The organism is Streptomyces sp. NPDC058246, from assembly GCF_042881985.1.
Lineage (GTDB): Bacteria > Actinomycetota > Actinomycetes > Streptomycetales > Streptomycetaceae > Streptomyces.
Window position 1 is genome coordinate 1 of the sequence record NZ_JBHVWZ010000045.1, and the last position, 57,501, is coordinate 57,501.

Consider the following 57,501-nt stretch of genomic DNA (forward strand, 5'->3'; position numbering starts at 1 on the left):
CCGCGCCCCGTTTCAGGGGCGCGGGGAACTGCGCGAACGGGGTCTGCGGCGCAGCCCCAGGTCGGGACGGGCAGGGGCGGCGGGGGCGGGAAACGCCCCGGCCCTACGGCCGTAGCGCGCGCAGCAGCAGGTCCGCCAGGTGGTCGGCGACCTGTTGGGGGGTGAGCGGTCCGTCGGGGCGGTACCACGTGGACAGGTGGTGCACGGACCCGAAGTGATAGTCGACGACGAGGTCGGCCGGCGTGGCCGTGGAGAAGACGCCCTTCTTCTGGCCCTCCTCGACCAGCGCCCGGAACCGCTCGTGATAGCGACGCCGCTCGGCCCGCACCTGCTTGTGCTTCTCGGGGCTGAGGTGATGCATCGAGCGGAAGAAGATCGACGCGTCGTCGAGATTGTCGATCGTCGTGACGACCACGTCGGCCGCGGCCCCCCGCAACCGCTCCTCGACCGGCGCGTCGGCGTCCGCGAAGGCGTCCAGCCGCTCCTGCTGGATACGCAGCACGCGCGCGTACACCTCGTGCAGCAGGTCGTCCTTGGAGCCGAAGTAGTGGTACAGCGCCCCCTTGGTGACGCCCGCCGCCTCGACGATCTCCTGCACCGAGGTGCGGTCGTAGCCCTGCTCGGCGAAGAGCCGGGTGGCGGCGGCCAAGAGCCGCTGCGGTACGGGCGTGCCGTCACCGTCCGTCGTCCTGGGCACTGCCGCCACCTGCCTTTCGTCTGATGTCTTACTGGCTGTCGTGCGGGCGGGAACGCAGTTCCCGACGGAGGATCTTCCCACTCGCCGTCTTGGGCAAGTCGGGCAGGATCTCCACCTGCCGCGGATATTTGTAGGCGGCCAGTCTCTCCTTGCAGTACGCGGCGAGCGCGTCGGGGTCCTCTTCGGCCCCGGGACGCAGGCTGATGTACGCCTTGACGGTCTCGCCGCGGTAGCCGTCGGGGATCCCGACGACGGCCGCCTCGCGGACCGCGGGGTGCGTGTAGAGGACGTCCTCGACCTCGCGGGGCCACACCTTGAAGCCGGACGCGTTGATCATGTCCTTCTTGCGGTCGACCACGTACAGCCAGCCCTCGGCGTCCATGAATCCGATGTCGCCGGTGCGCAGCTCGCCGTCCGGGAAGGTCTCGGCGGTGGCCTCGGGGCGACGCCAGTAGCCGGGCACGACCTGCGGTCCGCGGACGAGGATCTCGCCCTGCTCCCCGAACGGCACCTCCTGCCCCTGGTCGTCGACGATGCGTACGACGCTGTCGGGACCCGGGACGCCGACGGCCAGCGTCCCCGAGACCGGGTCGACGGGAGCCTCCCGGCCCGGCGGTACGGAGGCGCAGGGCGCGGTGCACTCGGTGAGCCCGTAGCCGTTGCGGATGTACGGCCCGAATCCGGCCCGGAACTTCTCCACCAGGGCGGGCGGCAGCGGGGCGCCGCCGGAGGAGATGTTGACGAAGGAGGAGAAGTGGTCCGGCGTGACCGCCGGGTGCGCGGCCAGCGCCATGAAGGCGGTCGACGGGCCCACCGTGTACTGGGGCCGGTGTTCGGCGAACGCGTCGAGGACGACGCCCGCCTCGAAGCGGTACGCGAGGACCAGGGTGCCCGCGCTGTCGAGGCAGGCGGCGAGCTGGCAGACCATCCCGGTGATGTGGAACAGCGGCGCCATCGCGAAGTAGACGGGCGCCTCGGGCAGCCCCAGCCCCGTCCGCTGCCGCTCGGCGTTGTACATGATGTTGCCGTGCGTGTTGGTGGCCCCCTTGGGGGTGCCGCTCGTGCCCGAGGTGTAGCTGATCAGTGCGATGTCGGAGGGGCCGAGGTCACGCCCCACGGGGGCCTTGTGACCCTGCCGGGCGACCGCCAGGAGGTCGCCGGCATCGTCTGCGACCGGCAGCCGCTCGAAACTCAGCACCCGCGTGTCGTCGCGGGTCTGCAGATCCAGCTCACACGCCGTCAGCACCACGCGTACGGGCGACTCGGCGGCCGTCTCGCGCAGATACGACTCCCACGCGCGGTCCGCGCACACCAGGGCGCTCACCTCCGCGTCCTGGAGTACGTGCCGCACCTCGCCCGATTTGTACATCGGGTTGACCGGCACGACGGTCGCGCCCGCCTTCCAGGCGCCCAGCAGGGCGAGCACGAAGTGCGGGGAGTTCTGCAGCAGGATCGCCACCCGGTCGCCGCGCTCCAGGCCACCGGCCGCGAGGTGCCCGGCGACGGAGTCGCTCAGCTCGTCCACCTCGCGGTAGCTCAGCCGCCCGTCGAAGTAGGCGAGGGCCGTGCGGTCGGGGGTGTGCGACACGACCTCGCGCAGGGCGTGCACCAGGGTGTCGGCGGGGTTCACCGGGGCGCGCTGGGCGTCGTTGAGCAGCGCCACCCAGGGCCGGTCGGCATAAGTGGTCACCGGCCCGCCTCCCACTTCTGCTGGATGTGGTTCATGGTGGCCAGCCAGCGGTCGGGCTCCCCGGCCCGCACCTGGTAGTACCCGGCGACCTCGGGGTGCGGAAGGATCAGGAAACGGTCCTCCTCGATCCCCTGGAAGAGCGCCTCGGCGACGTCCTCCGGCTCGATCGCGGTCGGCTGGAGCACGAGGTCGCCCGCGCTGCCGGTGGCGTCGAGCATGTCGGTACGCACGCCCTGCGGACAGATCGCGTGGACCTTGAGACCGCGGTGGCGGTACGTCAGGGACAGCCACTCCGCGAAGGCGTACGCGCCGTGCTTGGTGACGCTGTAGGGCGCGGCCCCGATCATGGTGAGCAGTCCGGCGGCCGAGACGGTGGAGACGAAACGCCCGCTGCCGCGCTCCAGCCAGGCCGGAAGCAGCTCCTGGGCCGCGCGGACGTGCGCCATCACGTTGACGTCCCAGGCGAGCGCCCAGACGTTCTCGCCGGCCGCCTCCGAGCCGCCGGAGGCGACGCCCGCATTCGCGCAGTAGACGTCGACCGTGCCGCCGAGCGCGTCGCGGGCCTCGGCCACGATCGCGGACGCGTCGCCCGGGACCGCGATGCCGCCGATCTCGTCGGCCACGGCCTTCGCCTTGGCGGCGTCCAGGTCATTGACGACGACCCGGGCCCCCTCGGCGGCGAAGCGACGGGCCAGCGCGGCCCCGATCCCGCCTCCCGCTCCGGTGACGACCACTCCCGCATCCTGCACGGCTTCCACCATCGGTCTCCTTCGACACGACGCGACACGGCTCTTCTGCGACTGTACTGCGACGCCAGACTAACCAGTCGGTATGTAGGCAGGGAAGGGGCCACCACGCCGAAGCCCCGTGCACCGGTGGCACCCCTCGGGCGCGGAGCCGCGACATATCCGGCTCCACCGCGTGGGCGCGACAAGCCGCGGATGCCGCGCAGCTTACGAACGACCGGCGGGAGCCCTTAGCGTGCCCTGTGCAACCTTCCGCGATCACGGAGGTCACACCATGCTCCCCCACGTCCTCGGCTCCGCTCGAACAGGGGGCACCCCCTTGTCCAGACGGACACTCCTCGCCGCCGGCACCGCCGCGGCAGCCCTGGCACCGGTGGCGATGGCGAACGATGCCGGCGGCCGCGGGCTCCGCACCGGCTTCGAGCGCCTGGCCGCGGACGGCTACGCCCTTCTCCGCGGCCGGCGGACCGGCATCGTCACCAACCCCACCGGCGTCACCAGCGACGTGCGCCACATCGTCGACGTCATGCACGCCGACGACCGCGTGAACCTGATCGCCGTCTTCGGCCCCGAGCACGGCTTCCGCGGCACCGCGCAGGCGGGCGGCTCCGAGGGCCGCTACGACGACCCGGCGACCGGACTCCCCGTCTACGACACGTACTTGAAGAGCGGTCAGCCGCTCGCCGACATCTTCACGGCCTCCGGCGTGGACACCGTCGTCTTCGACATCCAGGACGTGGGCGCGCGCTTCTACACGTACATCTGGACGCTGTACGACTGCATGGAGGCGGCCCGGCTCGCCGGGAAGCGTTTCGTGGTGCTCGACCGGCCGAACCCGGTGACCGGCCGTGCGGCCCAAGGGCCCGTCCTGCACAAGGAGTTCGCGACGTTCGTCGGACGGCAGCCCATCGCGCAGGCGCACGGGATGACGGTGGCGGAACTGGCACGGCTGTTCAACGAGGAGTTCCTCGCGGCGCCGGTGGCGCTGGAGACCGTACTGATGTCGGGGTGGAGGCGTTCGGACTTCTACGACGCCTCCGGCCTGCCCTGGGTGCCGCCGAGCCCGAACATGCCCACGGCCGACACCGCCCTGGTGTACTCGGGGACCTGTCTCTTCGAGGGGACGAACCTGTCGGAGGGGCGGGGCACGACCCGGCCGTTCGAGCTGCTCGGCGCGGACGGCATCGACGGACGCTGGGCCTCCGATGTCAGTCAGCTGAAACTCCCCGGCGTGCACTTCAGGGAGGCGTACTTCGCTCCCACCTTCTCGAAGTTCCAGGGCAAGACCATCGGGGGCGTACAGATCCACGTGCACGACCGGGCCGCGTACGACCCGGTGCGCACCGGCGTCGCCCTCCTGGTGACCGCCAAGAAGGCCTGGAGCGGCTTCGCGTGGCGCTCCGACAACTGGATCGACAAGCTGACCGGGTCGACGCTGGTGCGCACGATGATCGACGCGGGGGCGAGCGCCGACGAGGTCGTGGCGGCCTGGCAGGAGGAGCTGAAGGCTTTCCGGCGGGTACGGGAGGAGTACCTCCTCTACGGGTGAGCGGGGACGCCGCCGTCCGCGGAACAGGGGTCTCTCGCTTCCGGGGGCACAGCCCCGCGGCCAACGCCTGTTGGGCAACGAGTGTTGGCCAACGAGTGTTGGGCAACCAGGGTTGGGCAACCGGTGCAGGCCAACAGACGTTGGTCTACGTGCGTTGGTCTACGTGCGTTGGCCAACACGCGTAGGCCACCGACGTTGGCCAACGAACGTAGGACGACCCGCGTTCGCCGACCGACGTTGGCCAGCGGACCTGGGCCAACGGACGTTGGCCAACGGATGCAGGCCAACGAACGCCGACCATCACGCATGTTGGCCAACAGGCGTAGACGAAACGCCCGTTGGCCAACACCCGTGGGCATCGTCACCGGTGTGACGTGTACTCCACCACCTGCTGATAGGTCGGCCGGTTCTGCCAGGTGATCTTGCCGTGCTTGATGCCGCCGAGCGCCCGCTGGACGATCGAGTCGGCGCACCACTGGTCGCCCGCCGAGCACTGGTCGTCGCCGGGGTAGACGTCGGACGCGGTCTTGCCGGCCGCATCCTTCAGGGTGCTGATCAGCGCGTCCCGGCAGGCGCTGAGGCTGCCGGAGCCGCAGTACTTCTGCGACAGACCGCCCTGCACCGACTCCCCGAGCACCGCCCGGATGTCCTTGTCGACATAGCTCCACCAGCCGTACTGGAACGAGCTTCCGGCGTGAGCGCCGGTCGGGCCGTGCGCGGCCGACGGCGACTCGTCGACGGGGAGGTTGTTGCTGAACGCGGTGTAGAGGTCGCTGCCGAGGCCCGGCTGGAACTCGGCCTTCACCAGCAGCGGCCACCAGGCGTCGAGGATGCGGATCGCGTCGGCGTTGGCGTACGTGTGCGACCCGGACGACGTCTCCGTGCGCTTGGCGCCCGCCGTCACCCACGCGGACAGCTTGCTGACGGCCGCCGCGGCCGTCGGGTCCGTGACCGTCGAGCTGTTGATCACCTTCAGCAGGTCCGGCAGCACGTCCTCGGCCCGCAGATCGGCCAGGGCGGCGTCGGCCATGGCCTTCACCAGCGCGGTCCGCGTGACGCCGCCGGCCGCCACCAGTTTCTTCACCCGGTCCTCGAGCAGGTTGCCACGATGGACCGAGCCGTCACCCCAGGAGGCTGTCGTGTAGTCCTTGGCCTGCTTGTTGTTCCAGGAGATGTAGTAGTCCTGGTCGGTCGAGTTGGGGTGGGCGGACGCCGGTGTGTAGTCGGCGGTGTTCGTCGTCGGGTTCCAGTTCTTCCACTCGTACGCCGCCTGCGCCCACACGGGGAACTCGGCGTCGACACCGGTGGCGCGCACCGGGTTGTCTCCGCTGTTGTAGTACGCGGTGTGCGAGGAGTCGGCGTAGAACCAGTTGAAGGTGTAGTTGATGTGCTGCACCGCGCTCTGGAAGGTCGCCGGGCCCTTGACGTAGTCCGGGTCGTTGAGCATCTGGAAGCCGATGATCGAGTCGGCCTCGTGCATGAAGGAAGAGCGCAGGGTGGTGTACGCGACCTTCTTCCCGCCGACCGTCGCGCGGTACTCCACCGGGCCGTACTTGGTCCGGTAGACCTGCATGCGGTAGGAGCCCGCCGCGGTGCCGTCGGCGACGGTCGGCTTCCAGGAGTTGGTCTGCTCGACCTTGTCCATGGCCGTGCAGGTGCCGTGGTAGAGGTAGTGGTAGTCGTCCTGGCACAGTTCGACGGCGTACGTGTCGATGATGTCCTGGCCGGAGGTCGTCGCGCTCCAGGAGTAGTCCTGGCCACGGCCGAGTTCGACGTACATGCTCAGCCCCGCGAAGGAGGCGCCGCGGGCGCTGATGCCCGGGCCCTGGATCTCCTGGAGCATGAGCAGCTGTGGCGCGAAATAGCCGGTTTGCGGGCCGAAGACGGCGATCGGGTGGCCGCTGGCGGTGTACTTGCCGCTCACCACGAGGGCGTTGGACATACCGCGCTTGGCCGAGCTGAGGGAGGTCTTGGCCGCCGTGGCCGAGGCGCTGGTGGCGCTGGAGGTGGCGGCGCTGCCGGTGCGGTCGTAGACCAGCTGTTCCTGGGCCACCGAACCGGCGTCGGGCAGGGCCTCGCCCTGAGGGCCGGCCGGCTTGCTCGCGTACGGGAAGCTCTCGCCGTTGTGGACGGTGAGCACCGCTTCGGGGTCGTTGCGCTCGCGGAAGGACTCCCAGACCTTGGTGCCCTCGGTCACGCCGTACTTGGACTGGGCGGCGATCAGCGAGATCGCGTTGTTGACCTCACCGCCGCCTCCGGAGCCGAAGAGCGCGCCGATGACGGAGGCCAGCGCGACCAGGTCGGTGAGCTTGAAGTGGTCGATGGTCCCGGCGTTGGTGATGGAGTCCTTGTGGCCGGTCAGGACGTACTCGCCGGGGAAGTAGCGGCCGCTGTCGGAGGCGTCGATGTAGGCGTTGATGCCGTCGAGGTAGGCCTTGGCGTCGGCGAGGGCCTGTTGGCCGCGGGCGCCGTTGTTGGCGATGGCGCTGTCGATCTGGGCCTGCAGGTCGGCCTCGGTATAGGGGGCGTTGCGCCAGAACTCCTGCTCCAGACCCTGGTTGGAGGCCGCACCGCCCGCGAAGGTGGTCAGCTGGCCGCGTCCGACGTGCCGGAAGACGTCCATCAGCCAGAGCCGGTCCTGGGCGGCGGCGTACCCGGCGCCGTACTCGGTGCCGTAGCGGGTGGTACCGGTGATGTGCGGGACGCCGGTCTTCTTGTCGCGGACGATCGTGACGTCGCTGCGCGGCTTCGTGGTCGAGGCGACCTGGTCCGAAGCGACTCCGAAGGACGCGTCGTTGAAGAAGTCGTTGATCTTGGCGTCGGTGAGCGTGGAGTAGCCCGAGGCCAGGTTGCCGTAGGGGGCGAGCTGGTCCTCGGCGTGGTCGGGCTGGGTGCCGAAGGCCTGGTTGAGGAGGACCTGGGCGAGGGTCGCGTTGCCGTTCTCGCCGGGCGGGAGGATGTCCGAACACTGGCCGCCGCAGTAGTCGTTCGCGGCAGCCGACGACGATGCGGCCGAGGTGTCGGCGGCGGCCGCTTGGGAAAGCGGCGACAAAAGACCGGCAATGAGGACGCATATGGATGCGGCCTTGAGGAACTTGGGGAATCTGCGGGGAGTTCTCAGTCTGTCGAGCGTGGTGCGTGGGGTGCGCCGTGGCATGGCAGCTCCTACCGACGGGGGTGGCCCGGACGTTACCGCCGGTATCCCCGGGAGTGAAGATGAACATGCGTCAGTTTTGGGATTCATCACGGCCGGGCAGCGCCCTCGACAGGCGGCTGACAGCAACGGGAGGTAGGCCGGGAACGGCTCGGCGGGTGGCTTATGGCAGTCATCGAAAAATGGATGGAGCCGAATCGCTTGTCGATACGTCTATTCGGCGACGTCCGTACGGGACGACGCCGAAGTGACCGAAGTACAGGTGCAGGTGTGACGGAGGTGCAGGGCGATGGCCGGTTTCCGGAGTCTGGCGAGACAGGTGCGAGATCCGAGGTGTGATCTGGCACTGCGGCGCTACTCACTGCGCAAGTGCCTTGAGAGGTTCGCCCCTTACGGGCATCGGGCGACCTGGGACCATCTGTGCTCCCGGGCCGGATTCGGACCCGAGGACCGCTCCCCCGATCCGGCGCGGCTCGTGGCCGCACTGGTGGAGTTGGAGGAGGCCCGTTCCGTCTGGCTCGCCTACGAGGTCGAGTTCGCGCAGCGTCGCAAGAAGGAGAAGCACGACGGACTGCGCAGGCCGGGCAGTGTCGACGACTGGCACCGGCTGACCTGGGGCGGCTTCGGGGTCGCGTGGTGCGACGACCCGCGGGTCCACCCCCATGAGCCACTGGCCGAGGTGCTGCGCCGGCTGATCGCCGCGTTGGAGCGCGAGCCGGGCACCGTCTGCCCGGTGTGCGCCGCAGAGCGCCTCACATGGAAGTACGACCTGGCCCACGAGCCGTCGGTGGGTCCCGTCTGCACGAGCTGCGGAATCGTGGTGCCGCGGCCCGTCCTGACACCGGAGGCATTGGCGGAGACCAGGCGCGGACGGCTCCTCCTGGCGTCCGCGTGATCGCTCCGCCGGGTTGAGCGGCGCTGGGTACGGGGACTGCGGGTGAGTCGTCGGCCGCGACTCGGTCGTGGCAGGGCGCGCCCACCCGGCGGAGCCGGACAAGGTCACAGCCCCGCGCCCCTGACGGGGCGCCGCACGCACCGGGGTTGTCAGTGCCGCCTGGCACCATCGAGGGCATGGTGCAGGTCTGTTTGAACGGAGCGCGCGGCTCGGCCGACAGTGCCGTCGTGCCGATGTCGCCCGAAGCGATGGCCCAGTCCGCGGCCGAGGCAGTCGCGGCCGGGGCCACGGACATCCATGTGCACCCCAAGACCCCCTGTGGGCGGGACACCTTGTCGCCGAAGGTGGTCGCGCCGACGCTCGACGCGATACGGGCACGGGTGGGCGTTCCGGTCGGCGTGACCACCGGCGCGTGGGCCGAACCGGACCCCGCGGCCCGCGTGGCGCGCGTCCGCTCCTGGACCGTCCTGCCCGACCACGCCTCGGTCAACTGGCATGAGCCGGGCGCCGAGGAGGTGGCCGCGGCGCTCCTCGACCGCGGCATCGGCGTGGAGGCGGGCATCCGGTCCGGCACGGACGGCGCGGCACGGTTCACCACGTCACCACTCGCGCCGCGGGTGCTGCGGGTACTCGCCGAGGTCATGGACACCTCCCCGGAGACGGCACAGGAGTCGGCCCGATCCCTGCTCGCCGGCCTCGGTACCCGTCACGGCCGCCCCGTGCTGCTGCACGGCACGGAGGGCGGCGCCTGGCCGGTGCTGCGCCTCGCGGGTCGACTCGGGCTCGGCACCCGGATCGGTCTGGAGGACACGTTGGCCCTGCCGGACGGGAGCCGCGCGACGTCCAACGGTCAGCTGGTTGCGGAAGGTCTGGTCCAGTACGGGTGGTCACCTCCGGGGACAGGCGCATGTACGGGGTGCCCGGAAGCGCCGTCTCCTCCGGCAGGAAGCATCGCTCGCAGCCCGTCTCGGTCGGGCCGGCGAAGCCGTTGAGGACCATGTCGATGTCGGCGAGAGCGGCGGCAGGGGCGGGCGAGGGCATGGGGGAGGGTCCCGTCAGGACTCCGTGCCCGGCGTCGCCGTGGGCCGAAGATCCCGACGCTACCAGCGGCAAATCCGTTCGCTCCAGCGCTTTCCCCTCCGGACAGTTGAGGGCGATGAAACACGGCTGAGGAATTCGAGGAGAACCCGATGTCGACGCTGCGCGTCACCGCCGAAGAGCTGACCATCCATGAGCATCCGAACGCCGACGCGCTCGAACTGGCCCAGGTGGGCCTGTATCGAGCCGTCGTCGCCAAGGGCGCCTACCGCACCGGCGAGCGGGCCGTCTACATCCCGGAGCAGTCCGTGCTCCCGGCCGAGTTGATCGAGGAGCTGGGACTGACGGGCCGGCTCGCGGGAAGCAAGGCCGACCGGGTCAGGGCCGTACGGCTGCGCGGTGAGCTGTCGCAGGGCATCGTGTGCCGGCCGAAGGCGCTGGCGGGCGTCGATCTGGCGCGGGCCGCCGAGGACGGCACCGACTTCGCCGAGGTGCTCGGCATCGTCAAGTGGGTCCCGCCGATCCCGCCCACGATGGACGGCGACGTCGAGTCCGCGCCCGATCTGCTGCCCTGGGTCGACATCGAGAACATCCAGCGCTACCCGGACATCTTCACGCCGGGCGAACCGGTCGTCCTGACCGAGAAGCTGCACGGTTCGGCGTGCCTGCTGACCTACCTCGCGGATGACGGCCGCGTGCACGTCTCGTCGAAGGGCTTCGGCGCCAAGTCCCTGGCGCTGAAGGAGGACCCGCGCAATCTGTACTGGCGCGCCGTGCAAGGGCACGGGGTCGCCCAGGCCGCGGCCCGGCTCGCCGAGCGGCTCGGCGCACGCCGGGTCGGGATCTTCGGCGAGGTGTACGGGGCGGGCGTACAGGACCTGTCGTACGGCGCCGACGGTCGCCGCGTGTCCCTCGGTTACGCCGTGTTCGACGTCTGCGCGGAGATCGACGGCGAGGTCCGCTGGCTGGACGCGGCGGCGCTGGTGGACGGCGAACTCCCGCTGGTACCACGGCTGTACGAGGGCCCGTACGACATCGAGCGCGTCCTTGAGGTCGCCTCGGGCCGTGAGACCGTCTCCGGGCGCGAGCTGCATCTGCGCGAGGGCGTCGTCATCCGCCCCTCCCCCGAGCGCTACAGCCCGGTGACGGGCGGCCGGGCGATAGCGAAGGCGGTCAGCCCGGCGTATCTGACGCGGAAGGGCGGCACGGAGTACGAGTAGTCGGGGCGCGGGGCGGTCACTCGGGGGCTTCGTCCCCGAACTCCCGGGAGATCGCCCCTCAGCGACAGTCCCCCGTCGCCTTCTGCCGCTCCGGCTCCCGCTCGTCCTGCCGCTTCCGCTGCGTGCCGGGGCGTTCGGCCATCAGCCGGGAGCCGGTCTGGCGCTCGCCGAAGACGTCGTCCGGGTTGGAGAGCACACAGTTCTCCAGCGACAGACAGCCACAGCCGATGCAGTCCGTGAGGTGGTCGCGCAGCCGGCTCAGCTGGGTGATGCGCTCGTCGAGTTCGGAGCGCCACGCCTCCGAGAGCCGGGCCCAGTCCTGCCGCGTCGGGGTCCGCTCCTCGGGGAGTTCGGCGAGCGCCTCGCGGATGGTGGCGAGCGGGATGCCGACGCGCTGTGCGGCGCGTACGAAGGCGACACGGCGCAGCGCGTCGCGGTGGTAGCGGCGCTGGTTGCCCGTGGTGCGGCGGCTGCTGATCAGGCCCTTGGACTCGTAGAAGTGCAGGGCCGATACGGCGGCGCCGCTGCGGGCCGACAGCTGACCGACCGTGAGTTCATGGATCTTCTCGGGAATCTGGGGCACCCCTCGAACCTTACCGACCTCGTCACACCCGCGGTGCGTTGACAGGAGGCCCCCACCCGACCATGCTAAGCAGTTGCTTAGACATTGCGACGCGGGAGGCCAGGGACATGGCAGAGCCGAGGATCTTCACGTCCGCCGACGAACTGAAGGCGGCGGTGGGCGAGCAGTTGGGGCACAGCGACTGGCTGGAGATCGACCAGAAGCGGATCGACCTCTTCGCGGACGCCACGGGCGACCACCAGTGGATCCACGTGGACCCGGAGAAGGCGGCGGCGGGCCCCTTCGGGACGACCATCGCGCACGGGTATCTCACGCTGTCCCTGCTGCCCGCGCTGGTGCCGCAGGTGATGCGGGTCGAGGGCATGAAGATGGGCGTCAACTACGGGACCAACAAGGTGCGTTTCCCCGCGCCGGTACCGGTGGGGTCCCGTTTGCGCGCGACCGCCGTCCTCCAGGAGGTCACCGAGGCGGGCGGTGGTGTCCAGGTCACGGCCGCGGTGACCGTCGAGCGTGAAGGCGGGGACAAGCCGGTGTGCGTGGCCGAGTCGGTGTCCCGGTACTACTTCTGAGGGTGGCGCCGGCAGCCTCGGGCCGTCCGTCGCCCGCGGGCCGTCGGTGGCCGGCGACCGGTGACGGGTGGCTGGTCGCGCCCACCCGGCGGAGCCGCACGCTGTGACACCCCCGCGCCCGCGGCGACGGGGCACGGACGGTACTCGGGGTTATTTCTTGGCCCCCACCATCCGCAGCACGAGGTCGGCGTACAGCGCACCGACCTCGTCGGGCGTCCTGGGCCCGTTGACGTTGAACCAGCGGGCGACGTCGATGCAGAGGGAGAGGATGGCGAGCGTCGTGCCGGGGACGTCCGGGACGTCGAAGTCGCCCGCCGCCACACCGTCCTCGATGATGCCGCGCACCTCGGCGTCGACCTGGCGTCGCAGGCCGATGATCTCGGCGCGGGCCTGCGGGCCGAGCGAGTCGAGTTCGTACTGCACGACCCGGGCGGTGGTGCGGCCTCCGGCGTGCCAGCGCACGAAGGAGCTCACCGCGTCGGCGAGCCGCTCGGCCGCGCTTCCCGCACCCTGGGCGGCCGTCCGCAGGATGTCGAGGGCCTTCTCGTGGCCGATCCTGCTGATGCGGTGAAGCAGCTCTTCCTTGGTCTTGTAGTGGATGTACAGCGCGGCCGGGCTCATGCCCGCGCGGCCCGCGATGTCCCGGGTCGTCGTCGCGTGATACCCGCGCTCGGCGAAGGCCTCCACGGCGGCCAACAGCAGCCGCCGGGCCGCGTCCGGGGTGACCTCGGCCCACGGCTGCATCTCGCCGCCGGCCGTCTCCTCCGCCGTACTCATCGCTGGTTCGCCCCTTCCACTGGCAGGGAGAACACCATACCCCCGAACCTGAGCGGGCGCTTAGTGTCCCCGCTCAGCGCGGATCAGAGCTTCTCGAAGGGGTCGTACGCCCGCCCGCCGGGCCGAGTGGCGTCCTGACGGTCACGGATCACCTTGGCCAGGGTGAAGGCCGACGTCACCAAGTAGAGGACGGCGATGGCCAGAAAGGCGCGCACCCAGGCATCGGCCTGCAACTTGAAGATGCCGAGGGCGGTCGCCGCCATCGCGACCGAGAAGGACGCCACGGCCTGACCGTAGAAGGCGGCCGTGTTCTGCTGCTTGACCGGTGTCTCACTCATGGGACAAGGGTCGGCGGACGCCGCCGCCGTCGCATCCGCCGAGATACTCAGGGCCGCGCGGGGGCGTACTCAGAAGGCCGAGACCCCTGTCAGCGCACGCCCTATGACCAGCTTCTGGATCTGGCTGGTGCCCTCGTAGAGGGTCATCACGCGGGCGTCGCGCAGCAGCTTGCCCGCCGGGTACTCGTCGATGTAGCCGTACCCGCCGAAGACCTGGAGGGCGTTGTTCGCGGCGCGGACGGCGGCCTCCGAGGCGAAGAGCTTGGCCTTGGAGGACTCCGTCGCGAACGGCAGGCCACGGTCGACGAGATCGGCGACCCGCCAGGTCAGCAGCCGTGCCGCGTCCACGTCGACGGCGATGTCGCTGATCAGCTCCTGGACGAGCTGGTGATGGGCGATGGTCTTCCCGAACTGCTCGCGCTGGGTCGCGTACGTCACCGCCGCGTCCAGTGCCGCCTGGGCGATCCCGACGCAGCCGGCGGCCACGGACATCCGCCCCTTGGCGAGCGCGGACATGGCGACGGCGAACCCCTTGCCCTCGGGCGCCATCATGGCGCTCGCGGGCACGCGCACGTCCTCGAGGACCAGCTCGGCCGTGGCCTGCCCGCGCAGACCGAGCTTGCCGTGGATGGTGCGGCGGGTCAGGCCGGGAGTGTCGGTCGGCACCAGGAAGGCGGAGACGCCCTTGTGGCCGGGCGCGTCCGTGGAGCGGGCGAAGAGGAGGACGACATCGGCCCAAGTGCCGTTCGTGATGAACATCTTGGTGCCGTTGATGACGTAGTCGTCGCCGTCGCGCACGGCCTTGGTCGACAGGTTGCCCGCGTCCGAGCCGGTACCCGGTTCGGTGAGCCCGAAGCAGCCGACGTACTCGCCGGAGGTCAGGCCCGGCAGCCACCGGCGCTTGTGCTCCTCACTCCCCCAGTACGCGATCGACTTGGCGACCAGACCCAGCGAGACGGAGACGATCCCGCGCACGGAGGAGTCGCCGCGGCCCAGTTCCTCCGTGACGAGGCAGTACGCGAGATGGTCGCCGCCGCTGCCGCCGTACTCCTCGTCGACGGTGAGCCCGAGGAAGCCGACCGCGCCGAGCTTCTTGACCATCGACCGGTCGACTTCCTCCGCGCGGTCCCACTCGATGACATGCGGGGCGATCTCGCGGTCCACGAAGTCCTTGGCGAGCTGCCGGACGGCGGTCTGCTCCTCGCTGAGCTCCAGGTTCATACCGAGTCACCCCACAGATAGACGGACAGCGGCCTTCGCGGCCGTACACGGAAAGCCGTACCTTTAAATTAGCACTGCTAGTTTCTAGGTGCAGCCCTACTATGTGCGCCATGGCCCGACCACGCAAGCCCCTCCTCAGCACCGACCGCATCGTCGAGACGGCGCGGGCCCTGGTGGACGCCGAGGGTCTGGCCGCCGTCTCGACGCGCCGGCTCGCCGCCGAGCTGGGGGTGAGCGGGCCGTCCCTCTACAACCACTTCCGCACCAAGGACCAGATCCTGGAGGCGGTCGCGGACTCGGTGAGCGCACAGGTCGATCTGTCGATGTTCGAGGACGGCCGCGAGTGGCGTACCGCCCTGCACGACTGGGCCGTCTCCTATCGGACGGCCCTGCGCGACCACCCGAACATCGTCCCGGTTCTCGCGCGCGGGCCCGGGCGGCGGCCGGCCGGGCTCCGTCTCGCCGACGCCGTCTTCGGCGCGATGGTCGACGCGGGGTGGCCTGCGGCCCAGGCCACGTCGATCGGTGCGCTGATGCGGTACTTCATCATGGGCTCGGCGCTCGGGTCCTTCGCCGGCGGGTTCGTCGACGACGCGGCCGCATACGATCCCGCCGACTATCCCCACCTCGGACAGGCCCATCTGCTCGCCGAGCAGCAGGAGAAGATCGACGAGCGGGCGTTCGAGACCGGGCTGAGTGCGTTGTTGGACGGGTTGGCGCTGCAGTACGAGGGGTTGGGACGGGGGGCCTGAGGGTTCTCACCCCTGCCACTCCCTCCCGGTACGTGCCCGCACCTGCCCGCACCTGCCCGTACCTGGCTTTTCAGGCCCGCCCGCGTTCGATCAGTGGGGTCTGGGGTCTGGGGCCCGGAGTCCAGGGACGATGGGGGTCCCCCTGCTCGAGCGAAGCCGAGAGCTCGGGGGCGGCTGGGGGCGGAGGGGAGGCTGGGGGCGGAGGGGACAGCTAGGGGCGGAGGGGACGGCTAGGGGCTGAGGGGACGAAAGATCCTGCCCCCCACCTTTCGGTGACCACCGAAGTTTTCGTGTCGCATGCTGGGGGACATGACGAGGCCGAAGGATCCAGGAGGCCCGGGGCTCGCGGCGCTGGCCGGGCTGCTGGCGGACGAGACGCGGGCGGCGTTCTTGCTGGCGTTGCTCGACGGGCGAGCATGGACCGCCGGGGAGCTGGCCCGCCACGCCGGCGTCGCCCCCTCCACCGCCAGTGAACACCTGGGCAAACTCGTCACCGGCGGACTCCTCGGCGAGGAACGCCAGGGACGCCACCGGTACGTACGCCTCGCCGACGCGCGCGTCGCCCAACTCGTCGAGGACCTCGCCGCCCACGCCAGGCCGAAGGCGGCCGTGCCTCCGCGCACCCTCCGGGAAGCCGGCGCGGGATCCGCGATGGCACGCGGCCGCACCTGTTACGACCATCTCGCCGGACGCATCGGCATCGCCCTCACCGACGCCCTGACCAGCCGTGGACTGCTCCGCCAGGACACCGGGTTCGCGCTCACGGACACCGGACTGCGCTGGTTCGACTCAGCGGAGATCAGCCTCGAACGCGGCGGCCGGCGCCCGCTGGCCCGGGCCTGCCTCGACTGGACGGAGCGCCGCCCCCACCTCGCGGGCGTCGCGGGCGCGGCCCTGTGCCGGCACGCCCTGGACACCGGCTGGTGCGTCCGCATCGGCTCGGAACGCGCGGTGAAGGTGACGCCCGAGGGCGAGCGCGCCTTCGCGGATCTCCTCGACATCGAGGCGGCGGCGCTCCGCTGACGAGCGAAGACTCCCGGCCGGGCGCCTTGAGCAAGGCACGACCCCTCCCCCATCGCCCGACGCCCGACGCCATCGTCGGATGCCCGACACCCGACACCCATCGCGGATGCCCGACACCCGATGCCCATCGCCCGGCGACGCAAAGCTCCCCTCCCCCGGAAGCCGCCGGGCGGCTCGACGCCCCCACCACACCGTCCGAAATCCGCGAGACCTCGCCCCGCACCCCGCCTAGCCTCAGGAGCATGATGAACATGACCCGCCCCGCACCGACCACCCGTCGAGCGGAACTGTCCGCCGCGGGCGCGGCAACCGTCACCGTCGGGCTGTGGGCGTCGGCCTTCGTCTCGATCCGCAGCGCGGGTGAGGCGTACTCGCCGGGCGCGCTGGCGCTCGGGCGGCTGCTGGCGGGAGCGATCGTGCTGGGGGCCGTGTGTCTCGTACGCAGGGAGGGGTGGCCGCCGCGCTCCGCCTGGCGCGGGATCGCCATATCCGGGCTGCTGTGGTTCGGCTTCTACATGGTCGTCCTCAACTGGGGCGAGCAGCAGGTGGATGCCGGCACGGCGGCGCTGGTGGTGAACATCGGTCCGATCCTCATCGCCCTGCTCGGCTCCCGGCTGCTCGGGGACGCGATGCCGCCGCGACTGCTGGCGGGCATGGGGGTGTCGTTCGCCGGCGCGGTCGCCGTGGGCCTGTCGATGTCCGGCGGAGGCGGTTCCTCGGTCCTCGGAGTGGTCCTGTGTCTGCTCGCCGCCGTGGCCTACGCGGCCGGGGTCGTCGCGCAGAAGCCCGCGCTCGGACGGGCGAGCGCGCTCCAGGTCACGACGTTCGGCTGCCTGGTCGGCGCCGTCGCCTGTCTGCCCTTCGCCGGGCAACTCGTCCAGGACGCGGCCGACGCGCCCGCCTCCGCCACGCTCAACATGGTCTACCTGGGCGTCTTCCCGACCGCACTCGCCTTCACGACCTGGGCGTACGCTCTCGCCCGCACGACCGCGAGCCGCATGGGCGCGACCACGTACGCGGTACCCGCCCTGGTGGTGCTGATGTCCTGGCTGTTCCTCGACGAGGTCCCCGGACTGCTCACGCTGGCGGGCGGGGCCCTGTGCCTCGCGGGCGTGGCGGTGTCCCGTTCCCGTCCTCGCGCCGGCCGGACCGCGGCCCCGGAGCACACTCCGGAACCGCTGCCCGAGCCCGCGGCCGGGCACGAGCCCGTGTACGAGCCCGCGCCCGCGCCCGTGTACGAGCCCGCGCCCGCGCCCGCGCCCGAACAAGCCTGATTTCAGGCGGCGTCGACGTCTAGAACACCACCAACGCCCGGCCGCCCTTGCCCGCGATCATGTTGTCGAACGCCGCCGGGATCCCGTCGAGGGCGATCCGGTCGGTGACCAGGGCGCCGAGGTCCAGCCGGCCGGCTCGGACGTGTTCGGCCAGGACCGGCAGATCACGGGCCGGGTCGGAGTTGCCGTACACGCAGCCAGCGAGGGTCCTGCCCCAGTGGAAGATCTCCAGTGCGTTGAAGGTGACCTGCTGGTCCTTGCCGCCGATGCCGACGACCGTGGTGCGCCCGCCGCGCCGGGTGGAGTCCCAGGCGGTGCGGATGGTGACGGCGCGGCCGACGCACTCGACGGCGACGTCGACACCCTGTTTGCCGGTGAGGGCGCGGATCTCGCGCGCGGTGGTGTCGGAGGCGACGACGTAGTCCGTCGCGCCGGCGTCGCGGGCGAGCGACTCCTTCTCGGGCGAGACGTCGACCGCGACGATCTTCGAGGCGCCCGCGATCCGGGCGGCCTGGAGCGCCGCGAGCCCGACCCCTCCGGCCCCGAACACGGCGACGGTCTCGCCGGGTTGGAGCTTCGCCGAGTGATGGACGGCGCCGTATCCGGTGAGAACCGCGCAGCCGAGGAGGGCGGCGTCGGTGAGGGGTACACCGTCCGGTACGGGCAGCACGCATCCGGCGGCCACGACGGTCTCCTCGGCGAACGCGGCGACGTTCAGGCCGGGGTGGAGGTCGCTCCCGTCGGAGGTGCGGCGCGCGTACACATCGCCGGCGCCGGTCAGCGCGTCGGCGCACAGCCAGACCTCGCCGAGCGAGCAGGCGTGGCACCGTCCGCAGGAAGGCGCCCAGTTGAGGACGACGCCGTCGCCGGGCGCGACATGCGTGACGCCCTCGCCGACGGAGACGACGGTGCCGGCGCCCTCGTGTCCGAGGACGGCGGGGACGGGCACCCGCATGGTGCCGTCGGAGAGGGAGAGGTCGGAGTGGCAGACCCCGGCGGCGGCCAGCCGGACACGGACCTGGCCCGGGCCGGGTTCGGGCAGGTCGATCTCGGCGATCTCCAACGGAGCGCCCACGGCGGGAAGTACGGCAGCGCGAACCACGTGAATGCTCCTGGGCCTAGAACTGAAGGGACTTGGTCTGGAGGTACTCGGACAGTCCGTGCGAGCCCAGCTCGCGCCCCACACCCGACTGCTTGTAACCCCCGAACGGGGCAAGGGGGTTGAACCGTCCCCCGTTGATGTCGACCTGCCCCGTGTCGAGCCGTCGCGCGAAGGCGACCGCCTCGCCCTCGTCGCCCGCCCAGACCGCGCCCGCGAGCCCGTACACCGTGCCGTTGGCGATACGGAGGGCGTCCTCCTCGTCCTCGTACCGGATGATCGACAACACCGGCCCGAAGATCTCCTCCTGAGCGATCGTCATCTCCGGTGTGACCTCGGCGAAGACGGTCGGACTGACGAAGTACCCCTGCTCGTACGGCGATTCAGGGCCGCCCGCGACGAGCCGGGCGCCCTCCGCGACGCCCTTCTCGATGTAACCGCGCACCCGCGCCCGCTGCTTGGCGTTGACGACCGGTCCGATGCGGTCGCCGTACTTCGCGGCGGCCGCCGCGGCCAGTTCGACCGCCTGCTCGTACTGCGCGGTGTGTACGAGCATGCGGGTCCAGGCGCTGCACGTCTGGCCGGAGTTGGACATCACGTTGGCGACACCGACGTTGACCGCCTTGGCGAGGTCGGCGCTCGGCAGGATGACGTTGGCGGACTTGCCGCCGAGTTCGAGGGCGACCCGCTTGACCGCGGCACCGGCCGTCGCGCCGATCCGTTTGCCCACCGCCGTGGAGCCGGTGAAGGAGACGAGGTCCACGTCCGGGTGCTCGGCGAGAGCCTGGCCCGCGACCGGTCCGACGCCGGTGACCAGGTTGAAGACACCGGCCGGGACGCCCGCCTCGGCCACGGCCTCGGCGAAGAGCTGCGCGGTGAGCGGGGTGTCCTCGGCGGGCTTCAGCACCACCGTGCAGCCCGCGGCGAGCGCCGGGGCGACCTTGGCGACGATCTGGTGCAGCGGGTAGTTCCAGGGCGTGATCGCGCCGACGACGCCGACGGGCTCCTGGTAGACGGCCGAGTTGCCGACCTTCTCCTCGAAGGCGTACGTCGCCGCCAGTTCGGCGTACGAGCCCGCGACAGCGATCGGCACGCCCGCGTGCACCGCCTGGGAGAACGGCAGCGGGGAGCCGAGTTCGGCCGTGACGGTCTCGGCGATCTCGTCCTTGCGGGCCACCAGGACGTCCCGCAGGGCCGTCAGCCGGGCGGCCCGTTCGGCGGGCGGCGTCGCGGCCCAGGCCGGGAAGGCGGCACGCGCGGCACGTACGGCGGTGTCGACGTCCGCGGCGGTGCCCGCCGGGACCCGGCCGATCACCTGCTCGTCGACCGGGTTCACGACGTCGATCGTGTCCGTGCCCGCGGCGGGGCGCCAGGCCCCGTCGATGTACATGCCGTCATGTGCCTTCATCGTGTTCCTCCTGGGCCGGTCCGCGTCGTCCGCACCCTAAACTAGCGATGATAGTTTTCGGGCGCCAGAGGGATCCGGCCGACACCGGCGGGACGGTCCGCGCCAGGGGGACAGTACGGGCCCAAGAGGCCGGGCCGCACCCGGCCCCCTGGCATCCTCGGTCCGTACGCCTCAGAAGTCGACCCTCGTCGGCTCGTCCACCCTGGCCACGGCCTCCTGCGCGAAGGCCTTCTGGTAGGCGGTCCGGATCTCCTCGATCTTCTGGTCGCCGGTACGCGCCTGCGCCACCGGATACAGCAGGATCAGCTCGTACGACCGCTCGCGCTCGATCGTGCCGTGCGCGTCCCGCCACTGCCCGCGCCCGTTCTGCACGGTGAGCCCGTCGGGGAAGTCCGGCGTCACCTCCTTGTCGACGAACGCCATGAACTGCCGGTCGGTGACGGCCGGGCCGCCGTCGGGCCGCGCGGTGCCGAAGAAGAGCCGGCTCTCGATGTACGGCGCGCCGCGGACCACGGGGCGCGGCGCGGGGTCGTCGAACAGGGAGTACGCGGCGGGGGCGCCGGCGGCGAGCAGCGCGGTGGCGGTGGCGGCGCCCAGCCGGACCAGGGTTCTGCCGTGTCGAGTCATGCCCGCCTGCCTAACGACCTCACTCCTCCAGATCCGGCAGCCGCGCCGGTGCCGGGCAGATGCGTTCACCGTGCTGGTCGAAGACGAACAGATGGGCGAGGTCGACGAGCAGGGGAACCTGCATGCCGTGGCGGAGCTCGATGTCGGGGGTGGTGCGGACGACGAGGTCGCCGGGCAGCCGACCCTCCGGCGGTACCGGTCCTGGCTGGTCGGGCTCCGCGTCCGCCGGGTGATCGAGGACCACGACCGGACCGGCCCGCAGAGCACCGGTCGCGCGCTCCCGCAGCCGGTCCAGGACGGTGCCCTCGCGGCGGCGTCGGCGTGTCGGACGGGTCGGACGCGGCGCCTCCAGCTCCGGTACGACGGCGGGCCGCGAGCCGGTGTTGAAGTGGACGAGGACCTCGTGCCCCTGGAACTCCACATGCTCGACGAGACCGCTGATCGCCACCTCGCCCGGCCGGGCGGCGGACGGCTTGGCCAGCCGCACCGCCTCGGAACGCAGCCCGACGATGACCTCACGGCCCTGCTGCACCCGCAGCAACTGGTGATCCAGGGACAGCGGTTCGGGCAGTCGCAGGTACTGCTTTCCGAGGCTGATCGACATGGCTCCGTCGAGCGGCGCCCGGACAAGACCACGCAGCAGGTTGATGCGCGGGATGCCGATGAAGGCGGCGACGAAGACGTTCGCAGGCAGCGCGTAGACCGTGCGGGGGGTGCCCAGTTGCTGCAGCACTCCGCCGCGCAGCACGGCGACACGGTCGCCCAGCGACATCGCCTCGGCCTGGTCGTGGGTGACGTACACCGTCGTCGCGCCCGCCTCCCGGGTGAGCCGGGAGATCTCGGCCCGCAGACGGTTGCGGAGCTTGGCGTCGAGATTGGACAGCGGCTCGTCCATCAGGAAGGCGGACGGGTGGCGCGCGATCGCCCGGCCCATGGCGACGCGCTGGCGTTCGCCGCCGGAGAGCTGGCTGGGGAAACGGTCGAGGAGATCCTGGATGCCGAGCATCCGGGCGGTGGCGTCCACGCGCGGGCGGGGGTCCTCGCCGGGTGCCTCGATACGCAGCGGGAAGCCGATGTTGTCGCGGCTGGTCATCGACGGATAGAGGGCGAAGTTCTGGAACACCATCGCCATGTCCCGCCCGGACGGCGGCAGATCATTGGCGTACTCGCCGTCGAGGCGCACCTCCCCCTCGGTGACCTCCTCGAGCCCGGCGATCATTCTCAGCACGGTCGACTTGCCGCAGCCGGAGGGCCCGAGCAGCACAAGGAACTCACCCGGCCGGATGTCGAGCGACAGCCGCTCCACCACACGGACACCGCGGGCGTACGACTTGCTGACGTGGTGCAGAGATATGGCGCGTGTCATGAGGTGGTGCCCCCGGGGGCTCACGGGACGCTGAGGTTCCGCGGTCGGTCGTCCCGTGCGGGTCGTACGGGACGTGTGAGTCACGGAAGCTAACGGACCGCGCACGCCCGGGGGAAGACGCGCGGCGGGATCGGACGGTCCGGTTCGACATGGGAGAAAGCGGACGCTCCGGTTCTGTGCACCAAGAGTTCCGATTCCGCCATGTATCCGCCCGTTCACATGGTGTGGGTGGGCCCGCGCGTCTCCATGAGGTGGGCGAAGACGACGATGTTGCCGGCGTAGCCCGTCCTGCGGTCATAGGCGCCCCCGCAGGTGATCAGACGCAGCTCGGGGCGCCCCCTGCCGCCGTACACCTCCTTGTTGGGGAAGCGCGCCTTCTCGTACGTCTTCACGGCGTCCACCGTGTAGACGGCGGTCCAGCCGTCGGCGCGCCGGGCCTCGACGACTCTTCCGGGCCGGAGGCGGCCCAGCGCGGCGAACACCGCGGGGCCGGTCCTGGTGTCACGGTGGCCGACGACGACGGCCGTACCGGACTCGCCCGGCGTGGGCCCGCCCTCGTACCAGCCGATCAGTTTGGGGTCGTCGACCGGAGGCGCGGTGAGCCGCCGCTCGCCGTCGAGCCGGAGGCCGACCGCCGGCGCCTCCAGGCCGAAGTACGGGATGCGCAACGAGGTCGCCGCGGAGCGCGAGAGGGGTTTGGGTGGGCGCGCGGGGCGGGGCGGCCGGGTGCGAGTGGAGCCCGTTCGGCGCGAGTGCGCGCCGCGCGGGCCGTTGTCGGCCCGGGCCGGGTCGGAGTACGCCGCGACGTCGGCCCGCCCGGCGGCGTCGGTGGCGGCGACCGGCCCGGTGGGGTCGTCGTCGCCCGCCCACCAGACGCCGCCCATCACCAGCGTGACGGCGAGCACGAAGGTCCGCGTCAGGCGATAGGCGCGCGTCCGGTACCAGGGCCTGCGGGAGCGTCTACGCCGCGCCATCGGGGCGGTGGCGCAGTCGGAGGAACACGACTCCCCCTGCCACCACGAGCCCCGCGGCGACCGCGCCGGCGACGGGCGAGAAGTCCTGGGGGTGGGCGAGACCGCCGCCACCGGCGGGCGGCCCGCCGTGCGGGCCGCCGTGATGGCCGCCGGGACCACCGCCCGGCGGGGGCGGCGTCGGAGTGACGGGCGTGCAGTCGACCTTGAAGACCTTGTGCTTGCCCGCACCGGTGGCGCCCTGGAACGTCCAGGTGAGCTTGTACTGACCGTCGGGCAGCACGAGATCCGGGGTCCGGCCATGACCGGACGCGGGGAGGACGAGACTGCCGGAGAGGGTGGCGCCGCCCGTCACCGGGGGCTGGGTCACGATGGTCCAGCTGACGCGCTGGTTCGCGTCGAAGTTGAACGCGTCGAGGTAGAAGTGGCAGACCTTCGGATCGTCCCTCTGAAGGCCCACCGGCGTGCTCTCGTCGTGGATCTTGACGTCGCCGTTGTCACCGGGAGCGGCGACGGCGGCCGGGGCGCCGAGCAGGGTGGCGCCCGCGACAGCCAGGGCCGCCAGGGCGGAAGCACCCCGACGCGGGCCAGGACGGTGCGAAAGGGACGAGGTGGACATACACATGCCTCCGAGTCAGCTGATTTTCATACAAATCCCACTTCCAACTGACTCTCTTTCACATACGCCCGGGGAGTCGGCGCAACAACGCCCTACGACCCGTCAGATATCGCTCTTCCGGCGCAAGGGAACCCCGGGCCGCCGGGTCTCACCGCGGCCCCGGGCAGGACTCGCCGACGAACGCGAGGCGATCCCCGACGACACCAGCAGCAGCGCCCCGAGCATCACGAAGGGCGCCGCCACGCCCGCCACACCGGCGACCAGGCCCGCGGTGGCGGGCGCGGCGACCTGGCCGAGACGGTTGCCGGTCAGGCGCAGCGCGAGGGCCGTGGAACGGGCGTCGTCGGGAGCGGCCTGGACCACCGTCGTCATGGAGAGCGGCTGGCCGACACCCAGGCAGAAGCCGAGGACGACGAGCAGCAGCGCCATCACCCATACCGGCACCGGCAGCGCGATACCCGCACACAGCACCGCCCCCACCAGGCAGGTCACGGTGAGCAGCACGGTCCGGCCGAGCCGTCGCAGCAGCGGCGTCAACACCAGCCGACAGGCGATGCTCGCCGCCGCGCGCAGACTGAGCAGCAGCCCGACGACCGACGGCGCGATCTCCCGGTGCTCGCCGACGACCGGCAGATACGCGGTGAGAACATCCGTCGCGGACAACACGGCGAGGCTGATGAAGATGCCCGCGGGCACCCCTCGCGTGCGCAGGATGCGCCCGACGGGCACGCGCCCGCCCGATGCCGTACGGGACTTGACGGCCGTACGGTCCTCGATGCGCCACAGCGAGGTGAACGAGACCGCGGACACCGCGCCCGCGACCACCAGCGCGAGCGCGCTGCTGCCCGCCATGTCGGGACCACCGATCAGCACGCCCGCCGCGATCGGTCCGATCAGCTGCCCGAGCGAGACCCCGATGGTGAAATGACCGAAGTTGCGGTCCTGTTCGTGCGGTGCGGACTGACGGGCGACAAGCGACTGACCGCCGATGACGAAGCACAGGTGACCTAGGCCCATCACCCCGCTCCAGGCGGCCATCGCGGGCAGCGAGTCCGCCGTACCGCTCAACGCGCAGCCCCCGGCGATGAGTACGACACCGGCGGGCAGCAGGGGCGCGCAGCGGCCGTGGTCGGTACGGCGGCCCAGCGGGACGGCGGCGAACAGCGGCAACAGGGCGTACGCGGCGGCGATCACACCGACCGCGCGCTCGTCCGCCCCCAGCGCGAGGGCGCGGTAGGAGACGGCGGGCCGCGCCATCGACACCGCCCCCTGCGTGAAACTGAAGGCGATGACGAGGCGTAGGAGCCAGCCGCGGTTCCGACCGGGCCTCACGGGGATCCTCCATCCGGTGACGGACAACGGGCGACGGGCGACAGACGCCGGGCGACGGGTGGCAGTTGACAGCTTTCAGATGGCCGACGCCAGATTCCGATATCTGCAACCGACAACGGGTAGTTGCCGGTCAGATGATGCCGAACAGGATTCCTGCCCCCAGCACCACCAGCGAAGTAAGCGCCGCCCACTTCACCACGAACCTCGTGTGGTCCCCGAACTCCACCTTCGCCATGCCGACCAGGACGTACACGGCGGGGACGAGCGGGCTCGACATGTGCAGCGGCTGGCCGACGAGCGAGGCGCGGGCGATCTCCAGGGACGTGACCCCGTGGGCGTGGCCCGCTTCGGCGAGGACCGGGAGGATGCCGAAGTAGAAGCCGTCGTTCGACATGAAGTAGGTGAGCGGGATGCTCAGGACGCCGGTGACGAAGGCCATGTGCGGGCCCATGCCGTCGGGAATGTTGTTCACCAGCCACTTGGCCATGTGGTCGACCATGCCCGTGCCCTGGAGCACGCCAGTGAAGACGGCGGCGGCGAAGACCATGCCGGAGACGTTGAGGACGTTCTCGGCGTGGGCGCCGAGGCGGGCCTTCTGGTCGGGCATGTGGGGGAAGTTGACGGTCAACGCCAGGGCCGCGCCGAGCAGGAAGAGGACCGGGATCGGCAGCCACTCCATGATCATGGCGGTGAGCAGGGTGACCGTGAGGAGCGCGTTGAACCAGTAGAGCCTGGGGCGCAGGGTGGCGCGGTTCGGGTCGAGGCCCTGGAAGCCGTCGTCCTCGTCGGACGCGTCGGACGCGTCGGACCCATCGGCCACGTCGGACCCGCCGGACCGGTCCGCGTCGGTGCCGGAGCCCGAACCACCCGTGCGCACCGCCTTCTTGACGCCGGCGCCGGCACCACCCGCACCGACCAGAACCGTCTCGGTCTCCTGCGGCTCCAGCACCTCGTCGAGGGTCAGCACACCGAGCCGCTTGCGCTCGCGGCGCCCGAGGACGTACGCGAGGGCGAAGACGCCCAGGAGGCCGACGGCGAGAGCGGGGATCATCGGCACGAAGATGTCGCTCGCGTCCAGCTTCAGCGCGGTCGCGGCGCGGGCGGTCGGGCCGCCCCAGGGCAGCGTGTTCATCACGCCGTTGGCCATCGCGGCGACGCCGGTCATCACCACGAGACTCATCTTGAGGCGCTTGTACAGCGGGTACATGGCCGAGACCGTGATCATGAAGGTGGTCGAGCCGTCGCCGTCGAGGGAGACGATCGCGGCGAGGACCGCCGTGCCGACCACGATCCTCAGGGGGTCGGCCTTGCAGAACTTGAGGATCCCCCGGACGATCGGGTCGAAGAGACCGACGTCGATCATCACACCGAAGTAGACGATCGCGAACATCAGCATCGCCGCCGTGGGGGCGAGGCTGGTGACGCCGTCGATGACGTAGTCACCGAGCTTGGCGCCCTTTCCGACGAAGACACAGAAGAGTGCCGGGATCAGCACGAGCGCCGCGATCGGCGACATCTTCTTCAGCATGATCAGGACCAGGAAGGTCGCGATCATGGTGAAGCCGAGGATGGTCAGCATGAATGGATTACCTAACGTTCGCCCTTGAACTCCCACCAGGGCCGGCGGTAGGGCGACGGTAGGTCGGGCCCGCGAGCGTTAACAAGATGTTGACACGCGAGCAATAAGCGCAAAACTCCAGGTCACAGCCTTGTCTCGGCGAGCACCGGCCCGTCCGGGCTCCAGTGGACCGACTCCTACGGGCAGGCCGCCAGCTCCACCGGCACGCCGTTGAGCACGGCCGTGCCCGACAGCGGGTCGAGCAGTGAGCCGTCGAGGAGCTGGTTGACGTTGACACCCGGGTCGAGGGCGGCGTGGCTCATCCGGGTGCCGGGGCGGTCGTGTCCCCAGCCGTGCGGCAGGCTCACCACCCCGGTGCGTACGGCGTCCGTGACCTCCACGGGGGCGGTCACCTCTCCCCCGGCGCCCTTGACGCGCACGGCCGTCCCGTCGGCGAGGCCGAGGCGGGCGGCGTCATCGGGGTGGATGTGCAGGGTGCAGCGGTTGGAGCCGCCGGTGAGGGCGGGCACGTTGTGCATCCAGCTGTTGTTGGAGCGCAGATGACGGCGGCCCACCAGCACCAGGCCCGCTTGGCGCTCGCGCAGGGCGTCTCGCAGGCGCGGCAGATCGTCGACAATCGGTCCGGGCAGCAGCTCGATCTTCCCGCTGGGCGTCTTCAGTGGCTGCGGCAGCCGCGGCCGGAGGGGGCCGAGGTCGATGCCGTGCGGATGCGCGAGGAGTTTCGCCAGTCCGAGGCCGTCCGGCCGGGCGCCGAAGCCGTCGCCGTACGGGCCGAGGCGCAGCATCATGTCGAGCCGCCGCTCGGCGCCGTTGTCCCCGGTGAGCTGGGTGGCGAGTTCCTTCGGGTCGCGGCCGTGGACCGGTGAGTGTGCCTCGGTGACGGACTTGCCGAGGGTGCTGTCGATGACCATGGCGTCGACGGCGGACGGGTCGGCGCCGTGCATGCCGGTGGCGGCGAGGACGAGCCGGGCGAGGATCTCGGTCTCCGCCATGCGGCCCGGTTCCAGGGGAACGGCGGGGCGGGTGTAGCGGACCTGGTTGCGTACGGCGAGGGTGTTGAAGGCGAAGTCGTGGTGCGCGCTCTGGGAGGGCGGGGGCGGCGGCAGGACGACGTGCGCGTGCCGTGAGGTCTCGTTCAGGTAGGGGTCGACGCTGACCATGAAGTCCAGCGCGTCGAGCGCCTTGTCGAGGCGGTCGCCGTCGGGAGCGGAGAGTACGGGGTTGGCGGCGACGGCGATGACGGCGCGGACCGGGGTGCCCTCCGCCGTGGGGGTGTCTATCTCCTCGGCGAGGGCGGACAGCGGCAACTCACCCTTCGCTTCCGGGTATCCGCGCACCCTGCTGTGCCAGCGGCCGAGTGCGAAGCCGTGGCCGGGTCCGGCGGGCCGGGGCGTCTTGTCGGTCGCGGCCTGCGGGAAGAGCGCGCCGCCCGGGCGGTCGAGGTTGCCGGTGAGGATGTTGAGGACGTCGACGAGCCAGCTGGCCAGGGTCCCGTGCGGGACGGTGCAGCTGCCGATGCGGCCGTAGACGGCGGCGGTGGGTGCGGCGGCGAGCTCGCGCGCCAGGGCCCGGATGGTGGCCGCGTCCACGTCACAGGCCTCGCTCGCGGCCTCGGGGGTGAAGTCCCGTACGGCGTCGGCGAGTTCGTCGACGTCCTGGACGTGCGGGGCGAGGACGCCGAGGTCGACGAGTTTCTCCTCGAAGAGGACGTACGTCATCGCCGCGAGCAGCAGGGCGTCGGTACCGGGCCGGACGGCCACGTGCCGGTCGGCGAGTTTGGCCGTGCGGGTTCGGCGCGGGTCGATGACCGTCAGGGTGCCGCCGCGCGCCCGAAGTGCCTTGAGTTTGCCGGGGAAGTCGGGGGCGGTGCACAGACTCCCGTTGGATTCCAGGGGGTTGGCGCCGATGAGCAGCAGGTGGTCGGTGTGGTCGAGGTCCGGTACGGGGATCGCGTTGGCGTCGCCGTACAGCAGTCCGCTCGACACGTGCTTGGGCATCTGGTCGACGGTGGAGGCGGTGAAGAGGCTGTGGGTGCGCAGCGCGGTGAGCAGGACGGGCGGGTAGAGGGCGCCGGCCATGGTGTGCACGTTCGGGTTGCCGAGGACGATGCCGACGGCGTGCGGCCCGTACCGCTCGACGACCGGCCGCAGGCCCGCGGCCACGGCGTCGAACGCCTCCTCCCAGGTGGCCTCGCGCAGTTCGCCGCCCTCGCGGACGAGGGGGGTGCGCAGCCGGTCGGGGTCCCCGTCGACCGCCCCGAAGGAGGCGCCCTTCGGACAGATGAACCCCTTGCTGAACACATCGTCGCGGTCGCCCCGGGCGCCGGTCACGCGGGTGCCCTCGATGGTGAGCGTCAGACCGCAGGTGGCCTCGCAGAGGGGGCAGACGCGCAGGGCGGTGCGGGAGTCGGGGGTGGTACCGGAGGTGCGGGACACAGGTCCTCCCGGAGGCGGTGACGGCGGTGGCACACGGACTGCGGCGAGCATACCGACCGGTATGCATGGAGGGGAGGGGTCCCGGAGGGTCAGGTCGGAAATTCGCGACCGGTCCATCGCCCACGGCAGGGGCCGCGACGGGACCCGTACAACCGGGCCACCGCCCACGCGAAGAGCTCCGAGCGATCACCGTACGACCGGATCAGCGCCCCCTGGGAAGGGGCTCCGGCCGTCGCCCGTACGACCGGTTCAGTCCAGGACCCTCGCCAGATACGCCCGCAGCAGCTCCCGTGTCTCCTCGATGATGCGCTCGTCTCCCTGCGGGGCGACCCGGAAGGCCAGACGCACCAGGGCGTCGGCGGTCTCCACCGCGACCAGGAAGGTGCGGCGCAGATCCTCGTCGGGGGTGCGGTGGAGGTAGCCGGAGAGCAGTGCGGTGAGGCGTTCGGCGACGCGGGTGTTGGGCTGGGCGGTTCCGGAGCCGACCGGGATCTCGTTGCCGAAGTCGACGAGGGAGAAGCCGGGCGCGGTGCGCTTCATGGCGAGGTACTCGTCGAGCACGGCGTCCATGGCCTCGCGCCAGCCGCCGCCGTCCGTCGCCTGGAGACGTTCGGTGACGCGCTCGGCGTAGCGCTCCAGGTTGCGCTGGGCGAGCGCGTCGGCCATCGCGCGCTTGTTGCCGAAGAAGCGGTAGACGGAGCCGATGGGCACGCCGGCCCGCTGGGCGACGGCACGGGTGCTCAGGGCGTCGTAGCCGACTTCGTCGAGGAGGTCGGCGCAGGCGTCGAGGATTCTGGTCAGTCGTTCGGCGCTGCGCCGTTGTACGGGCGCTCTGCGCAGCGAGGTCGCATGGGGCACAGGCTTCATGATGCCTTTCCGCCGGGGTCCGGTGAACCTCCCGTGTCAGTACGGGCCGGGGGGCCGCTCCCACTCACTGCCGGGGGCGGCGTCGACGCCGACCCCGACGCCGAAGCCGATCCAGTCTCCGACGCCGAGCCCGAAGCCGATCCAGTCTCCGACGCCGTGATGTCCGCGGTGCTCTCGACGGGCTTGCCGTGGACGGCCCACACGGTGCCGTCGTCCGCGTACAGCCGGGCGGTGACATGGTGGGTGCCACGCGGGACGAGACGGCCGGCGAGATGGTACTCGGCGGTGCGCAGGCGCGCGATGGTCCGGCCGTCCAGGTACAGGTGAGCGGTGCCCCGGCCCGCCACGGCCGCGGAGGGCGTCCCCGGCTGCGAGAAGCGGAAGTTGTGGACGGTCAGGGTCACGTCCCAGCTGCCGCCGGAGTCCGGGGCGGCGTCCGGCTGGACCTCGACCGCGACCTCCGGGGCACGCTTCTTGTCCACCTCACGGAAGTGCCGTCCCTCCTCGTCCGTCTCGTCCAGCACCTTGCCCACGGGCGAGGCGGAGATCTCGTCCCTCCGCTCGTGAGCGTCGCCGGTGCCGCAGCCCGCCGAGACGCCGAGCAGGGCGCAGACCGCGAGCGCGGCGAGCAGTCCACGCGTCCACCACATGCCCGGGAGCGTAGAACACGGCTCCGACAGCCGGATCCCCCTGAAGTCGGGTTCTCGGGCCGCGCAGCGGCCCCTGAGTACTACATCGGGCGACGCTTCCGGCCGACGCGGTACCCCGACCATGGCCGATCCCCTGCGCTGCCGGGCGTCGCCCCCTTGCGCGCGGAAAATCTGAATCCTACGGTGTTGCATAGGAATCAGGCACGAGGGAGCGATGATGAGCGGGGACGCGAGGAAGACGGCCGAGGGGCTGAGCTATCTCTCCGGTTTCGGCAACGAACACGGCTCGGAGGCGGTCCCCGGGGCGCTGCCGCACGGTCGCAACTCACCACAGCGCGCACCGCTCGGGCTGTACGCCGAGCAGCTGAGCGGTGCGGCTTTCACCGAGCCGAGGGCGCACAACCGGCGCTCGTGGCTGTACCGGATCCGCCCGTCGGCCGCGCACCCGGCGTTCACGCGCGCGGACAATGGCGCGTTGCGCACGGCTCCCTTCACGGAGACGGTGCCCGACCCGAACCGGCTGCGCTGGAACCCGCTGCCCGAGCCGCCGGCGGGGACGGACTTCCTCGCCGGACTGTGGACGCTGGGCGGCAACGGCGACGTGACGCAGCGCGCCGGCATGGCGGTGCACCTGTATCACGCCAACTCCTCGATGGACCGTGTCTTCAGTGACGCCGATGGTGAGCTGCTGATCGTGCCGGAGCGCGGCGGGCTGCTGCTGCGCACCGAGTTCGGCCTGCTGCATGTGGAGCCCAGTAATATCGCGCTCATCCCCCGTGGTGTCCGCTTCCGTGTGGAGCTACTGGACGATTCCGCCCGGGGCTATGTGTGCGAGAACTATGGGGCGCCCTTCCGGCTGCCCGACCTCGGCCCGATCGGCGCCAACGGTCTCGCCAACGCCCGCGACTTCCTCGCGCCGGTCGCCGCGTACGAGGACGTCGAGGGCCCGGTCGAGGTGGTGAACAAGTTCTGCGGCAACCTCTGGCGGGCGACGTACGACCACTCGCCGCTGGATGTGGTCGCCTGGCACGGCAACCATCTGCCGTACGTCTACGATCTGCGCCGTTTCAATGTGATCGGCAGCATCAGCTACGACCACCCGGACCCCTCGATCTTCACGGTGCTGACGGCCCCGACGGACACCCCGGGCCTGGCAGGCGTCGACTTCGTGGTCTTCGCGCCGCGCTGGCTGGTGGGCGAGGACACGTTCCGGCCGCCGTACTTCCACCGGAATGTGATGAGCGAGTACATGGGGCTCGTGGAGGGCGCGTACGACGCGAAGGCGGAGGGCTTCGTTCCGGGCGGTGGTTCGCTGCACAACATGATGTCGGCGCACGGTCCTGACCGGGAGACCTTCGACCGGGCGAGCGCCGCCGAACTGCGTCCGCAGAAGATCGACGACGGGCTCGCCTTCATGTTCGAGACGCGCTGGCCGGTGACCGCGACGGCTCAGGCGGCGCGGGCGGAGCATCTGCAGCAGGGGTACGACGACGTGTGGCAGGGGCTCCAGCGGCACTTCCGCCCGGGATCCGGCCCCTCCGGGCAGGGCTCCCGCTCGGACTCCGGTCCCTCCTGGCAGAGCTCCCGCCCGGACTCCGGCCCGGGATCCCACTCGGCCTCCCGCCCGGTCGACTGAGATTCACCACCCGTTGCCTTAAAGGCCCGCGACCGGTACGGATACCCTCGTGACCTCCTTCGCCCCGGACTCGATCGTCCTGAACCGCAAGCTGCCGCTCTGGTATCAGGTGTCGCAGTCCCTGCGCGCCTCGATACTCGGCCGCTCGCCCCAGGACCCGCTGCGCCTGCCCACGGAGGAGCAGTTGGCGGGGCACTACGGGGTGAGTGTGCTGACCATGCGGCAGGCGCTGAAGGAGCTGGAGGACGAGGGACTCATCACGCGCCATCGCCGACGGGGCACGTTCATCGAGCCGAGCGCGCAGCGCGGCACGCCCGTGCGGCTGCTCGGCTCGGTGGACGCGATCGTCGCCCAGCAGTCCGGCATGGCCACCGAGCTGCTGGAACAGGGGAAAGGTCCTGTTCCCGGTGAATTGATGGAGTATTTCCCGGACTTGGACGAGGTCGCGACGTATCACCGGCTGCGCGGTGACGAGAAGACGGGTGAGCCGACGAACCACGCGCGCAACTACCTCAGGCCGGAGCTGGCCGAGCTCATCGATCGGGAGGATCTGATCCGCTGGCCGATGACCAAGGTGCTGCGGGATGTGATCGGCGTCAGTATCAGCCGCATCACCGACACCGTGGAGGCGCGGCTCGCGGACCCGGAGACCGCCCGGCTGCTCCAAGTACCGCTGCTCAGCCCGATCCTGCGCTACACGGGCGTCATCTACGACGCGGACGGGCGGGCTCTCGACGTGGCCGTCATCCACTACCGGGGCGACCGTTTCTCCTTCACGGTCACCCTCGACACCCACTGATCACGTCGTACGATGCCGAGCGTGACGCACGACGACGCTCCGCTGCTCGCGGACCTCTTGCCGTGGTCCGTCGCACCGCCGAGGCTGGGCCGGGGGTGGCCGACGGCCCCTGACGCCGCGTCCCTGAGGGCGCGCTGGGACGCCCTGGTGAAGGCCGAAGGGCCGGACCGCGAGGCGCTGTTCGGCCCCACGCGCTCGCGCACCACACAGTCGGCGGTCGCGCAACTGCCGGGGCAGTCCACCGGGACGGGCCGTCTGGCGCGTGAGCCGGGTTCCTGCCCGGAGCCGGTACGCGTCCTCAGTGGCCCCTTCGACGAGCGGTGGCTGATCCCCGACCACCGGCTGATCGATTCGGCGCGCCCCGAGTTGTGGCGGGTGGCGGACGAGCGGCAGGTGTTCGCGGTCGAGCAGACGAGGGTCCCGGACACCCCGGGCCCGGTGCTGCTGGCCGCCTCCGTCCTGCCGCTGAGCGCCGGTCGCGGCGGCCGGGTCCGCCCCCTCTACCGGCGCCCCGGCGGCCACGAACCGAACCTGACCCCTGGCCTGTTGGACCATCTCGGCAACCGCCTGGGCCACTCCCCCGATCCGGTCGACGTCCTCGCCTGGACGGTCGCGGTCGCGCGGGCCGGCCGCGAGGGATGCACCGTCCCGCTCACCGCCGACCCCGACGTGTGGGCGCACGGCGTCGAGTTGGGCCGCCGGATGCTGTGGCTGATGCGCCGCGACGGCGAACGCCCCAAGCTTCCCGGGGGGCGTCGCCCATACGTCCGCTCCCCTCTCCCCGCCCGGCCACTCGACCTGCGCTACGACCGCGACGAGGAGGCCCTCCGGCTCGACGACGGACGCGTCTCCCCCGTACCGCCGGAAGCCTGGGACTTCGAGGTGGGCGGGGTGCGTGTACTGGAGGAGTGGTTCGCGGCCAGGACGGGCCCGCCGCCCGGGCCGGGCACCCTGGAAGCGATCCGGCCCGCCATCTGGCCGCAGGCCTGGACGTCCGAACTCCTCGAACTCGTCACGGTGCTGGCCCTGCTCGCGGAACTGCGGCCCCAGCAGGCCGAGCTGGCCGAGTCGGCCGCGAAGGCGACGATCACGCGGGCCGAGCTGCGCACGGCGGCCGTGCTCCCGGTGCCGGACGCGGCGCGCCGTCCGGCCTCCGTCCTCGACCACCATGAAGAGGGCCCCGAAGGCCAGTTCGCGCTGCTCTAGCCGTCCGGCTCGAGCGCTGCTCCGGCGGTCCGGCTCGCACTCAGTCCCTCAGACGCGCCTGGCCACCCTTCGGCTCGAAGGCGTCGAGGACCCGTCCCAACGCCCGCTCGAACACCGCCTCCAGATCGATGGGCCCGGCGTCCTCCATGAAGGCCGCGGCCATGCGCGGATAGGCGCCGGTCGCCACCTGCGACCCCAGGTAGGCGATCCGGACGGCGTTCTCCTGCTCCTCCGACCAGGGCAGCGAGCGGGTGCGTTCGGCGGTGGCCAGCTCATTGCCGACGTAGGTCGTCACGACCCCGTTGAGCATCGCGATCAGCTCGAACTTCGTGCCGTACGGCGCGTCGAACGGGTCGAGGCAGGCCAGGCAGTGCTCCAGATACCGCAGGGCGTTGGGACTGAAGCCGTAGACGGGGGACATCAGGCCCGGCAGCCAGGGGTGGCGGTGCATGAGGGTGCGGGTCTGGTGGGCGACCCGGAGCATGTCGGCGCGCCAGTCGCCCGAGGGCTCCCGGATGTCGTGCTCGCCGCTGATGGCGTCGACCATCAGCTCGTGGAGGTCCTCCTTGCGCGGCACGTAGTTGTAGAGCGACATCGTGCCGCAGCCCAGTTCGGCCGCCACGCGCCGCATCGAGACCGCGTCGAGCCCCTCCGCGTCCGCGATGCGCACGGCGGCGCCCGCGATGTCCGCGCGACGGTACGCCGGCCGCGGACCACGGCCCGCGCGTTCGGGACGGGCCCAGATCACTTCGGGTACGGCATTGCGCCCTGCCATTGGTCGATCACCTCGCGACCATCCTAGTTACGTACACCGTACGTAGTGCGCTATGGTCACCCCATGACTACTACGTACGCTGTACTTAGTGAGGGTCTGGGGAAACGCTTCGGGGAGGTCCACGCGCTGCGCGGCCTCGATCTGGCCGTGGCGCAGGGCACGGTCTGCGGGCTGCTGGGCCCGAACGGGGCAGGCAAGACCACGGCCGTACGGCTGCTCACCACGCTGCTGCGGCCGGATGCCGGCTCCGCGCGGATCGCCGGGCACGATCTCGTGCGGGAGGCGGCGGCCGTACGGCGGAAGATCGGCGTCACCGGGCAGTACGCGTCGGTGGACGGGGACCTCACCGGGCGGCAGAACCTGCGGTTGTTCGCACGGTTGCACCGGGTGCGGGACCCGGCCGGACGGGCCGGGGAGCTGCTGGACCGCTTCGGTCTGGCGGAGGCCGCGGACCGGCCCGCGTCCACCTACTCGGGTGGGATGCGCCGTCGCCTGGACCTGGCGGCGAGCCTGATACGGCGGCCCGATGTCCTGTTCCTGGATGAGCCGACCACGGGGCTGGACCCGGCCAGCAGGAACCAGATCCGGGACGCCGTACGGGACCTGCGGAAGGAGGGGACGACAGTGCTGCTGACCACGCAGTATCTGGAGGAGGCCGACCAACTCGCCGACGACATCGCCCTGGTGGACCGGGGCCGGGTCGCGCACAGCGGTTCGCCCGCCCAGCTCAAGTCGCTCATCGGCGCCCACGCCGAGGTCGTCGTCGCTCACGCGGATGCCCTGGTGAGGGCGGCGGCCGTCCTCGACCGGCTCACGGGCGCGGAACCCTCGTTCGACCGCGAGCGGAACGCCGTCGCCGCGGTCACCACCGATCCGACGCTCACCCTTCCCCGTCTCGTACGTGAACTCGACGCCGCGGGAGTGCCGTTGCTCGACGCGAGCCTGCGGCCGCCGACCCTCGACGACGTGTTCCTGCGGCTCACGGGGGACGCAACCGGCAACAAGGAGCTTGTGGCATGAGCGCGTTGGCGTACGACGGCACCGCGATGCTCGCCCGTCAGCTGCGGCGGGTGCGGAACAACCCGGGGCTGGCGATCCTCACCCAGACCATGCCGATCACCATGCTGCTGTTCTTCGGGTACGTCTTCGGCAGCGCGCTCGCGATGCCCGGCGCGGAGTACCGGGCCTTCCTGGTACCGGGGTTGCTGGTGGCGACCGCGGCCAACGGCATCATGACCGGCATGTTCCAGGCGGCCCAGGACTCGCACCGGGGCGTGATGGACCGCTTCCGTTCACTGCCGATGAGCCGGGCGGCCGTGCCGCTCGGTCAGGCGGCAGCGGATCTGGTCGTCACCGCTGCCGGGACGGTGCCGCTGCTGCTGGTCGGGCTCGCGGTGGGCTGGCGGATCGAGGGGTCGGCACTCCGAGCGGCGGGTGCCGTGGGGCTGTTGCTGCTGTTCCGGTTCGCGACGACATGGGTCGGGATCTTCCTGGGGCTGCTATCCCGGAGCGAGGAGGCCGCCGGTCAGCTGGGCAGCGCGACCTTCATGCTGCCGCTGCTGTCCAACGCGTACATCCCCACCGGCAATCTGCCGCACTGGCTGCGCGTCATCGCCGAGTGGAATCCGATCAGCGCGGTGACCACGGCCCTGCGGGACCTGTTCGGGAACGCCCCCGTGCCCCAGGGGGCGGCCTGGCCGGTGGCCCACCCCGTCGCCGGTGCGCTGGCGTGGTCCGTCGCGATCATCGCCGTGTTCCTGCCGATGGCCGTACGCCGGTACGCGCATGGCCATCGGTGACAAACGTCATCGGTGACAAACGTCTTACGCACAGGACATGATCCACCGATGCAGCCACTTCCCCTGCCCCTGGAGGGCATCACCGTCGTCGCCGTCGAACAGGCCGTCGCCGCGCCCTTCGCGACCCGTCAGCTCGCCGATCTCGGCGCCCGGGTCATCAAGGTCGAACGGACCGACGGCGGCGACTTCGCCCGGGGCTACGACACCGCGGCGGCCGGTCTCGCCTCGCACTTCGTCTGGTGCAACCGGGGCAAGGAGTCGGTCGCCCTCGACCTGAAGGACCCGCGCGGGCTCGACGTCGTACGCCGTCTCGTCGCGGACGCGGACGTGTTCGTGCAGAACCTCGCGCAGGGTGCGGCGGCGCGGCTCGGCCTGGACGCGGCGACCCTGTGCGCCGAGCATCCACAGCTGGTCGCCGTGGACATCTCGGGGTACGGGGCGTCCGGGCCATACGCCCACAAACGCGCGTACGACATGCTCGTGCAGTGCGAGGCGGGGCTGGTGTCGGTGACGGGCACGCCGGAGCAGCCGGTGAAGGCCGGGATTCCGGCGGCGGACATCGCGGCGGCCATGTACGCCTTCTCGGGGGTGCTCGCGGCGCTGGTGCGGCGCGGGACGACCGGGCTCGGGGGGCCGGTGGAGGTGTCGATGCTGGACGCGCTCGCCGAGTGGATGGGGCATCCGCTGCACTATGCGATGCACGGAGGAACACCCCCGGCGCGCACGGGTCTCGCGCACGCCGTCATCGCGCCGTACGACGCCTATTCGACGGCTGACGGCGGGCGGGTGCTGTTGTCGGTGCAGAACGACCGGGAGTGGCAGCGGCTTGCTCAACTGGTTTTGGGTGAACCCCGGTTGGCGGAGGATCCGGCGTACGCGACGAACGCGGCGCGCGTCGAGAACCGGGAACGTACGGACGCGCTGGTGGCGAAGGCGCTCGGGGTGCTCGGCGCCGACGAGGCCGTGGCCCGGCTGGAGGGGGCGGGCATCGCGTGCGCGCGCCTGCGGGACGTACGGGAGGTGGCGGAGCATCCACAGCTGGCGGCCAGGGACCGGTGGCGGCACGTGGGCTCACCGGTGGGGCCGCTCAGGGCCCTGCTGCCGCCGATCACGCTGCCGGGCGGGAAGGAGGCCCGAATGGGGGCCGTTCCCCGGCTCGGGGAGCACACCGGGGCGGTGTTGCGGGGCCTGGGGATGACGGACGGGGACATCGCGGAGTTGCTGCGGGACGGGGTGGCTCGTTGAGGCCGCCGACGCCTGAGCGTGCCGGTCCGCCCAGCATGCCCAGGTGGCGGGCGGCGCGGGAGGGTGCCGAGTGTGATGGCCTGCTGAGCCGGCCGGCCTTACTGGGCGTGCTTGTCTGCCGAGTGTGGTGACCCAGGGGGTGTGATGACCCGCGCACCGGCATGGTGGCCCACCGGGCGCCGCTGCCTGCCGTGGGGATGACGGACGCGGAAGCGCAGCACTGCGCCGGGTCGATGGGGTAGCCGGAGCGCGGGTCGGGGAACGCCGGTGCCGAACCGCTGTTCAGCGACCGCCGAACAGCGAACGACGCAGCCGCTTCAGCGGTGCGAAGAGCGAGACCCGCCTCACTCGCGCGCCCCTGCCGCTGCTGTCGTGCGCGGTGTCACGCGCGGTGAGCTCGCGCATCAGCGAGGTCGCCTCGGCCGTCTCGCGCTGCGGGATGGCGGGGCCGCCCAGCACTGCGAGATGGCGGTCGAGGCGCGAACTGGTCGCGCTGCTCCCGCAGGTGATCGCAGGGACACGTGCCCTGCTGCGCACTGTTATCTGTTCCATGTCACTCCCCACCCGTACGAGTCCACCCGGCCCGGGCAGGCTAACCCTATCGCTCCCTCGTGGCACTCGTGTATCGCGGGCACAGGATTCACCTTCCCTGTAGGGGTGTTGACGATTACTCTCCGAATCCAACCGATTCCAGGGCGAGTTGGACAACCGGCGTGGTAGTGGGCTGCTCTGAGCCACCGTGAGGCTCGACGGTCACAGCGAGTGACGTGGCGTTCGTATTCAGTCCGTCGGCGACCAAGGGCGTGTCGCCCTCGAAGAGCCCGAGGGAGCGCGGATTCTCGTTGGGGCGCATGAGCCACAGCTGGTGTACGCGCCCCCCGGAGGGGGTGCCGAGTCCGCTCAGTGTCACGACGGCGCGCCGCTCCGATGCGGAGGCGACAACTCCGATTCCCCGTCCCTGTGCGTCCCGTTCCCCTGTCGCGCGCGCGTCGGGCGCCGCGAGAACGTGGGCGATCTCACGTGCCTGGGCGCGCTCCTGGTCGAGCGTGTCCTGGGTCCGGGTCGCCTGTACGGCGAACAGGGAGGCGACGACGAGGGCCGCGGCGGCCGTGGTGGTGGCGAGCGGTGCGAGGAGGGGGCGGAAGCGGGGGACACGCGCGCGTGAGGGCTGTCGGGGGGCACGCGCGTGGGGTGCCTCCTGGTGCGGCACCTCCTGCGGTGTCGTGCGTACGGCGCTCAGCACCCGCTCCCGCAGCGCGGCCGGCGCCGGTGCCGCCGTCGACCAGGCGAGCCGCACCGCGTCCTCGGTCAGCGCCCGCACCTCGGCGGAGCAGCGCGTACAACGACGAAGATGCCGCTCGAAGCGCCGCCGCTCGTCGGGTTCGAGGGCGTCGAGGGCGTAGGGAGCGGCGAGCGAGTGCAGCTCACGCCGTGTCAGACGGTCGAGGACGCTCATCCGATGCCTCCCGGGCGATCGTGCGGGCGGGTGAGCCCGTCGTCGACGCGGTCCGCGGGGCTTCCGGGGCCGGGCGCGGGGGCGAGCACGCCGTACAGAACGCTCATGCCGCACCCCCCAAGCATTCGCGCAGGCGCGTCAGGCCGTCGCGCATACGGGTCTTGACGGTGCCCAGGGGCAGGGAGAGCCGTTCGGCGACTTCGCGGTAGGTGTAGCCGTCGTAGTAGGCGAGGGTGACGGACTGGCGTTGCAGGGCGGTGAGCCGGTCGAGGCAGCGGCGTACCCACTCGCGTTCGAGTCCGGCTTCGACCTCCTCGGCGACGTGGTCGAAGGCGGGGTGATGAGCCCGCCTTCCCTCGCGCTGCTCGCGCTCGGTGGCCGCGCGGGCGCTGCGCACCCGGTCGACGGCGCGGCGGTGCGCGAGCGTGAGGATCCAGGACAGGGCGCTGCCCCGCCCGGGATCGAACCGCGCCGCGGAGCGCCAGAGTTCCAGCAGCACCTCCTGGGCCACCTCCTCCGTCTGGGCCGGGTCCCGGACCACCCGGCGCACCAGTCCGAACACCGGCCCGGACACCAGCCCGTACAGCTCCTCGAATGCTTTCTGGTCACCTCCGGCCACGAGCACCAGAAGTTCGTCCGCCTCCACCCGTCCCCCTCTCCGGCCGCACACGGCCCTTCCTTTCTCCTACGTGTTCGCAGCGAGCGTGTCCACGGATGGGGTTACGGATCAGCGAACCAAAAAAGCGGGTCGGCGAGCGAGCAAACGAGCTGGTCGATGAAACAAGCCGACCGAGCCGCCGTAAGAACGTTTGGGATTCGACCAATCCACCCCGGCGACCGCTCCGAATGGCGAGCGTCAGGCAACAGGGACTTGAGGACGGACGGCATGACACCTTTCTCCAGGAGTGGCGCGGGACGCAGGAGTCTCGCGACCCTCGTCTGTGGTGCGCTGGCCGCCGGGGGGCTCGCAGCCGCCGGCGTGACCGCGCTGGAACCGGGGGCGGCCTCCGCCTCCAGCCACCGGGAGGCCCCGCTGATCTCGGGGCAGCCCCAGTACGACAACACGGACGTGTACGCGTTCGTGAGCCCGGACAAACCCAACACGACCACGATCGTGGCGAACTGGATCCCCTTCGAGGAACCCGCCGGCGGACCGAACTTCTACACGTTCGCCGACGACGCCCAGTACGACATCCACATCGACAACGACGGTGACGCGCAGGGCGAGTTGGTCTACCGCTACACCTTCAAGACACACCGCAAGAACGGCAACACCTTCCTCTACAACACGGGTCCGGTCACCAGCCTCGACGACCCCGACCTGAACATCACACAGACGTACGACATCGATCTGCTGCGGCTGCACGACCAGAAGCTGGTGTCGCGCACCAAGGTCGCGGACGACGTCCCGGTGGCGCCGTCGAATGTCGGCAAGGCGTCGATGCCGGACTACGGCACGCTGCGCGACCAGGCCGTCTACAAGCTCGCGGGCGGCTCGACCACGTTCGCGGGGCAGGCGGACGACCCGTTCTTCCTGGATCTGCGCGTCTTCGACCTGCTGTACGGCGGGAACCTGACCGAGGTCGGGCGCGACACCCTCAAGGGCTACAACGTCAACTCCATAGCCCTGCAGGTGCCCAACGACATGATCCGCGAGTCGGCCGGACAGCCGATCGTGGGCATCTGGTCCACCACCCAGCGCAAGGACGCGCACGGCGACTGGACGCAGGTCTCCCGGCTCGGGATGCCGCTGGTCAACGAGGTCGTCAACCCGCAGAAGGACAAGGACAAGTTCAACGCCTCCGCGCCGTGGAACGACGCCCAGTTCCTGAAGAACGTGACCAACCCCGAGCTGCCGAAGCTCATCGAGGCGATCTACAAGATCAAGGCTCCGGCCGAGCCCCGCAACGACCTGGTCGACGTGTTCCTGAAGGGCGTGAAGGGCCTCAACCAGCCGCCGGGGGTCCGCCCGGCTGAGGAGCTGCGGCTCAACACCTCGATCAAGCCCACCATGCATCCCAAGCGGCTCGGTGTGCTCGACGGCGACAACGCTGGCTTCCCGAACGGGCGTCGGCTCACCGACGACGTGATCGACGCCTCGCTCCAGGTCGTCGAGGGTGAACTGGTCGGTTCCAAGAACGACTTGGGCGACGCGGTCGACAAGAACGACAAGAAGTTCGAGAACTACTTCCCGTACGTGGCCGAGCCCACCTCGGGTTCGCGCGGTGCCCTCGCCAAGGGCACGACCAGCGGGACCGACGTGCGCAACCAGCTCGGTGACGCGCTGAAGCCCGCCGGGGCCTCCGGCGGCGGCACCGACACCACGCTGATCGCGGCCTCCGCCGCGGCGGGCGCGGCCGGGTTCCTGCTCATCGCCACCGGTCTCATGTGGTGGCGCCGACGGATGCACAACCGGGCCTACTGACCCACCCGCACCACGGGGCGACAGGCACACCGCCCCGCCCGCACCACCGGACGGCCAGGCGCACCAACCCGCCCGCACCACCGGACGGCCAGGCGCGCCAACCCGCCCGCACCACCGGACGGCCAGGCGCGCCAACCCGCCCGCACCACCGGACGGCCAGGTGCGCCGACCGCTCGTACCACCCGGCAACCGGGCTCACTGGCCCGGCTCACCGACTGGCGCGGCCCGTACCACCCACCCCCCACGGCGCGGGCCGCGCCGCCCCCACCCCCACCCCCACAATCACAATCACCGTTTCCGCCAAGGACCTTGAGGAGAGGGCATGTCTCCGCGTACGAACGAGAGCGCGACGTCGGACGCCGAGGAGGCCACGCCCGACGACACGAGCACCGTGGGGGCCACAAAGGCGCCCGGCGGCGAAGAGCGCGTCGCCGCTGTGCGACGGCTCTCGGCGTCCCAGCGCAGCTGGCGTGCCGCCCAACTCGCCGCCTGTGTCGCCTCGTTGGCGGTCGCGCTCACCGCCGGATCCATCGCGCTCGGGGCAGCCCGGGACGGCGGTGCCTCCACCGTCGCGGCCGCGCCCAGTGGACTATCGCCGCAGTTGCTCGCCGGCGGGGACCTCGACGCGAGCATCACGGCTCTCCAGGCTCATCTCCGGGCGCAGCCAAAGGACTTCGGCGGCTGGGCGACCCTCGGGCTCGCCTATGTGGAACAGGCCCGCACGAAGGGCGATCCCTCCCGCTATCCGCAGGCGCAGCAGGCGCTGGACCGGTCCCTGAAGCTGCGCCCCGACAACGAGTCCGCGCTCGCGGGACGCGCCGCCCTGGCCGCGGCGCGACACGACTTCACCGGCGCCCTGAAGTACGCGGACCAGGTGCTCGAGGAGAACCCGTACAGTGAGCGTGCCCTCTGCTCCCGTATCGACGCCCTCGTCGAACTCGGGCGCTACGACGAGGCGTCGAAGGCGGCCGACGTGGCCGACTCACGTCACCCGGGCGTACCCGTCTTCACGCGGTACGCCTACGTGCACGAACTGCGCGGTGACGTGACGACCGCCCGCAGGGTCCTTCGGCAGGCGCTCGGCACGGCGACGACCCGCGGCGACATCGCGTACGTGGCGACGGCGCTCGGCCAACTGGACTGGAGCCAGGGCGAGTACGACACCGCCCTCCAGTACTACGCACGCGCGCTCGGCGCCGACGACACCTATCTCCCCGCGCTGGAAGGCCGCGCCCGCGCCCAGGCGGCGCAGGGTGACCGCGCGGCGGCGATCCGTGGCATGGAGCAGCTCGTGACGCGTTATCCGCTGCCCCAACCCCTGGTCGAGCTGGGCGAGTTGTACGACGCACGCGGCAAGGCGGGCGACGCGCGGAAGGCCCGCGAGCAGTACTCCCTGGTCGACGCCTGGGTGTCGCTCGCCCGCGCCAACGGCGTCAACGCCGACCTCGACACCGCGCTGGCCGCCGCCGACCACGGCGACCACGAGGCCGCTCTCAAGGCGGCGCGCGCCGAGTGGGCCCGCCGCCACACCGTGCACACCGCGGACGCCCTCGCCTGGGCCCTGCACGTCAACGGCCGCGACGCTGAAGCCCTGCCGTACGCCCGTGAGGCCACGGCCACCGGCTACCGCAACGCGTCCTTCCTCTACCACCGCGGCATGATCGAGCGCGCCACGGGCCACCGGAAGGAGGCCCGGGCCGCGCTGAAGTCCGCCCTCGACCTCAACCCGGGCTTCTCACCGCTGGGCGCCCGCGAGGCGCGCAAGGCGTGGGAGGCGGTCAAGTGACCCGGAGCAACGGGGGCCGCGCCGTGCGGTCCCGTCGGCTGTTCGCCTCCTGCGCGGCCGTCTTCACCGCCGCCTGCGCGCTCGTCCTCGTCCCCTCCGAAGCCGCGAGCGCACACCCGCTCGGGAACTTCACCGTCAACCGGTACGACGGACTCGTCGCCGCCCCCGGCCAGTTGCGGGTCGACCACGTCGAGGACCTCGCGGAGATCCCGGCCACCCAGGCCGAGCCCGACATCAAGGAGCTCGGCATGGCCGCCTGGGCCCGGCAGCGCTGCGCGGCGGCCGCGAGCGGCAGCCACGTCACCGTCGGCGGGCACGCGGCGGCGCTCACCGTCGGCGAGAGCCACGCGCGCGTGCGGCCCGGGCAGGCGGGGCTCCACACCCTGCGCGTGGAGTGCCGGCTGACGGCGCCGCTCCCCGAGGGCGACACCGTTTCCCTCCGCTTCCACAGCGCCGGGGCCGACCGGGGGCCCGGCTGGCGGGAGATCACCGCGCGCGGCGACCGGACGACGCTCACCTCCTCGGACGTACCGAAGGAATCGGTGTCGCGGCGGCTGACCCAGTACCCGAAGGAACTCTTGTCGTCGCCGGCCGACACCGCGTCCGCGACCCTGCGGGTGCGGGCCGGTGGTCCGGCGCTCGTCGAGAAGGACCGCGAGGCGCCCGCCGCCTCGGTTCTCCCCCGCGGCGCCGACCGCTGGACCCGGGCGCTCGACGGTCTGGTCGCCCGCCACGACCTGACGCTCGGATTCGCCGCCCTCGCCCTGGTCATCTCGGTGGGCCTGGGAGCGATGCACGCGCTCGCCCCGGGCCACGGCAAGACCCTGATGGCCGCGACGGCCGCGGCGCGCGGCGGCCGGGCGGGACTGCGCGACGTCCTGCCGCTGGCCGCCTCGGTGACGGTCACCCACACTCTGGGCGTGGTCGCGCTCGGCCTCCTGGTCACGGCCGGTTCGGCCGCGGCGCCCTCCGTGATCGCCTGGCTGGGCATCGCGAGCGGTGTCCTGGTGACGGTCGCGGGCACGACCCTCGTACGAAGGGCCTGGCGGAACCGGGCACAGGGGCACGGGAACCGGCACGATCATGGCCACGGGCACGGGCACACGCACGATCATGGCCACGCCCACGACCACGGCCACACGCACGATCACGACCACAGGCAGGACCAAGGCCACAGGCAGGACCACGCGCACGATCACGACCACGCGTACACGCACGACCACGACCATGACCATGACCATGACCCCGGGCACACCCACGACCGTGGACACGCGCACCACCACGACCACGGACACGCTCATGCGTCCGACCAGTCAGACCCCCGTCCCGAACATGCAGAACAGCACCAACGTCCCCTGGTCCTCGCCCACACCCGAGCCCACGCGTCGGTGTCGGCGTCCGCATCCGAATCCACCTCAGCGTCCGCATCCGCATCCGCGTCCGCAGGCACCGTCAGCGAACCCCGCCCCCGCAACGACTCCGCACACGACCACACCGTCCACAACCGCCCGCACCCGCACGCTCCAGCCACCCCTTCCGCCCCTTCCTCCCTCTCCGCTCCTTCCTCCCCCTCCGCCCGTTCCTCCTCCCCCCTCGAACACACCCACGGCGGCTTCACCCACACCCACTCCACCGCCCCCACCCTCCGTGGCACGATCCTCCTCGGCTTCGCCGGAGGCCTCGTGCCGAGCCCTTCCGCCGTCGTGGTGCTCGTCGGGGCCGCGGCCCTCGGGCAGGCGTGGTTCGGCCTGCTCCTCGTTCTCGCGTACGGCGTCGGGCTCGCCCTCACGTTGACGGCGGCGGGGTTCGCCGTCGTCAAGCTCGGCGCCGGCATGAACCGGGCCCTGGCCAAGCGCCCACGGTGGACCGGGGGACCCATAGCGGCGCTGGTCCGCAGGACCGCACCCCTGGGATCGGCGTTGGTCGTCGTAGCGCTTGGGGCTGGATTGGTGTTCAGGGGGGCGGCATCCGCACTCGGCTGAGCTACTTTTGTGGAGAAATCGCGCGGATGCGAATGGGGGACGCACGTGTCCGAAGATCCGGGCAGTGAACGTGTGATCGCGGGGCGCTACCGCCTTCTGTCGCCGCTGGGCGAGGGCGGCATGGGAACGGTGTGGCGCGCCCGCGACGAAGTACTGCAGCGCGAGGTCGCGGTGAAGGAGGTCCGTGCCCCGGCCGGGATCGCCGGCCCCGAGGTCGAGCGGATGTACGCGCGCCTGGAACGGGAGGCCTGGGCGGCCGCCCGTATCTCGAACCGCAACGTGGTGACGGTGTACGACGTGGCGACCGAGGACGGCCGTCCCTGGATCGTGATGGAACTGGTCCGTGGCCTCGCCCTCTCCGATCTGCTGGACGCCGAGGGCCCGCTGCCGCCTCAGCGCGCCGCGCACATCGGTGCCGAGGTGCTCGCCGCGCTACGGGCCGCGCACGAGGCGGGTGTGCTGCACCGCGATGTGAAGCCGGGCAACGTCCTGATCGCGAACGACGGGCGGATCGTCCTCACCGACTTCGGAATCGCGATGGTCGAGGGCAGTTCCGCGCTGACCATGACCGGCGAGGTCATCGGTTCGCCCGAATTCCTGGCCCCGGAGCGGGCGCTCGGCCGCACGCCCGGGCCCGAGTCGGACCTGTGGTCGCTCGGGGTGCTGCTCTACGCCGCGGTCGAGGGCAACTCGCCGTTCCGGCAGAACACTCCGCTGAGCACCCTGCGGGCCGTCGTCGACGAGCCTCTGCAGTGGCCTCACCGGGCGGGGCCCCTCGCCCCGGTCATCGAGGGGCTGCTGGTCAAGGACCCGGCCGAGCGGATGAGCGCCGAACAGGCCGAGCACGACCTGCGGATCGTCGCCGCGGGCGGCACGCCGCCCTTGGGCCCGCGATCCACCGTCCCGTACGTACCGGATCTCAGGGGACACGGCCAGGATCCGCCGGGACCGCCGCCCCAGCCGTTCGAGCCGACCGCCGACACGGTGCGGTCGACCACCCCGACGGACCCCGCCCGCGATCGACGAGCCGCCGTCGTCCTGATCGCGGGTCTGGTCGCGCTCGCGCTCGCCCTCGGCGGACTGACGTACGCCCTGCTGAACCGTGACGGCGGAGGGAACGGCAACAGCGGACAGGGGACCACCAGTGGCGGTGGCCCCGGCAACGGTTCCAGTGGCGGAAGTTCCGGCAGCGGAAACACCAGCGGCGGAAGCGGGAACACCGGCGCCGCGACCGGCGGTGGTCCGTCCACCACCACGCCCGGCGGGGGCCGTACGACCACCACGCCACCCGCGCAGACCGTGCGGGTCACGGTCACCGGTCAGCGCACCGACTATGCGGGGGCCTGCCCGCCGCCCGCGGCCCAGGCGCCCGCTTTCACCGCGACGTTCACGGTGGGCCGGGTGCCGGTGGACGTCGAGTACCGCTGGGTGACGAAGAACGGGAATGTCACCGATCCGGGCTGGAAGACCCTGTCGTTCCCCGCGAGCGGCGGCAAGACCCGGCAGAAGACGGTCGTGGCGACGACGTACGACACGAGCGGGGCCTTCCGGAACGAGATCAGCGTGGAGGTCCGCAGCCCTGTCCACGCGACGTCCAACTCCGTGGCGTTCTCGATCACTTGCGCGACGGAGACCCCTTCGGACGGGGCCTCCGCCTCCGTATCGCCTTAGAACAGTCAGGCCACGCCGTTGAAGGCGGGCAGATAGCCGCCGGACTGGCCGGGCGCGGTCGGGTGGTACGACTCGCCGACGTTCAGCCAGTTGAGGCTGTGCAGCCAGGAGTCGCCGGAGCAGATCTCGTGCCCGGTGAAGGAACTCCTGACGTCGCCGAAGGTGAAGCCATGGCTGGCGGCACGCTTGGCGATCGCGCTGTCCAGGTAGTCGGCGGCGCCGTTGATCGCGGACCGTTCGGTCTCCGAAAGGCCGGCGACGCAGCTGCCGTTGAGCATGTAGAAGCGGGGGTATCCGAGCACGACCACATGGGCCGACGGGGCCTTCGCGCTGATCGCCGAGTAGACGGTGTCGAGTTGGCCGGGGAGTGTGGAGTCGACGTACGCCTTCGCGGTGGCGATCCGCGCGAGGCAGGAGCTCTCAGACTGAAGCACACACGTCGTCATGACGTCGGAGAAGCCCGCGTCGTTGCCGCCGATGGTGATCGAGACGAGGCCGGTGGAGGAGTTGAGCGGACCGAGCTGGTTCGCCGTGACATCACCCGTACGGGCGCCCGAGCAGGCGGTGAAGGTGAACGACGAGGGTGAATGGGCGGCGGCCCAGAGGTAGGGATACGCCTTCGTGCTGCGCTTGCAGTCGCCGCTGGAGCTGATGTAGCTGCCCGCGCCGACACCGGAAGAGTAGGAATCGCCGAGGGCCACATAGCCGGTGACGGCCGCGGATTGGGACGCCTGCGCCGTCGCCGCCCCGGTGAGGGCGAAGCCGACGGCGAGGAGGAGTGAGGTCACGTATGCCGTAATTCGGGAACGTCTCATGGAACCTCCCTTTAGCAGGATCTCTGCCACAACTGTCGTAGCAGCTACGCGTGTTGACAGGAAGTGTCCATGCCAAGACTTTTGGGCTCTTACCGACTCCCGCCCTGCGTGTTCACCATGTGTTTGATTACGCGTCCATGACAGCGTTGTGACAAGGCGTCAACTCCCTTGAGCCACGCCCGTAGATGACCGACTCTTTACTCGGCCCTGGGTGGAACGCGACGCTCCGGGCCGTGCGCACGACCACTCGCGCACCCCCACACAGCGCGTGCCCCACCCGGGCGCGCGCCGCCTTGAGGAGGACTCCCTCGTAATGGCACAGCTGCGTAGCAAGAAACTCCGGATCGCCGCGATCACCTCAGTGGCGACCGCCGCCCTGCTCGGCGGACTCACCGCACTTCCCGCCCAGGCCGCCCCGGCCGAGGGCAAGGTGCTGGCCGCCGACTCCCCCACAGCGATCAAGGGCAGCTACATCGTCACGCTCAAGAAGGGCGCGGGCTTCAAGGCCGCGTCGAGCAAGGGCAAGGGCCTGATCGACGAGTACGGCGGCACGGTGAAGAAGACGTTCGGCACCGCGCTGAACGGCTACACGGCCACCCTCTCCGCGGCCGAGGCCAGGAGACTCGCGGCCGACCCGGCCGTGGCGAGCGTCGAGCAGAACCAGACGGTGCACCTCACCGACACCACGCAGTCCAGCGCCCCCTGGGGCCTGGACCGCATCGACCAGGCAGCGCTCCCGCTCTCCGGCACGTACACCTACCCGGACACGGCCGGCAGCGGCGTGACCGCGTACGTCATCGACACCGGCGTCCGCATCACGCACACACAGATAAGCGGGCGCGCCTCGTACGGCTATGACGCCGTGGACGGCGACACCACCGCCTCGGACGGCAACGGCCACGGCACCCATGTGGCCACCACCATCGCGGGCTCGACCTACGGAGTCGCCAAGAAGGCGAAGGTCGTGGCGGTCCGCGTGCTGGACAACAACGGCTCGGGCACCACGGCCGGCGTCATCGCGGGCATCGACTGGGTGACCGCGAACCACACCACCCCGTCGGTCGCCAACATGTCGCTCGGCGGCTCCGCCTCCACCTCACTGGACACGGCCGTGGCGAACTCCATCGCCAGCGGTGTGACCTACGCGGTCGCGGCGGGCAACAGCAGCGCCAACGCCTCGTCGTACTCGCCCGCCCGGGTCTCCACGGCGATCACGGTCGGCGCCACCACCAGCACCGACGCCAAGGCCAGCTACTCCAACTACGGCTCGACCCTGGACATCTTCGCGCCCGGCTCCTCGATCCTCGCGGGCTACAACACCAGCGACACGGCCACCGCCACGCTCTCCGGAACGTCGATGGCCACCCCGCACGTCGCGGGCGCGGCCGCCGTCTACCTCGCGGGCCACACCTCCGCCACCCCGGCGCAGGTCACCACGGCCCTGGTGAACGGCGCCACCTCCGGCGTGGTCACCAGCGCGGGCACCGGCTCGCCGAACAAGCTCCTGAAGATCGTCCCGTAGTACGCCAACTGGCTTGATCTGTAAGGACGTTCCCCGGAGGCAGCCGGCGCCTCCGGGGAACACAGGTTTAAAGGAACCCAAGAACCCTCAAGAGCGCCTTCGGCATCTTGACGGCCCCCCGCCCGCTGCGCGACATTGAAGTCCGGCATCCGGCGCTTCGGGGGGCAAAGTCGCCAATGCAGACCATACGCGTCAAGACATCTTCAACAGACAGCGCGGAGCGGTCGGAACAGGGTCCGGGGAGGGACCTGTTGCCGCTGCTCGCGGGCGCCGCGACGGCGATCGGTGCCGTCGGCGCGATCCTCGCGCTGGCCGACGTGGGCTCACCCCTGCGCGGCCCCCTCACGTTGTTCTTCCTGCTCGCGGCACCCTCGGCCGCCCTCGCGGCCGCGCTGCGCGGGCTGGAACCCTTCGGACGCGTCCTCGCGTCGGTCGCGGGCGCCATCGCCGTGAACATGCTGGTGGCCCAGGGCATGCTGGCCGTGCACCGGTGGTCGGTCCGCGGCGGGATCGTGGTCGTGACCGCGATCAGCGCCCTCCTTCTGCTGCTGGTGGTGGTACGGCGGTGGCGCGGCCGTACGGCGCGACGTCAGGCCTCCTGACGTGGACATCGGTGTGTACCGCCCCGGCGAGCTGAGCGCGGCCGACCGGGCGGCCTGGACCGCTTTCCAGTCCAAGGCCCACCTGCACGGCTCACCCGAGCTGGCGAATCCGTTCCTGTCCCCCGAGTTCACGCTCGCGGTCGGCCGGTGCAGACGCGGCGTACGGATCGCGGTGGTCCGCGAGGGCGGCGAGCCCGCGGCGTACTTCCCGTTCCGGAGAACCACCGTCGGCGTCGGCCGGGCCGTCGGCCTCGGCATCTCCGACTGCCAGGGCCTCGTACACCGTCCGGGCTTCGGCTGGGACGCCCAGGACCTGCTGCGGGCCTGCGGGCTCAGCGTGTGGGAGTTCGACCACCTGGTGGAAGGCCAGGCGCCGTTCGAGGCGGGCGTCTCCGGCACCTTCCCGTCCCCGGTCATGGACCTCGACCAGGGCTACGCGACGTATCTGCGCGGGCTGCGCGCCCGGGCGCCGAAGTTCACCCGGACCACGCTCGCCAAGGAACGCAGACTCGGCCGGGACGCCGGCGAACTGCGCTATGTGCACGACGAGCGCGATCCGGCCGCGCTGAACACGCTGCGCGCGTGGAAGTCCGCGCAGTACCGCAGGACGGGGCGCAGCGACCGCTTCGCACAGCCCTGGATCAACCACCTGGTCCAGCAGCTCTACCACACCCGCTCGGAGCCGTTCGCGGGGATCCTGTCGGTGCTGTACGCGGACGACAAGCCGGTCGCCGCGCACTTCGGGCTGCGCACCGAACGGATCCTGGCGTGCTGGTTCCCGGCGTACGACCCGGAGTTCGCGAAATACTCGCCGGGGCTGATCCTGCATTTGCACATGGCCGAGGCGGCCGCCGCCGACGGAATTGTCCATGTGGATCTAGGGCGGGGTCAGAAGGATTACAAGGACTCCCTGAAGACGCGCGAAATCTCCGTGTCCGAGGGGTGGGTGACCCGACGTCATCCGATCGCATTCGGGCACCGGGCGCGCCGCGCCCCGGTCCGGGCACTGCGCAATGCGGTGCTGTCCCGGCCGGAGCTCTTGGAGCCGGCCGACAGAATCCTCAAGCGGATGGGGAAAGTCCGTTCGAGTCGTGAGGTAACAGCCAAACCAACAAAAACGTGAGGTCTCGTTCCAGGCCTTGCCATACAGGCGTAATCGTCAATACCGTCGTACATCTCACCCGCATCGGTCCATCAATGCACATGCGATCTAGGGGAGGGCTCAAGATCGCGACGACGGGCCGGAGCGGGGCGCGGTAGGGGGGTGCCGTGCTCGGCGACCACATGGGTGCCGAGTCGTGCCGCGCGACCGGCTTCCGCTTTTCCGAAAGCCGGCCAGCTTTGCCAGCTCACCCGGCAGGTACGGAGATCTATTTCGTCATGCCGTAAGTGAGAACCCCCCTTTCGAACCGGGCAATGATCCGGACCGCCCAGGGGCGGGCGGTCCACCGGACGAGAGGGACCAGACTCATGAGCTCAGTCCTGCGCCCAGCCTTTTCGGGCCAAGATCCGTTAATGGCCGGCAAGTACCGGCCGATCTCCACTCACCTGGCCATAGCACCGCCGGTGAGTGTCGTGATTCCCGCCATGAATGAGGCCGAGAATCTCCCGTACGTCTTCAAGACCCTTCCCGACTGGATACACGAAGTGGTTCTTGTGGACGGCAATTCCACCGACGACACCGTCGAAGTGGCCCGTGAGCTGTGGCCGGACGTCAAGGTCGTCGAGCAGCGCGGAAAGGGCAAGGGGGATGCCCTGATCACCGGGTTCGAGGCGTGCACCGGCGACATCATCGTGATGGTCGACGCGGACGGCTCGGCCGACGGCAACGAGATCGTTTCGTATGTCTCCGCACTGGTTTCCGGGGCGGACTTCGCCAAGGGCTCCCGCTTCGCCAACGGCGGCGGCACCTCCGACATGACGCCGATCCGCAAGCTCGGCAACAGAGTGCTGTGCGCGGTCGTCAACGCCAAGTTCGGCGCCCGCTACACCGACCTCTGCTACGGATACAACGCGTTCTGGCGGCACTGCCTCGACAAGATCGACCTCGACTGCACCGGCTTCGAGGTCGAGACCCTGATGAACATCCGGGTCGTCAAGGCGGGCCTGAAGGTGCAGGAGATACCCAGCCACGAGTACCTCCGCATCCACGGCACGAGCAATCTGCGCGCCGTACGGGACGGGTTCCGGGTGCTCAAGGTGATCCTCAAGGAGCGCAACAACCGTCGTGCGCTGCGCCGCAGGCCGCACGCCGCTCAGCTCAACTCGGGCCGGGGAGAGGTGTCTTGAGCAGTTCAGACATCTCCGTGGTGGTCTGCGTCTACACCGAGGACCGCTGGGAGGACATCCTCGCGGCGGTCTCCTCGGTGCGGGCGCAGTCGCTGCCCGCCCTGGAGACGCTCCTGGTCGTGGACCACAACGCCACGCTCCTGGAGCGGCTGACCAGGGAGTACAAGGAGACCGACGCGGTGCGGGTGCTCGCCAACGCGGGCCCCCGCGGTCTGTCCGCGGGCCGCAACACCGGGATCGCCGCCTCACGCGGCGAGATCATCGCGTTCCTCGACGACGACGCCGTGGCCGAGCGGGACTGGCTGCGGCACTTCGCCGCGGGGTACGCGGACCCGCGGGTCATGGCCGTCGGCGGCCGTACGATGCCGATCTGGGCGTCGGGCCGGCGCCCGGCCTGGTTCCCCGAGGAGTTCGACTGGGTGGTGGGCTGCACGTACAAGGGGCTGCCGCCGGGCCGGGTGCGGGTCCGCAACGTCCTCGGCGGAAACGCCTCCTTCCGTCGGACGGCGTTCGACGTGGCGGGCGGCTTCGCGACCGGCATCGGCCGCGACGGTGACAAGCGGCCGCTGGGCTGCGAGGAGACGGAGCTGTGCATCCGCCTCACCCGCGCCGAACCGGACGCGATCCTGCTGATCGACGACCGTGCGGTCATCCATCACCGGGTGCCCGAGGCGCGCGAGCACTTCGGCTACTTCCGCACCCGCGCGTACGCCGAGGGCCTGTCCAAGGCGCTCGTCGCCCGAAGTGTGGGATCCGGCAAGGGACTTGAGTCCGAGCGCCGCTACGCGACCCGTGTCCTGCCCGCCGGGGTCGCCCGCGGACTGCGCGACGCGCTGCTCGCCCGACCCGGCGGCGCGGGCCGCGCGGGCGCCATCGTCACCGGGGTTCTCACGGCGGCGGGCGGGTACGTTCTCGGGAGCGTCCGGGCACGCAGGGGCGGCGCCACGTTCTCCGTCGTGGAGATCGAGGGGGTCCCTGACGACGAGGGGGCGGCAGCATGAGCGAACCCGTGCCGATCTTGATGTACCACTCGATCGCGCGCTCGCCCAACGACGCGACGCGGGCGCTGTCCGTCGCGCCCGAGGCCTTCGCCGAGCAGATGGCGCTGCTCGACGACCGCGGGTTCACCCCGGTCGACACGGCTCAGCTGGCGGCGAGTTGGCGCTCGGGCGGCCCGCTGCCGGTGCGTCCCGTCCTCATCACCTTCGACGACGGCTACGAGGGCGTGCACCGGCACGGGCTCCCCGTGCTCGCCAAGCACGGCTTCGCCTCCACGCTGTTCGTCTCGACGGGATGGATCAAGGGCGCGTACGACACCGGGGGCGGCCTCGACGCGATGCTGGACTGGGACCAGGTGCGCAAGCTCGCCGAGGAGCAGGTGGAGATCGGCGGGCACAGCCACACCCACCCGCAGCTGGACCAGCTCCCCGACGACGCGCTCTGGTTCGAGCTGCTGCGCTGCAAGGAGATCATCGCCGGCGAACTGGGCGCCCGCCCCGCCTCGTTCGCGTACCCGTACGGCTACTCCAGCCGCCGGGTGCGCCGTACGGTGCGCGAGGCGGGGTTCGCCCAGTCGCTCGCCGTCGGCAACGGCCTGGCGCGGCGCCGCCAGGGACCGTACGCCCTGCAACGCGTCACCGTGCGCCGCAGCACCGGTATCGAGGATTTCGAGCGGCTGGTCGAGGGCCGCGCGATCGCCCGCACCTTCGCCCGGGACCGCGCCCTCACCAAGGGGTACGCCATGGTCCGAAGAGCACGACAGGTCCGCCGGAAGGCCATCCGTTCCCGTGTCTGACACGACGACCACCGCCCAGTCTTCCACGCCCACGACCGAGGCACCCGAACAGCAGCCGAGGCGCCGCCTGCGCCTGCCGGGCAGGAGCGGCAAGGGTGCCGGAGGGGGCAACCAGCTGTTCCGCAACGCCTACGCGCTGATGCTCAACACCGGGATCTCCGCGGTGCTCGGGCTCGGCTACTGGCTGATCGCCGCCCGCTACTACTCCGAGTCGGCGGTCGGCCAGGGCTCCGCCGCGATCGCCGCGATGAAGCTCCTCGCGGGCCTCACCGCGGTGACGCTGACGGGCGCCCTGGCGCGCTTCATCCCGGTCGCCGGCCGCGCCACCGGACGCCTCATCTTCCGTACGTACGCGGGCAGTTCGGTGGTCGTGGCGCTGGCCGCCGTCGTCTTCCTGCTCACCCTGAACGCGTGGGGACCGTCGTACCGCTTCCTGCACGGGCCGGTCAACGGCCTCGGCTTCATCCTCGCGGTCGTCGCCTGGTCGTTGCTGACGCTCCAGGACGGTGTCCTGACCGGGCTGCGCAACGCGCTGTGGGTGCCGGTGGGCAACACCGTGTTCTCCGCGGTGAAGCTGGTGCTGCTCGTCGGGCTCGCCGCCGCGATCCCCACGTCGGGCGTCTTCGTCTCCTGGGTCGCCGCGATCGCCCTGTCGGTGGTGCCGCTCGGGCTGCTGGTGTTCCGGCGGCTGGTCCCCCGGCACATCAAGGCGACCGAGGAACGCGCGAAAGCGCCCTCGTTCAGGGAGATCGGCCGCTTCCTGGCCGGCGACTACACCGGCTCCCTCTTCTCGCTCGCCGTGGTCTACCTGGTCCCGGTGATCGTCGCCTCCCAGGTCAGCTCCGCCGACAACGCCTACTTCTACATCACCACCACGATCGGCGGCACGGTCAACCTGCTCGCCATCAACATGGGCGCCTCGCTGACCGTCGAGAGCTCGCACGACCCGGCGCGGCTGGCCGCCAACACCCGGGCCGCGCTCCGGCGGATGGCGCGGATCATGCTGCCGGTGTGCGGGCTGCTGTTCCTCGGCGCGCCGTTCATCCTGCACGTCTTCGGCGACGGATACGCGCACGCGGCGACCCCGCTGCTGCGCTGGTTCGCCGTCGGCGCGCTGCTGCGGGTCGTCATGGAGACGTACTTCGCGGTGCTGCGCGCCCAGAGCCGCACCTCCGGACTCGCCTATCTGCAAGGGCTGTTGTGCGTTCTGGTGCTCGGCCTGACGGTGATCCTGCTCCCGCGCATGGGCCTGACCGGCGCGGGCGTCGCCGAGATCTCCAGCCTCGCGGTGATCGTGACGATCGCCGCGCCCAAGCTCTACAGGATCCTGCGCACCGCGCCGCCCGCGGAGGTCCCCGAGGACGCGGCACCGGACGGTGACCTCGCCGACCTGGGGGCGCGCGAGGTCGCCGCGGCCAGGAGCGGCCCCTCCTGGGCGAAGAAGCTGGACGCCGACACGCTCGCGCTCGGCATCCACGTCGACTTCGACCACCAGGAACGCCGACCGGACGTACGACCGGGTCCGGGTACCCCGCCCACGGGCACGCCCAAGGTACGCCCGGACCACCGTCCGACCTGGGCGCTGCGACCGCAGGTGGGACTGCCGGTCGAGGCGCGCGAGCCGGGTTCGGAGGCCAGCCTGGGACCGTCCGAGGCACCGGAGGTGGACGCTCCCTTCGAGGCCGGCGACCAGGAAGGCGCCTCTGCGGGGGCGCGGGACGTGGCATCGAGCGACTCCGCCACGGGGACGCGGGGCGGGACACCGAGCGGCTCCGCGGTGGGGGCGGGGGACGGGACACCGAGCGGCTCCGCCGCGGGGGCGCGCCCAGCCACGGCGGACCCGCAGCCGACAGACGACGAGACACCCCCCTCCCTGCGCGAACGCCTGACTCACCCGTCAAGACCAGGGGTGATCCTCGGCTGCCTGCTGTTCTCCGCCCTCCTCCTCTACTGGGTGCCCGCACTGGGCCTCGACGACGGCTCCCTCGCCCGCATGAGCGGCCTCGGCCTGATCTCGGTCCTGCCGCTGCCCACCTTGGTGGGCGCCGCCCTGCTGGTCACGGTCTTCGCCTCGCTGCTCTGGATGAACCGCGAGCACAAGGGACTCCTGCTCGTCACGCTGCTCGCCACCGTGGTCTCGCTGCACGCGCTGCCCGCGGTGATCGAGACCGAGCCACGGTTCGCGACGGCCTGGCAGCACCTCGGGTTCCTCGACTACATCGACCGGACGGGCTCGGCCGTCCCCGACCTGGACGCCCGCTGGAGCTGGCCCGGCTTCTTCGCCGCGGCCGCGTTCATCACGAAGGCCTGCGGGGTCACCGATCTCACCGAGATCATCCGCTGGTGGCCGCTGGCCATCCAACTCCTCTACCTGGCACCGATGTTCCTGCTCGTGCGCTCGATGCGGGCGAGCTGGCGCGCCAAGTGGACCGGCATCTGGATCTTCGTGCTCAGCGGCTGGGTCGGCCAGGACTACTTCTCGCCGCAGGGCTTCACCTATCTGCTCTATCTGGTCTTCGTGGCGATCCTGCTCGTGTGGTTCCGGGCACCGCGCGTGCTGTGGACGAAGGCGCGCCCGGGCGAGGCGGAGGTCGAGCCGACGAACCGCCGGCAGCGGGCCGTCCTTCTCATGATCCTGATCGGTCTGTTCGCGGCGACGGTCCCGGCACACCAGCTCACCCCGTTCGTCATGCTGGGCGTCCTCGCGGTCCTCGTCCTGACGGGTCGCTCCGAACTGCGCGGCCTGCCCATCCTGTTCGCCGTCCTCGTCTCGGTCTGGATCGCCTTCATGGCCGAGCCGTACTGGTCCGGGCACTTCAACGACCTGTTCGGCGGAGTCGGCGGGGTCGGCGGCAATGTGTCGTCGTCCGTCTCCGGCCGTATCCAGGGCGGCAGTTCGACGCACAAGCTCGTGCTCTACACGCGCGTGCTGCTCGCCGGCGGTGTGATGGCCTTCGCCTGCTGGGGCTGGTGGCGGCGGCGCGACCACAAGTACCGCGAACGCTCGCTGCTCGTCCTCACCTTCGTGCCGTTCCTGGGCTTCGGGATGCAGTCGTACGGCGGCGAAATGGCCCTGCGGGTCTTCATGTTCGCGGCCCCCGGTGCCGCCCTGCTCGCCGGACTCGCCCTCTTCCCGCGCACCGGCGTCACCGCGAAGGAGCGCGAGAAGGACCGGGTGAGCCTCGCCCCGCTCGCGGCCCTCCTGGCGGGCCTGCTTCT

Annotated in this window: 48 protein-coding genes and 1 pseudogene (1 of these 49 only partly in view); 25 read left to right on the top strand and 24 right to left on the bottom strand. The window is 71.1% G+C overall.

What is annotated here, in order from left to right:
- Positions 1-103 precede the first annotated feature (103 nt).
- Genes ACFVXA_RS37905 through ACFVXA_RS37915 form a run of 3 tightly spaced genes read right to left on the bottom strand, consistent with a single transcriptional unit; the run spans position 104 to position 3,148 of the window.
- The gene (locus tag ACFVXA_RS37905; protein WP_189187803.1) at positions 104-697 is read right to left on the bottom strand and encodes a TetR/AcrR family transcriptional regulator; all 594 of its coding nucleotides are present in this window, start codon (positions 695-697) and stop codon (positions 104-106) included.
- Positions 698-725: 28 nt separating this feature from the next.
- Positions 726-2,387, bottom strand: coding sequence for an AMP-binding protein (locus tag ACFVXA_RS37910; RefSeq protein ID WP_362032750.1), 1,662 nt, complete (start codon positions 2,385-2,387; stop codon positions 726-728).
- Positions 2,384-3,148 carry an SDR family oxidoreductase gene (locus tag ACFVXA_RS37915; RefSeq protein WP_362032747.1) on the bottom strand — a complete coding sequence of 255 codons (765 nt, stop codon included), beginning with the start codon at positions 3,146-3,148 and terminating at the stop codon, positions 2,384-2,386. Before ACFVXA_RS37915 ends, ACFVXA_RS37910 begins: the two co-directional genes overlap by 4 nt.
- 259 nt (positions 3,149-3,407) lie before the next feature.
- Between ACFVXA_RS37915 and ACFVXA_RS37920 the strand changes: the two genes are divergently transcribed.
- Positions 3,408-4,682, top strand: a complete 1,275-nt coding sequence (locus ACFVXA_RS37920) for an exo-beta-N-acetylmuramidase NamZ domain-containing protein (protein WP_390028525.1) — start codon at positions 3,408-3,410, stop codon at positions 4,680-4,682.
- Between the two features lie 361 nt (positions 4,683-5,043).
- Here the strand turns inward: ACFVXA_RS37920 and ACFVXA_RS37925 are convergent, their stop codons facing one another.
- A complete protein-coding gene (locus ACFVXA_RS37925; protein WP_389514513.1) occupies positions 5,044-7,839 on the bottom strand; it encodes a penicillin acylase family protein in 2,796 nt (931 codons plus the stop codon).
- A gap of 286 nt (positions 7,840-8,125) precedes the next feature.
- Here ACFVXA_RS37925 and ACFVXA_RS37930 point away from each other — a divergent pair, with 286 nt between their 5' ends.
- From ACFVXA_RS37930 to ACFVXA_RS37940, 3 genes are all read left to right on the top strand, one after another.
- Positions 8,126-8,731: a hypothetical protein gene (locus tag ACFVXA_RS37930; RefSeq protein ID WP_362032741.1), complete on the top strand. Its 606-nt coding sequence runs from the start codon at positions 8,126-8,128 to the stop codon at positions 8,729-8,731.
- A 176-nt stretch (positions 8,732-8,907) separates the two neighbouring features.
- Positions 8,908-9,723 (top strand): 3-keto-5-aminohexanoate cleavage protein, encoded by an 816-nt coding sequence (locus ACFVXA_RS37935; protein WP_390028526.1) that lies wholly within the window; start codon positions 8,908-8,910, stop codon positions 9,721-9,723.
- A gap of 198 nt (positions 9,724-9,921) precedes the next feature.
- A complete protein-coding gene (locus tag ACFVXA_RS37940) occupies positions 9,922-10,989 on the top strand; it encodes an RNA ligase (ATP) (protein WP_390028528.1) in 1,068 nt (355 codons plus the stop codon).
- Positions 10,990-11,047: 58 nt separating this feature from the next.
- On the opposite strand, the gene soxR is transcribed toward ACFVXA_RS37940, so the two are convergent.
- The gene (soxR, locus tag ACFVXA_RS37945) at positions 11,048-11,572 is read right to left on the bottom strand and encodes a redox-sensitive transcriptional activator SoxR (RefSeq protein WP_389514509.1); all 525 of its coding nucleotides are present in this window, start codon (positions 11,570-11,572) and stop codon (positions 11,048-11,050) included.
- Positions 11,573-11,679: 107 nt separating this feature from the next.
- Between soxR and ACFVXA_RS37950 the strand changes: the two genes are divergently transcribed.
- On the top strand, positions 11,680-12,141 hold the full coding sequence (locus ACFVXA_RS37950; protein ID WP_362032729.1) for a MaoC family dehydratase: 462 nt from the start codon (positions 11,680-11,682) through the stop codon (positions 12,139-12,141).
- A 150-nt stretch (positions 12,142-12,291) separates the two neighbouring features.
- On the opposite strand, the gene ACFVXA_RS37955 is transcribed toward ACFVXA_RS37950, so the two are convergent.
- The 3 genes from ACFVXA_RS37955 to ACFVXA_RS37965 all read right to left on the bottom strand — a co-directional run bounded on the left by ACFVXA_RS37955 (position 12,292) and on the right by ACFVXA_RS37965 (position 14,477).
- Positions 12,292-12,918, bottom strand: a complete 627-nt coding sequence (locus tag ACFVXA_RS37955; protein WP_362032726.1) for a TetR/AcrR family transcriptional regulator — start codon at positions 12,916-12,918, stop codon at positions 12,292-12,294.
- 83 nt (positions 12,919-13,001) lie between these two features.
- Complete coding sequence (locus ACFVXA_RS37960; RefSeq protein WP_362032723.1) at positions 13,002-13,256, bottom strand: YiaA/YiaB family inner membrane protein; 255 nt, start codon at positions 13,254-13,256, stop codon at positions 13,002-13,004.
- 69 nt (positions 13,257-13,325) lie between these two features.
- Positions 13,326-14,477 carry an acyl-CoA dehydrogenase family protein gene (locus ACFVXA_RS37965; RefSeq protein WP_383748037.1) on the bottom strand — a complete coding sequence of 384 codons (1,152 nt, stop codon included), beginning with the start codon at positions 14,475-14,477 and terminating at the stop codon, positions 13,326-13,328.
- 110 nt (positions 14,478-14,587) lie between these two features.
- Between ACFVXA_RS37965 and ACFVXA_RS37970 the strand changes: the two genes are divergently transcribed.
- The 3 genes from ACFVXA_RS37970 to ACFVXA_RS37980 all read left to right on the top strand — a co-directional run bounded on the left by ACFVXA_RS37970 (position 14,588) and on the right by ACFVXA_RS37980 (position 17,526).
- Positions 14,588-15,229, top strand: a complete 642-nt coding sequence (locus ACFVXA_RS37970; protein WP_362032717.1) for a TetR/AcrR family transcriptional regulator — start codon at positions 14,588-14,590, stop codon at positions 15,227-15,229.
- 297 nt (positions 15,230-15,526) lie between these two features.
- Positions 15,527-16,252, top strand: a complete 726-nt coding sequence (locus ACFVXA_RS37975) for an ArsR/SmtB family transcription factor (protein ID WP_389748991.1) — start codon at positions 15,527-15,529, stop codon at positions 16,250-16,252.
- A 242-nt stretch (positions 16,253-16,494) separates the two neighbouring features.
- Positions 16,495-17,526, top strand: a complete 1,032-nt coding sequence (locus ACFVXA_RS37980; RefSeq protein ID WP_390028529.1) for a DMT family transporter — start codon at positions 16,495-16,497, stop codon at positions 17,524-17,526.
- A gap of 19 nt (positions 17,527-17,545) precedes the next feature.
- Here ACFVXA_RS37980 and ACFVXA_RS37985 read toward each other — a convergent pair whose 3' ends face one another.
- The 11 genes from ACFVXA_RS37985 to ACFVXA_RS38035 all read right to left on the bottom strand — a co-directional run bounded on the left by ACFVXA_RS37985 (position 17,546) and on the right by ACFVXA_RS38035 (position 30,479).
- Positions 17,546-18,628, bottom strand: coding sequence for a Zn-dependent alcohol dehydrogenase (locus tag ACFVXA_RS37985; protein ID WP_390028530.1), 1,083 nt, complete (start codon positions 18,626-18,628; stop codon positions 17,546-17,548).
- A 16-nt stretch (positions 18,629-18,644) separates the two neighbouring features.
- The gene (locus tag ACFVXA_RS37990) at positions 18,645-20,033 is read right to left on the bottom strand and encodes an aldehyde dehydrogenase family protein (RefSeq protein ID WP_362032705.1); all 1,389 of its coding nucleotides are present in this window, start codon (positions 20,031-20,033) and stop codon (positions 18,645-18,647) included.
- Between the two features lie 171 nt (positions 20,034-20,204).
- Positions 20,205-20,660, bottom strand: a complete 456-nt coding sequence (locus ACFVXA_RS37995) for a DUF3574 domain-containing protein (protein ID WP_383748047.1) — start codon at positions 20,658-20,660, stop codon at positions 20,205-20,207.
- A 19-nt stretch (positions 20,661-20,679) separates the two neighbouring features.
- Positions 20,680-22,026 (bottom strand): ABC transporter ATP-binding protein, encoded by a 1,347-nt coding sequence (locus ACFVXA_RS38000; RefSeq protein ID WP_383748049.1) that lies wholly within the window; start codon positions 22,024-22,026, stop codon positions 20,680-20,682.
- Between the two features lie 215 nt (positions 22,027-22,241).
- A complete protein-coding gene (locus ACFVXA_RS38005; protein ID WP_390028532.1) occupies positions 22,242-23,000 on the bottom strand; it encodes a class F sortase in 759 nt (252 codons plus the stop codon).
- A complete protein-coding gene (locus tag ACFVXA_RS38010; protein WP_362032694.1) occupies positions 22,987-23,616 on the bottom strand; it encodes a hypothetical protein in 630 nt (209 codons plus the stop codon). Before ACFVXA_RS38010 ends, ACFVXA_RS38005 begins: the two co-directional genes overlap by 14 nt.
- 102 nt (positions 23,617-23,718) lie before the next feature.
- Positions 23,719-24,948: an MFS transporter gene (locus ACFVXA_RS38015; protein WP_390028534.1), complete on the bottom strand. Its 1,230-nt coding sequence runs from the start codon at positions 24,946-24,948 to the stop codon at positions 23,719-23,721.
- A 130-nt stretch (positions 24,949-25,078) separates the two neighbouring features.
- Positions 25,079-26,527: a CitMHS family transporter gene (locus tag ACFVXA_RS38020; protein ID WP_390028536.1), complete on the bottom strand. Its 1,449-nt coding sequence runs from the start codon at positions 26,525-26,527 to the stop codon at positions 25,079-25,081.
- 176 nt (positions 26,528-26,703) lie between these two features.
- A complete protein-coding gene (locus ACFVXA_RS38025) occupies positions 26,704-29,013 on the bottom strand; it encodes a molybdopterin oxidoreductase family protein (protein WP_390028537.1) in 2,310 nt (769 codons plus the stop codon).
- A 198-nt stretch (positions 29,014-29,211) separates the two neighbouring features.
- On the bottom strand, positions 29,212-29,829 hold the full coding sequence (locus ACFVXA_RS38030; protein ID WP_362032682.1) for a TetR/AcrR family transcriptional regulator: 618 nt from the start codon (positions 29,827-29,829) through the stop codon (positions 29,212-29,214).
- Positions 29,826-30,479 carry a nuclear transport factor 2 family protein gene (locus tag ACFVXA_RS38035; protein WP_390028538.1) on the bottom strand — a complete coding sequence of 218 codons (654 nt, stop codon included), beginning with the start codon at positions 30,477-30,479 and terminating at the stop codon, positions 29,826-29,828. The genes ACFVXA_RS38030 and ACFVXA_RS38035 overlap by 4 nt, the downstream gene beginning before the upstream one ends.
- A 217-nt stretch (positions 30,480-30,696) precedes the next feature.
- Here ACFVXA_RS38035 and hmgA point away from each other — a divergent pair.
- From hmgA to ACFVXA_RS38050, 3 genes and pseudogenes are all read left to right on the top strand, one after another.
- Positions 30,697-32,004: pseudogene (gene hmgA / locus ACFVXA_RS38040) on the top strand (homogentisate 1,2-dioxygenase); the annotation flags it as partial.
- A gap of 160 nt (positions 32,005-32,164) precedes the next feature.
- Positions 32,165-32,914: a GntR family transcriptional regulator gene (locus tag ACFVXA_RS38045; protein ID WP_362032676.1), complete on the top strand. Its 750-nt coding sequence runs from the start codon at positions 32,165-32,167 to the stop codon at positions 32,912-32,914.
- Between the two features lie 12 nt (positions 32,915-32,926).
- Positions 32,927-34,120 carry a type ISP restriction/modification enzyme gene (locus ACFVXA_RS38050; protein WP_390028539.1) on the top strand — a complete coding sequence of 398 codons (1,194 nt, stop codon included), beginning with the start codon at positions 32,927-32,929 and terminating at the stop codon, positions 34,118-34,120.
- A 40-nt stretch (positions 34,121-34,160) separates the two neighbouring features.
- Here ACFVXA_RS38050 and ACFVXA_RS38055 read toward each other — a convergent pair whose 3' ends face one another.
- Entirely contained in the window at positions 34,161-34,895 is a 735-nt protein-coding gene (locus ACFVXA_RS38055; protein WP_390028541.1) for a TetR/AcrR family transcriptional regulator, read from the bottom strand.
- A 63-nt stretch (positions 34,896-34,958) separates the two neighbouring features.
- Between ACFVXA_RS38055 and ACFVXA_RS38060 the strand changes: the two genes are divergently transcribed.
- The 3 genes from ACFVXA_RS38060 to ACFVXA_RS38070 are packed head-to-tail and all read left to right on the top strand — an operon-like array spanning position 34,959 to position 37,939.
- Positions 34,959-35,915: an ATP-binding cassette domain-containing protein gene (locus tag ACFVXA_RS38060; RefSeq protein ID WP_383746890.1), complete on the top strand. Its 957-nt coding sequence runs from the start codon at positions 34,959-34,961 to the stop codon at positions 35,913-35,915.
- Positions 35,912-36,694, top strand: coding sequence for an ABC transporter permease (locus tag ACFVXA_RS38065; protein WP_390028542.1), 783 nt, complete (start codon positions 35,912-35,914; stop codon positions 36,692-36,694). Before ACFVXA_RS38060 ends, ACFVXA_RS38065 begins: the two co-directional genes overlap by 4 nt.
- 48 nt (positions 36,695-36,742) lie before the next feature.
- Positions 36,743-37,939 (top strand): CaiB/BaiF CoA transferase family protein, encoded by a 1,197-nt coding sequence (locus tag ACFVXA_RS38070; protein WP_390028544.1) that lies wholly within the window; start codon positions 36,743-36,745, stop codon positions 37,937-37,939.
- A gap of 282 nt (positions 37,940-38,221) precedes the next feature.
- Here ACFVXA_RS38070 and ACFVXA_RS38075 read toward each other — a convergent pair whose 3' ends face one another.
- The 3 genes from ACFVXA_RS38075 to ACFVXA_RS38085 all read right to left on the bottom strand — a co-directional run bounded on the left by ACFVXA_RS38075 (position 38,222) and on the right by ACFVXA_RS38085 (position 40,041).
- Positions 38,222-38,491, bottom strand: coding sequence for a hypothetical protein (locus tag ACFVXA_RS38075; RefSeq protein WP_362032658.1), 270 nt, complete (start codon positions 38,489-38,491; stop codon positions 38,222-38,224).
- A gap of 115 nt (positions 38,492-38,606) precedes the next feature.
- A complete protein-coding gene (locus ACFVXA_RS38080) occupies positions 38,607-39,395 on the bottom strand; it encodes an anti-sigma factor (RefSeq protein ID WP_362032655.1) in 789 nt (262 codons plus the stop codon).
- A gap of 103 nt (positions 39,396-39,498) precedes the next feature.
- The gene (locus ACFVXA_RS38085) at positions 39,499-40,041 is read right to left on the bottom strand and encodes a sigma-70 family RNA polymerase sigma factor (RefSeq protein WP_362032652.1); all 543 of its coding nucleotides are present in this window, start codon (positions 40,039-40,041) and stop codon (positions 39,499-39,501) included.
- 240 nt (positions 40,042-40,281) lie between these two features.
- Here ACFVXA_RS38085 and ACFVXA_RS38090 point away from each other — a divergent pair, with 240 nt between their 5' ends.
- The 4 genes from ACFVXA_RS38090 (at position 40,282) to ACFVXA_RS38105 (ending at position 47,259) form a co-directional block, all read left to right on the top strand.
- Entirely contained in the window at positions 40,282-41,820 is a 1,539-nt protein-coding gene (locus ACFVXA_RS38090) for a DUF4331 domain-containing protein (RefSeq protein WP_383746897.1), read from the top strand.
- 322 nt (positions 41,821-42,142) lie between these two features.
- Positions 42,143-43,606: a tetratricopeptide repeat protein gene (locus tag ACFVXA_RS38095; protein ID WP_390028545.1), complete on the top strand. Its 1,464-nt coding sequence runs from the start codon at positions 42,143-42,145 to the stop codon at positions 43,604-43,606.
- A gap of 23 nt (positions 43,607-43,629) precedes the next feature.
- Entirely contained in the window at positions 43,630-45,588 is a 1,959-nt protein-coding gene (locus tag ACFVXA_RS38100) for a sulfite exporter TauE/SafE family protein (RefSeq protein WP_390028557.1), read from the top strand.
- Positions 45,589-45,633: 45 nt separating this feature from the next.
- A complete protein-coding gene (locus tag ACFVXA_RS38105) occupies positions 45,634-47,259 on the top strand; it encodes a serine/threonine-protein kinase (protein WP_390028547.1) in 1,626 nt (541 codons plus the stop codon).
- A gap of 5 nt (positions 47,260-47,264) precedes the next feature.
- Here ACFVXA_RS38105 and ACFVXA_RS38110 read toward each other — a convergent pair whose 3' ends face one another.
- The gene (locus tag ACFVXA_RS38110; RefSeq protein ID WP_362033478.1) at positions 47,265-48,074 is read right to left on the bottom strand and encodes an SGNH/GDSL hydrolase family protein; all 810 of its coding nucleotides are present in this window, start codon (positions 48,072-48,074) and stop codon (positions 47,265-47,267) included.
- A 313-nt stretch (positions 48,075-48,387) separates the two neighbouring features.
- Between ACFVXA_RS38110 and ACFVXA_RS38115 the strand changes: the two genes are divergently transcribed.
- From ACFVXA_RS38115 to ACFVXA_RS38145, 7 genes are all read left to right on the top strand, one after another.
- Positions 48,388-49,596 (top strand): S8 family peptidase, encoded by a 1,209-nt coding sequence (locus ACFVXA_RS38115; RefSeq protein ID WP_362033481.1) that lies wholly within the window; start codon positions 48,388-48,390, stop codon positions 49,594-49,596.
- 251 nt (positions 49,597-49,847) lie between these two features.
- Entirely contained in the window at positions 49,848-50,198 is a 351-nt protein-coding gene (locus ACFVXA_RS38120; RefSeq protein ID WP_390028548.1) for a hypothetical protein, read from the top strand.
- Between the two features lies 1 nt (position 50,199).
- Positions 50,200-51,321 (top strand): GNAT family N-acetyltransferase, encoded by a 1,122-nt coding sequence (locus ACFVXA_RS38125; protein WP_390028550.1) that lies wholly within the window; start codon positions 50,200-50,202, stop codon positions 51,319-51,321.
- A 347-nt stretch (positions 51,322-51,668) separates the two neighbouring features.
- On the top strand, positions 51,669-52,487 hold the full coding sequence (locus tag ACFVXA_RS38130) for a glycosyltransferase family 2 protein (RefSeq protein ID WP_362033490.1): 819 nt from the start codon (positions 51,669-51,671) through the stop codon (positions 52,485-52,487).
- Positions 52,484-53,488, top strand: a complete 1,005-nt coding sequence (locus tag ACFVXA_RS38135) for a glycosyltransferase family 2 protein (RefSeq protein ID WP_390028551.1) — start codon at positions 52,484-52,486, stop codon at positions 53,486-53,488. The genes ACFVXA_RS38130 and ACFVXA_RS38135 overlap by 4 nt, the downstream gene beginning before the upstream one ends.
- Entirely contained in the window at positions 53,485-54,282 is a 798-nt protein-coding gene (locus tag ACFVXA_RS38140; protein ID WP_390028552.1) for a polysaccharide deacetylase family protein, read from the top strand. Before ACFVXA_RS38135 ends, ACFVXA_RS38140 begins: the two co-directional genes overlap by 4 nt.
- Positions 54,275-57,501, top strand: the 5' portion of a protein-coding gene (locus tag ACFVXA_RS38145) for a lipopolysaccharide biosynthesis protein (protein ID WP_390028553.1). Its footprint extends 685 nt past the window's final position; only the first 3,227 of its 3,912 coding nucleotides appear in the window; its start codon is at positions 54,275-54,277; its stop codon lies off the right edge, out of view. Before ACFVXA_RS38140 ends, ACFVXA_RS38145 begins: the two co-directional genes overlap by 8 nt.

Bases quoted from the DNA above. Each gene is read 5' to 3' on its own strand.
- ACFVXA_RS37915 (WP_362032747.1), bottom strand. From the start codon at position 3,148: ATGGTGGAAGCCGTGCAGGATGCGGGAGTGGTCGTCACCGGAGCGGGA.
- ACFVXA_RS37920 (WP_390028525.1), top strand. From the start codon at position 3,408: ATGCTCCCCCACGTCCTCGGCTCCGCTCGAACAGGGGGCACCCCCTTG.
- ACFVXA_RS37925 (WP_389514513.1), bottom strand. From the start codon at position 7,839: ATGCCACGGCGCACCCCACGCACCACGCTCGACAGACTGAGAACTCCC.
- ACFVXA_RS37930 (WP_362032741.1), top strand. From the start codon at position 8,126: ATGGCCGGTTTCCGGAGTCTGGCGAGACAGGTGCGAGATCCGAGGTGT.
- ACFVXA_RS37935 (WP_390028526.1), top strand. From the start codon at position 8,908: ATGGTGCAGGTCTGTTTGAACGGAGCGCGCGGCTCGGCCGACAGTGCC.
- ACFVXA_RS37940 (WP_390028528.1), top strand. From the start codon at position 9,922: ATGTCGACGCTGCGCGTCACCGCCGAAGAGCTGACCATCCATGAGCAT.
- ACFVXA_RS37950 (WP_362032729.1), top strand. From the start codon at position 11,680: ATGGCAGAGCCGAGGATCTTCACGTCCGCCGACGAACTGAAGGCGGCG.
- ACFVXA_RS37955 (WP_362032726.1), bottom strand. From the start codon at position 12,918: ATGAGTACGGCGGAGGAGACGGCCGGCGGCGAGATGCAGCCGTGGGCC.
- ACFVXA_RS37960 (WP_362032723.1), bottom strand. From the start codon at position 13,256: ATGAGTGAGACACCGGTCAAGCAGCAGAACACGGCCGCCTTCTACGGT.
- ACFVXA_RS37965 (WP_383748037.1), bottom strand. From the start codon at position 14,477: ATGAACCTGGAGCTCAGCGAGGAGCAGACCGCCGTCCGGCAGCTCGCC.
- ACFVXA_RS37970 (WP_362032717.1), top strand. From the start codon at position 14,588: ATGGCCCGACCACGCAAGCCCCTCCTCAGCACCGACCGCATCGTCGAG.
- ACFVXA_RS37975 (WP_389748991.1), top strand. From the start codon at position 15,527: ATGCTGGGGGACATGACGAGGCCGAAGGATCCAGGAGGCCCGGGGCTC.
- ACFVXA_RS37980 (WP_390028529.1), top strand. From the start codon at position 16,495: ATGATGAACATGACCCGCCCCGCACCGACCACCCGTCGAGCGGAACTG.
- ACFVXA_RS37990 (WP_362032705.1), bottom strand. From the start codon at position 20,033: ATGAAGGCACATGACGGCATGTACATCGACGGGGCCTGGCGCCCCGCC.
- ACFVXA_RS37995 (WP_383748047.1), bottom strand. From the start codon at position 20,660: ATGACTCGACACGGCAGAACCCTGGTCCGGCTGGGCGCCGCCACCGCC.
- ACFVXA_RS38000 (WP_383748049.1), bottom strand. From the start codon at position 22,026: ATGACACGCGCCATATCTCTGCACCACGTCAGCAAGTCGTACGCCCGC.
- ACFVXA_RS38005 (WP_390028532.1), bottom strand. From the start codon at position 23,000: ATGGCGCGGCGTAGACGCTCCCGCAGGCCCTGGTACCGGACGCGCGCC.
- ACFVXA_RS38010 (WP_362032694.1), bottom strand. From the start codon at position 23,616: ATGTCCACCTCGTCCCTTTCGCACCGTCCTGGCCCGCGTCGGGGTGCT.
- ACFVXA_RS38020 (WP_390028536.1), bottom strand. From the start codon at position 26,527: ATGCTGACCATCCTCGGCTTCACCATGATCGCGACCTTCCTGGTCCTG.
- ACFVXA_RS38025 (WP_390028537.1), bottom strand. From the start codon at position 29,013: ATGCTCGCCGCAGTCCGTGTGCCACCGCCGTCACCGCCTCCGGGAGGA.
- ACFVXA_RS38030 (WP_362032682.1), bottom strand. From the start codon at position 29,829: ATGAAGCCTGTGCCCCATGCGACCTCGCTGCGCAGAGCGCCCGTACAA.
- ACFVXA_RS38035 (WP_390028538.1), bottom strand. From the start codon at position 30,479: ATGTGGTGGACGCGTGGACTGCTCGCCGCGCTCGCGGTCTGCGCCCTG.
- ACFVXA_RS38050 (WP_390028539.1), top strand. From the start codon at position 32,927: ATGCCGAGCGTGACGCACGACGACGCTCCGCTGCTCGCGGACCTCTTG.
- ACFVXA_RS38055 (WP_390028541.1), bottom strand. From the start codon at position 34,895: ATGGCAGGGCGCAATGCCGTACCCGAAGTGATCTGGGCCCGTCCCGAA.
- ACFVXA_RS38060 (WP_383746890.1), top strand. From the start codon at position 34,959: ATGACTACTACGTACGCTGTACTTAGTGAGGGTCTGGGGAAACGCTTC.
- ACFVXA_RS38065 (WP_390028542.1), top strand. From the start codon at position 35,912: ATGAGCGCGTTGGCGTACGACGGCACCGCGATGCTCGCCCGTCAGCTG.
- ACFVXA_RS38070 (WP_390028544.1), top strand. From the start codon at position 36,743: ATGCAGCCACTTCCCCTGCCCCTGGAGGGCATCACCGTCGTCGCCGTC.
- ACFVXA_RS38075 (WP_362032658.1), bottom strand. From the start codon at position 38,491: ATGGAACAGATAACAGTGCGCAGCAGGGCACGTGTCCCTGCGATCACC.
- ACFVXA_RS38080 (WP_362032655.1), bottom strand. From the start codon at position 39,395: ATGAGCGTCCTCGACCGTCTGACACGGCGTGAGCTGCACTCGCTCGCC.
- ACFVXA_RS38090 (WP_383746897.1), top strand. From the start codon at position 40,282: ATGACACCTTTCTCCAGGAGTGGCGCGGGACGCAGGAGTCTCGCGACC.
- ACFVXA_RS38095 (WP_390028545.1), top strand. From the start codon at position 42,143: ATGTCTCCGCGTACGAACGAGAGCGCGACGTCGGACGCCGAGGAGGCC.
- ACFVXA_RS38110 (WP_362033478.1), bottom strand. From the start codon at position 48,074: ATGAGACGTTCCCGAATTACGGCATACGTGACCTCACTCCTCCTCGCC.
- ACFVXA_RS38115 (WP_362033481.1), top strand. From the start codon at position 48,388: ATGGCACAGCTGCGTAGCAAGAAACTCCGGATCGCCGCGATCACCTCA.
- ACFVXA_RS38130 (WP_362033490.1), top strand. From the start codon at position 51,669: ATGAGCTCAGTCCTGCGCCCAGCCTTTTCGGGCCAAGATCCGTTAATG.
- ACFVXA_RS38140 (WP_390028552.1), top strand. From the start codon at position 53,485: ATGAGCGAACCCGTGCCGATCTTGATGTACCACTCGATCGCGCGCTCG.